A 56637-nucleotide genomic window follows, 5' to 3' on the forward strand; every position below is an offset into this window, starting at 1 on the left:
TGTCATTCTTGGGGTTACCGGTCCGAATGAGTATGAAAATAACATCAACAATAACTGGTATACCAACTACATCGCTAAGTGGTGTATTGAATTCGCAGCGAAGAATCTCAAAAAGATAAAAGACGAGTATCCTGACGATTTCAATCGCATCACCAAAAAGACCAACCTTAATAACGAGGAAGTGAACGGTTGGATGAATGTGGCCGAAAACATGTACTTCCCTTATTCGGAAGAGCATGGGGTATACCTTCAGCAGGACGGTTTTCTCGATAAGGAAATGATCACGGTTGAGAATCTTGATCAGTCTCAGCGCCCCATTAATCAGCATTGGTCATGGGACCGCATTTTAAGATCGCCTTACATCAAACAGGCCGATACCCTGCAGGGATTCTATTTCTTTGAGGATCACTTTACCAAAGACGAACTGGAGAAGCATTACGATTTCTACGAGCCGTTCACCGTTCATGAGTCATCGCTTTCGCCGTGTGTGCACAGCATACAGGCAGCCGTTCTTGACCGTATGGAACAGGCGTATACGTTCTACCTGAGAACCTCACGCCTTGACCTTGACGATTATAACAAAGAGGTGCACGAAGGACTTCATATCACCTCTATGGCAGGAACCTGGATGAGTATCGTTGAAGGTTTCGGTGGCCTGCGTATTCGAGAAGGGAAACCTACGCTTCATACGCGTATTCCGAAACAGTGGAAGGCTTATTCCTTTAAGCTTAATTTCAGAGGTACCGTGCTAAAGGTGGAGGTGAGTCAGAAAGAGACCAGCGTTAAGGTGGAAAGCGGAGATCCTATAGAAGTTTCGGTGAACGGAAGGGAAATGAAGGTCTCTAAGGAAACTGCTCAAAAAGTATGATGATTTTCAAACCCTAAGTCTACAATTAAATGAGTTATAAAATTGTTCTGCCCTTGCTGCTTTTCAGTGCGCTATTACGGGCACAGGTGGAAAGGGTGGAACCTCCTTTCTGGTGGGAAGATATGAATCATGATAAGGTTCAGCTGATGCTTTATGGTGATGCGATCGCACAAAAATCGGTAAGCTCTGAAGATCTTCCTGTTCTTAATGTGCTGAAAACCGAAAACCAGAACTACCTTTTCGTTACTGTAGATACCGGTGATCTTTCAGCCGGGAGCTATGAGTTGGTATTGACCGCATCAGACGGAACTACCGAAACCGTGGATTACGAGTTAAGATCAAGGCGTGAAGCAAGTGGGCTGAGGCAAGGGTTCGATTCTTCAGACCTTATCTATCTATTAATGCCTGACCGCTTTGCAAACGGGAACCCGGAGAACGACAGTCATCCTGCGTTGAAGGAGAAGGCAGACCGTTCATTTGACGGAGGCCGTCATGGTGGAGATATAGAGGGAATCATACAAAATCTCGACTATATCGAAAATCTGGGAGCTACAGCTATCTGGAGCACTCCCCTCTGCGAGGATGACGATGAACGATACTCGTATCATACCTATGCCCAGAGCGACGTCTACCGCATCGATCCGCGTTACGGAACCAATGAAGATTACAAGAGACTTGCTTCAGAGCTGCATAAGCGGGAGATGAAGTTGATCATGGATTACGTAACCAACCACTGGGGACTGGAGCACTGGATGATTCAGGATCTGCCTGCTTATGACTGGATTCATCAGTTCCCGGGTTATGGGCAGACCAATTATCGCATGACCACCCAGATGGACCCCAATGCCTCGGCTATCGATACCCGGTACAACGAAGATGGCTGGTTCGTACGCTCTATGCCTGATCTCAATCAGGAAAATCCCCTGGTGTTGAATTACCTGATTCAGAATGCCATTTGGTGGATTGAATATGCTGACCTGGATGGGTTCAGGGTAGATACGTATTCCTACGGAAATAAAAAGGCAATGGCCGAATGGACCAATGCTGTCATGAAGGAGTATCCCAATTTTAACATCGTCGGGGAAGTATGGATGCATGACCAGGCTCAGATCGCCTACTGGCAAAAAGACAGTGAACTCGGTGCAATTCAGAGTTTTAATTCTCATCTTCCTTCGGTTATGGACTTCACACTTCACAATGGGGTGATGGAGGCCTTTCGGGAGGAGAACCCGGGCTGGAATAAGGGAATGATCACTATTTATGAGAATTTCGTGAATGACTTTCTGTATCCTGATATCGATAACATCATGGTATTTGCCGAAAACCATGATACTCCGCGCATCAACGAGTTATACCGCGATTTCAGGGATTACCGCCTGATCATGACCCTGATCGCAACCGTCAGGGGTATTCCCCAGATCTACTATGGATCAGAGATCGGCATGCAGGGAGACAAGCAAAAAGGAGATGGAGATATCAGAAGGGACTTCCCGGGAGGTTGGTCCGGTGATAAAGTAAGCGCCTTTAAAGCTGAAGGCCGCACCAAGCAACAGAAACAATACTATGATTTTTCGTCTCAGTTGTTCAACTGGAGAAAGAATGCTGAGGTTATTCACAGGGGAGAAACGACACACTTCGTTCCTGCCAATGAGACCTATGTCTATTTCAGGCACGACGACACTAACCTTGTGATGGTGGTGTTAAATAATAGCGAGGAAGTTCAGACTATCGACCTCCGGCGGTTCTCTGAAATGCTGAAGGACGAAATCTCCGGCTATGATATCCTGCAAGGTAAACAGGTCAAACTTGAAAAGACATTGGAAGTTTCGGGAAAAACACCCATGATCATAGAGATAAAATAACCCCACATGATTTATAAAATTCGAATAGGAAAAAGCCATGTCTTTGGATTGTTTGGCGCATTTCTGCTGGCGACCCTGAGCTCCTGCGAAGAGCCGGGAAGTGCCATCGCTCTTACCGAGGTGATCGCCCCTCTTGCTACCCCGGTCTATCTCGATCCGGGTAAGAACACCATTTTGTTGTCAGACTATTTTCTGGAATCAGACGTGATCGATTCGGTAGCTGGAAATGAACAGTTAGAGATGGACTACAACGCGGAAACAGCTCAATTATTCATCGAGCCAGTCGAAGAAATGGATGCGGTTACCAACCTGAGGGTGTATGCCAACGGAGGTAAGCCGGTAGATATCCCTGTGTTTAAACCAACAGCTGAGGAGGTAACCTTCGCTCTTGAAGATCCTGAAAAGCAATATGGTTCAGTTATGATCAAGGGAGCCTTCAATGGCTGGGTAGCCGAACGCTCGGTGATGCAGTACGAAAATGGCATATGGACCTACACCGCCACTTTTTATCCGGGAGACCATCAGTATCTGATGGTGGCAGACGGACGAGAGATGACAGATCCCGGAAACTCCGCTATTGTTAGCAATGGCATGGGCGGACAGAACTCAGTGCTTCGGGTGGGAGATCAAAATAAAAAACACTTTGTTTTTACTTCAAGGCTTGAAGGGAAGAACATTAGTCTGAATTCATCTGTCGGGGATCTTGCTATGAAGGTATACCTGGATAACACCCTGCTTGATGATGTGGTTTCCAGGAAATCTGATTCGGTATTTCACCTGCGTCTTCCCGATCTTCAGCTGGAAGGAAGACACTTTATAAGAATTTATCCTTACGGAGATCAGGGACGTACCAATGATCTTCTGATACCGCTTCATGACGGGGAAGTAGTAACCGATGCAGCAAGGCTGAACCGGTCAGACTTTCATACTATGATCATGTATTTTCTCATGGTCGACCGCTTCAGAGACGGAAACCGGGCAAATACTCAAAAAGTTCAGAATGATACCATACTTCCCATTGCTAATTATTTTGGTGGTGACCTTAAGGGAGTGTATGATGTTATCAATGAGGGTTACTTTGATTCCCTGGGAGTGAACACCATCTGGCTTTCTCCCATAACACAAAATCCTTATGGCGCCTATGGCCTATGGAAAGAACCATACACCCGCTTTTCCGGATATCATGGTTACTGGCCCATATCAAATACCGATATCGATGTGCGATTCGGGGATTCGGCGGTTTTCAGTAATCTCATAGATGCGGCTCACCAAAAGGAAATGAATGTGGTGCTGGATTATGTTGCCAACCACGTGCATAAGGAACACCCGTTATACCGCAAAAACCCCGAATGGGCTACAGATCTTTACCTGCCAGACGGCAGCCTGAACACAGAACGATGGGACGATCATCGCCTGACCACCTGGTTTGATACCCATCTTCCGACCCTTGATTTTTCAAAGCCTGAGGTGGTCGAAAAAATGACCGATTCAGCCCTGTATTGGGTTGAAAATTTCGAACTTGACGGCTTCAGACACGATGCCACAAAACACATACAGGAGTCTTTCTGGAGAACCCTGACCGAGAAAGTGCGTTCTCGTGTAAACAGGCCGGTTTATCAGATCGGGGAGACCTACGGGAGTTATGATCTGATAAGAAGCTATATACATACAGGGATGCTCGATGCACAATTCGATTTCAACCTGTACGATGCTTCAGTAAGTGCCTTTGCGCGTAAAGATGCATCTTTTGGTCCCCTGGCCGATGGATTAAAACAGGGTCTGGAGTACTATGGCAGTCATCACCTGATGGGAAATATTACCGGGAACCAGGACAGGGCACGATTTTTAAGTTATGCCTCAGGCGATGTAAGGTTCGATGAAGATGCCAAGGTCGCCGGCTGGACCAGAGATATCATAGTAAGTGATTCTGCTGCCTATAAAAATCTCGAAATGCTGCATGCTTTTAACCTCAGTATACCAGGAGTGCCTTGTATATATTACGGAGATGAATACGGAGTGCCGGGAGGAAACGACCCGGATAACCGGAGGCAGATGAAATTTGAAGGCCTCACGGCCAGGCAGGCGGCACTGCTTGAAAAGGTTTCAGAGCTCACACGGATGAGGAGAAGTAATATGGCTCTTCTTTACGGTTCGACCCAGGTGGCCGTTCCCGAAGAGAAAGTCCTCCTGCTTAAACGCAAATATTTTAACAATGAGGTGATCGTCATATTCAATAAAGGGGAGAAGGCCTGGACCGGAAATGCTTTTGGCAGCCAGGCGGAGGTCGGCCCAATGGACTATGAAATCATCGTAAAGAATTAAGTATGAGAAGAGCGTATATTTATACAGTTGTATTGATTTTAGGCCTGAGTCTGCCTGCCTGCAATACAGGTGAAGAAAAAAAAGTTGAACAAAACCGAAACGAGATGGAAACCAAGGAAGGGAAAAAGGTGATATACCAGGTATTTACCAGGTTATTTGGGAATACGAATACCACGAATAAGCCCTGGGGTACCATCGAGGAAAACGGTGTGGGTAAATTTTCTGATTTTACCGATACTGCATTGAAAGAGATCAGGGATCTCGGTGTGACTCACATATGGTATACAGGGGTGCCGCATCACGCTGTAATCACTGATTATACCGAGTATGGAATATCTATTGATGATCCTGATGTGGTAAAAGGAAGGGCAGGGTCTCCTTATGCTGTTAAAGACTATTACAATGTGAACCCCGACCTGGCAGAGGATCCTTCAAAGAGACTGGAAGAGTTTGAAGCGCTCATCGATCGAACGCATGCCAACGGGCTCAAACTGCTCATCGATATTGTGCCCAACCACGTAGCGAGAGATTATGAAGGTTTGACAAATCCGGAAGGAGTGCAAGACTTTGGTGCCGGAGATGATACCTCGGTCGCTTATCACAGAAATAATAACTTCTATTATATTCCCGGCAAAGCTTTTCAGGTACCCGAATGGCGAAACGATTACCAGCCCCTCGGAGGAGAGAATCATCCTTTGGCCGATGGCCGGTTCGAAGAAAACCCGGCTAAGTGGACGGGGAACGGAGCCCGTGATGCGCAACCCGATATGAATGACTGGTATGAGACAGTGAAAATTAACTATGGGGTTACTCCTGACGGAGTTCGCGAATTTGACAGTCTCCCGTCTGGTTACGCTGACAACGACTATAAAGATCATTATGCATTTTGGCAGGATAAGAACGTTCCCGATTCATGGAAGAAGTTCAGGGATATCGCTCTTTACTGGGTCGATAAGGGAGTGGACGGGTTTCGCTTCGATATGGCCGAAATGGTACCGGTAGAATTCTGGAGTTATCTTAACTCTCATATCAAAATGAAGAATCCTGATGCTTTGCTGCTTGCAGAGGTCTATAATCCTTCTTTGTATCGTGATTACATTCGCAAGGGGAAGATGGATTACCTCTATGACAAGGTGGAGTTATATGATACTCTTAAGCATGTGATGCAGGGGCACGGACTCACCAGGAATATTCCTCCCATACAGGATGGGCTGAAAGATATCGAACATCACATGCTGCATTTCCTTGAAAATCATGATGAGCAGCGTATTGCCAGTCCGGAGTTTGCCGGAGATGCACAAAAGGGAAAACCAGCTATGGTGGTTTCAGCAACCATTAGCAGTTCCCCAACCATGGTCTATTTCGGGCAGGAAGTGGGTGAGCCCGGAGCGGAAGATGCCGGCTTCGGCGATCCAAGCAGAACTTCGATCTTTGATTATATCGGGGTTCCACATCATCAGCGGTGGATGAACAACAAGAAGTTTGACGGAGGGCAATTGTCTGAGGAGGAAAAGCAGCTGAGAGACTTTTATAAGCGTTTATTGAATTTTACTGTGGAGAGTGATGCACTGACAGGATCTTATAAAGACCTTCATTTGTTTAATCTGGAGGAAGGGACTGCCGGGTATGATGATAAGGTGTTGAGCTATGCCCGTTACGACGGAGATGACAGGTTGGTCATCATCAGTAATTTTAATGCTGACCAGGGTAAAAACTTTACCCTGAAGATTCCCGAGGAACTCGTCAGTCAGTGGAGTCTCAGTGATGGCACCCATGCCGTGACCGATCAGTTATATGGTAAAAGAGAATTGACTTTACAGGTAGAAAATGGCCGGGGAAGCCTTGAAGTAAAACTCGAGCCACTCGAGTCATTGATACTGAAACTTTGAAAACTAAAAAGCGGGTTAATCCCAGGGGAGTTTCCCGCTTTCCGGTTGGTTGGTATTTAGTCAGGAAAATCTTAATCCTGATTACTCAGGAACTTGATTACGAATATAGTAAAAATATTAGTATTAAAATTTCTCGTAAAAACTTATCGATTTTTTAAAGATATGACAGCTTGCTAATTCGATCTTTCGATTTATTTTTGCCTCGCTAAGCAACTCAAAATCATGAATAAAATTTTTGCCGGACTTTTAACCATTGTATTACTAATATCCTGTACGGAAATGACAAAACCGCTTGTTGTGGGTCATCGGGGAGCCATGGGTTATGCCCCTGAAAATACCATTGCCTCGATCGAAAGAGCCCTTGATCTTGGAGTTGATATGATCGAGATCGATGTGTTTAAGTGTTCCAGTGGAGAGATTGTCGTGTTTCACGATGAAAAGCTGGAAAGATTGACAAATGGAGAGGGATACCTTGAAGATAAAAGTTTCTTTATGCTTCGGCAGCTCAGAGTGGCCGATGAACATCAGATCCCGATGTTGCAAGACGTGCTGAAGGCGATCGATAAGAAAGCCCGGCTGAATATTGAGCTGAAGGGAGATGATACAGCAGAAAAGGTCAATCATATTGTTACTTATTATGTCGAAAATAACGGCTGGCAGTTAAGCGATTTTGTGATCAGCAGTTTTAAGTGGGATGAGCTACGCAAGCTGAGAGAGCTGAACCCGGACATTGCCATCGGGGTGCTTACCGAAGAAGATCCTATGGGAGCCCTTGAGGTGGCAAAAGAATTAAACGCATATTCCATCCACCCCGATCACAGCACACTTACAGCTGAAAATGTGGAGGCTATAAAAGGTGAAGGTTTCAAGGTATTTACCTGGACCGTCAACGAGCAGGCCGAGATCGAAAGGATGAAGGCTTACGGGGTTGACGGCATCATCTCTGATTATCCTGACAGGGTAGCTGAAGAGGTGCTGATGCCCGCCATGTAATCAAACGAATGAATGACTACCAGGTAGTGATAGTCGGCGGCGGTGCTGCCGGGTTTTTTGCTGCTATACATATTGCCAGAAGGAACTCAGGTTTGCGCATTGCTATACTTGAGCGGGGTAAAGATGTCTTAAATAAAGTTCGTATTTCAGGAGGGGGGCGCTGTAACGTGACCCATGCTGAATTTGTGCCCGCTGTACTTACAACCAATTATCCTCGAGGTGAAAAGGAGCTTTTGGGACCTTTTCATCAGTATTGCAGCGGAGATACCGTTCAATTTTTTGAAGAACTGAATGTTCCTCTCAAAACGGAAGACGACGGGCGGATGTTTCCTGTCTCTGATTCTTCAGCAAGCATAATCGATTGTTTAACAGGCGAGGCACGCAGACTGGGCATTCACCTCATTACCGCTGATCCCGTTCAGCGATTTTATCCAACATCAGACCATACCTGGAACATAGAAACCAGGAAAAACAGCTATACAGCTCAAAGACTTTTGCTGGCAACAGGCAGCAATTCTAAGGTCTGGGATCTGCTTCATGAATTGGGCCATTCCATAATACCGCCGGTGCCTTCATTGTTCACCTTTAACTGTAAGTCGGAGGTGATCAGCAATCTGGCAGGAGTCAGTACTGAGGTCGGATTGAAGGTTGAAGGAACCACGCTCGAATCAGAGGGTCCTTTGCTGATCACTCACTGGGGTTTCAGTGGTCCCGGAGTACTTCGTCTCTCGGCCTGGGGAGCCCGTACACTGAATGAACTGAATTATGAGTTCGCCTTGAAGATAAATTGGATACCCGGTTCTGAACGCGAGGAGGTTGAAAAGCAATTTGAAGAAATACGTAAAACATCGGGAAAGAAAAACGTGGGTAATACGCGGTTTGCTGAATTGCCCAGACGTTTATGGCTGGCCCTGTTATCGTATGCGGAAATCGACCTTACCACCCGTTGGGGCGATCTTAAAAAGGATGACATGCTGCGTTTATCAGAAGTGCTTACCAGCTCTCATTTCGATATCCGGGGGAAAAGTACCTTCAAGGAAGAGTTTGTAACAGCAGGGGGAGTTAGTCTGAAGGAAGTTGACTTTCGAACTTTCGGAAGCAGAAAATTACCCGGATTATATTTTGCAGGAGAAATTCTCAATATAGATGCGATAACCGGCGGGTTTAACTTCCAGAACGCCTGGACCGGAGCCTATATTGCCGCCAGGGCAATAGCTGCCTCTTTCGGTTAAAATAAGTGATCAGTTAAGCATCCAGATACGCAGGTTCAGCACTGTTGCGAAGGCCACCCAAAGAAAATAAGGAACCATTAACCAGGCGGCTTTGTTACTTACGATACTGAACCATTTTATGGTAAAGCCGATCAGCACCAGGAGGGCAATAATGACCAGCAAAGCAGCAAAGATTTGCTGAAATCCAAAGAACACGATAGACCAAAGAGCATTTAACAATAGCTGAAAGCCAAAGTGATAGAGCGCTGTTTTGACCCATTTATGGTAGAATCCCCTGGCCCAGACCAGGCCGGCCGCTACTCCCATGAGGATATAGAGCACGGTCCACACCGGACCAAAGATCCAGTTGGGCGGATTGAACACCGGCTTTTCAAGGGTGGTGTACCAGGTTTCCACCGAACTCTGGGTGGCAAAACCTGAAAGAAATCCCACGAAAAGGCAAATGGCAACGGCTATGAAAACCCTGGTTAGCGTTTTTGACATAATAGCTGGAAATCTGCCCTAAAATAAACAAATATTTAACAATTCATATTTTCAGCAGATATCTGACCCCTTAAAACTTTAAAATTATATTTGCATAAACCTATGTTATGATTGCGAACGATTTTATCCCTGCTCCCTATAATTTTGAAGCCGGGTCGGGTGAAGTCACCTGGCAGGCGCCCAGTAATATTGCCATAGTGAAATACTGGGGTAAAAAGGAAGGGCAGATACCGGCTAATCCTTCCCTGAGTTTCACACTGGATAAAAGCCTTACCGAAACCCGAATGAGCTGGGAGCCGAAGAAAGCAGGAGGGGTGTCGTTCGATTTCTTCTTTGAAGGTAAAGAGAAGGCCTCCTTCAGGCCCAAACTTGAACAATTCTTCGATCGTATCAGGCCCTACCAGCCCTTTATCGAATCATTTCATCTGACCATAAATAGCAGTAATACCTTTCCGCACAGTAGCGGGATCGCCTCTTCGGCAAGCGGGATGAGTGCCCTGGCGCTCTGTCTTACACACCTGGAGAGACAGATATCAGAGATGACCGAAGAGCACTTTAACAGAAAGGCCTCCTTTTTGGCAAGACTGGGGTCGGGCAGTGCCTGTCGCAGCATTGAAGGACCCTTGATGAGCTGGGGAGAACATCGGGATATCAAAGGAAGCTCTGATCTTTTTGGGCTCCGTTATACAGAGCCCCTGCACGATATTTTTAAGGATTACCAGGATACCATCCTGCTGATCGATAAGGGAAGTAAGAAGATGAGCAGTACGGCAGGACACCAGCTGATGCACGGGCATCCATTTGCGGCAGAACGATTTTCACAGGCACACCGGCATATTGCGGAATTAAAACCGCTTTTGGCGACCGGTGACCTCGAAGCCTTTATCTTTCTGATGGAGCGTGAGGCTCTTACCCTGCATGCCATGATGATGACATCTGACCCCTATTTTATTCTAATGCAGCCCGCCACGCTGGAGGTAATAAACAAGGTGTGGGAATACCGCAGAGAGACCGGAACCCCCCTTGGGTTTACATTGGATGCCGGAGCCAACGTACATCTTTTATATCCTGCTGATAATAAGGATGAAATCCTGAAATTTATTGAGGCAGAACTCGTTGCATATTGTGAGAACAGACAGTATATTTGCGACCGAATTGGTTTTGGAGCAAAAAAATTGTAAATTTCATTTACCTTGTAAGGTAATTAAACAGCCTGGCCTTGAGTTTTACGAAGACTTAAGTCTATAAAAATTGCATATGAAAGGTCCGCTTTTTTATTCGAAAATCCTGCTTTTTGGTGAGTATGGTATTATTAAAGACTCAAAGGGTCTTTCCATTCCCTATAACTTTTACAAAGGAGCACTAAAGGTCGATGACCTGAGTGATGAGAATGCCCGGAATTCGAACAAGGCCCTTCTTCGCTTTGCCGATTATCTCGAGCAGCTTCAGCAGGATCAGCCTGACCTGGTGCGTTTCGATCTCAAAAGTCTGAGAGAAGATATTCACAGAGGGATGTATTTCGACAGCAGTATTCCGCAGGGATATGGTGTGGGAAGCAGCGGAGCACTCGTAGCGGCCATTTATGATAAATATGCCTTTGAAAAGATCACCGTTCTTGAAAACCTTACCCGGGATAAACTGATCACTCTTAAAACCATATTCGGGGCCATGGAGTCGTTCTTCCACGGGAAATCTTCAGGTCTGGACCCGTTAAACTCCTATCTGAGTCTTCCAATACTGATCAAGTCAAAAGATCACATAGAGCCAACCGGTATTCCTTCCCAGACCGAAAACGGGAAAGGAGCCGTGTTTCTTTTAGATAGCGGTGTAACCGGCGAAACAGCGCCCATGGTACAGATATTTATGGAGAATATGAAGCAGGAAGGGTTCAGAAATATGATCAAAGATCAGTTCATAAAACATACCGATGCCTGTGTTGATGATTTTCTTCAGGGCGACGTCAAGTCACTCTTCTCGAATATTAAGAAACTTTCCAATGTGGTCTTCGATCATTTTAAGCCGATGATTCCGGCTCAGTTCCATAACCTCTGGAAACACGGGATAGAGACCAACGATTATTACCTGAAACTCTGTGGTTCAGGGGGAGGTGGTTATATTCTGGGATTCACCGAAGATATCGATAAAGCCCGCAAAGCCCTGAAAGATTATAAGCTGGAAGTGGTTTATAACTTCTAAAGCATGCTGAAGCGCAAACAGAAGCTCTACCTGCTAAAATTGTTCAGTCTGTTTTCAGTGGTCAGAGGTTATAACGTACTGGTCATTGTTATAGCCCAGTATCTTGCCAGCATTTACATACTTTCACCTGACCTCCCGCTTCGCGAAGTTATTTTTGATCCGAACCTTTTTGCGATCGTTGCCGCTTCAGCCGTGGCCATCGCCTCCGGATATATTATTAATTCTTTCTATGATGACGAAAAAGATCTGATCAACCGGCCGACAAAAACTATTCTGGACCGGCAGGTGAGTCAGCGATTCAAGCTCACCACCTATTTTGTGCTTAATTTCATCTCTGTCATTTTTGCCAGTTACGTATCCTTTCGTGCCGTGATCTTCTTTTCTCTTTACATTTTCGGCATCTGGTTCTATTCTCATAAGCTAAAGCGTTTGCCCGTTATCGGCAATATCACTTCGGCTCTTCTGGCGATCACTCCCTTTTTCGCTGTATTCGTTTATTATCGTAACCTGGAACCTGTTATCTTCATGCATGCGATCTTTCTTTTCCTGATCATCCTGATCCGGGAAATGGTAAAAGACCTCGAGAATCTCAGGGGAGATATGGTTTACGATTACCATACCATACCCATAATTAAGGGAGAAAAGATATCGAAGCAGATCATCACCCTGTTGGGAGTGCTCACCATCCTTTGTGCCTATCTACTGGTCTCCGGATTTGAGATAGGTCAGATGTATTATTACTTCTATGGTTGTATGATCGCGCTGGCGATCTTCCTGGTCCTGCTGTGGCGTTCGGGAGAAAAAAAACAATACCTCATACTGCATAACATCCTTAAAGGTATCATCGTAGCGGGGGTTTTCAGTATACTACTGATCGATATCGACCTTGTAGTCAGCAGATTTTGAGACCTGGTATAAATGCCTCGAATGAATAATGACCGCAACCGTCTTAAATCCTTAAGATTCAATTATCTTTGTGCCTGTAAATTGATACTATGAGCAGGCAAGATCCATCTAAAAAGGGAAAACAATCAGGTCGTCAGGGCGGTAACGGGAAAAAGTTTTCCGGAAGGCAGGGCGGAAAAGCCCGGAAGGGTAGCTATGCCCGCGGGAATTCACCCGTAAAGTCACATGGCGTACAAAAATCGGCCCAACTGGCACCGGATGAGATGCGACTCAACAAGTACATTTCCAACAGCGGAATCTGTTCCAGAAGAGATGCAGATATTTATATCGCTTCAGGAAATGTGACCGTGAATGGTAAGCCTGTTACTGAATTGGGATACAAGGTCAAACTCGATGATGAGGTTCGTTTTGACGGAAAGCTGATCAATCCCGATAAGCCTGAATACATATTGCTCAACAAACCCAAAGGCTTCAGTTCTACCCCGAGTTCCAATATGGAAAAACAAACGGTGATGAACCTGTTGGGGAAAGCCGCCAAAGGTAAGATTCAGCCTGTTGACCGGCTGGAACGAAATACCACAGGGTTGATACTTTTTACCAACGATGTGAAACTGGCGCAGAAGCTTAGCGATCCTAAGAGCAGGGTAAAACGAATTTATCACCTGGCTTTAGACCGTAACCTGAAACATGAAGATCTTAAAAAGATCGAAAAAGGAATCAGGATCGGTGGTCATGAGGTGCCGGTCGACGACATTTCTTATGTAGATGACTCCTCTAAAAGAGAAGTGGGTATCAAGGTAAGCAGCGGGAAGCACAGTACGATCAAAAAACTGTTCCAGGAGCTGGGCTATGAGATCATTAAATTCGACCGTGTGGTTTTTGCTGATCTGACCAAAAAGGATATTCCCCGCGGAACATGGCGAGTGCTGAACAGACAGGAGATCATCAATTTGAAGATGCTTTAGCCAGGGGTTTTCTGAAGATCTCCCAAAGTATCAACGATACCACCGGTACATATTCAAACCACAGCAGCAGGGCTGACTCCCGGTAGGAAGGTTGATTGTAGGCGTAATAACTAAGGAATACGAGGGCACTCCAGATGACCATATAACGGTAGGAGGTGAAAAGGCTCAGCACCAGGGGAGTGACAAGGTACCACGGATGAACCGTGGTTGACAAAATCAGGTAGATGGTGGCCGCCCACATCATGTTTCTTATCAAATCTCTTATATCTGAATTCTTATTCACAAAAGTTAGCAGCAGGATGGCTGCGATGATGAGCAATGGCAGGATGTCACCTACCGTTTCGATAATATTATAGCCCTTACGCAGGTAGCCCACTTCTCTGATCAGGTAATAGATGCTGGCGTTGAATTCGAATTTATGAAACCAGAGGTCCAGGGTTTCACCGTAGTTTTTAATCAGTTCTTCACTCAAAAAAGGGATAAACCCGCCCAGGGAGATCAGTAAAGTGGTCAGAGCGTATGAAGTTGCTTTGAGCCAACTCCTGATCTCTGTTCTTCCTTCTGCTGAAATCAGGTGCCATAGTATCAATGGCAGGAACATCAGGGGTAGTAATTTTACACTTACCGACATTCCCAGCAGAACAGCAGAAAGCAGGTATTTCTTATTGTTCAGAAAATAGAGGGCCATAATAAGAAATGCGGCCATTACTCCTTCGAAATGCAGGTTACCTGAACATTCCAAAATGATAAAGGGATTTAGAAAGTACCACCAGATATAGTTCGGCGACAGATGAAGTGCACGCAGTAACTTTCTGCCATATACCAGTACCAGCAAGTCACCTCCCAACAGCATTAGTCGCATGATGATCAGGCTTCCCGTTATATCGTTCATCCCGGCAGCCAGCCTGAAGAACAGTTGGTTCAAGGGTGGATAATTCGAATAATGAGATGCGCTCAGGCTTCCCATACCCTGATAGAGTTCCCTTGTAAGTTCTGAGGGAAACCCCGGTATTTCCATCAGCATTTCAGGTGTAAAAAGATACGGATTAATACCCTGCATGAGTAAAAGTCCATCCCAGATGAATCTGAAATAATCCTGTGAAAGGGCCGGGATGGCCACTATAAAAATAAGCCTGAAAAGTATGCCTGTGCCAAGGAGCAGATTGCGATCACGTTTGTTAGCGATTCTGAGCAACCAAAAAGTCAACAGGAATAATGAGGCCACTATGCCGATCAGCTTCCAGAATTCGGTTCGTTCTGTTTGGTAAGCCAGAAAGAAGTAAAGAACAGCCATAGCGGCTGTCAGTAATAAAGCTTTGCCTAAAGACCGGGTATCAGCCTGCATCAGACCTTACTGCTGATAGAGTTATACATGATGAACCCGAAGCCAAATACCAGCATTCCATGAAAAGGGAACAGGCCGTAATCGTCAAGGGTGAATGCACTGTACATGCCGAAGAGGAAGTAGAGGGCCATCAGGCCTTCCATGATCACATCTGCTGTGATCTTCCCGTTGATGTAACGGTTGCCCTTCCAGCTGTCTTTCAGGTTGCGAATATTGAACTTTGGCGTTCGTATAAATTCACTCTTCTTACCTACATGTCCTTCGATCACTGCCCGGCTGTTGTGCAGGGAAAACCCGAGGGCGATTGCGAAAAATGTAAAAAAGAGTCTGACGTAGTTCAGGAATTTTTCCGGCCCTCCACCCTGAATGTTTTTAAAAGTAAACCAATAGCAGGTAAAAAGTATAACTGTACTGATCAGGAAAAAACTGAAGATGGTAAAAAGCCATTCGAGTTCGGGGATCATATTCTTTATATACAGGATAGGAATACTGAGTACCGAAACGATGAAGGCACACAAAAACATGCTGCTGTTAAGCAGATGGAGTATTCCGTGAATTTTTGTTTTAAGGGGAAGATCTTTTGCTTTCAGCAGTTGCAAAAAGCTCTTTTTAAAATTCTCCGCCCCTCCTTTGTTCCACCTGAATTGCTGAGACCTCGCGGCACTGATCACCACCGGCAACTCGGCCGGGGTTTCCACGTTTTCAAGATACTTGAACTTCCATTTCTTCAACTGAGCCCGGTAGCTTAGATCCAGGTCTTCGGTAAGGGTATCACCCTCCCAGTTTCCGGCATCAATGATGCAGGTTTTACGCCATATACCGGCCGTCCCGTTAAAATTAATGAAATGGCCGCTTGCGTTTCTTCCTGATTGCTCGATCGTAAAATGGGCATCAAGTGCAAAGGCCTGAACCTGGGTCAGGAGTGAGTAATCACGGTTGAGGTGCCCCCATCGGGTTTGAACCACCCCGATTTCAGCATCGTTGAAGAAGGGTACTGTTTTCTTCAGCCATTGTGGATCCGGCAAAAAATCGGCATCGAAGATGGCGATGAATTCTCCTTTTGCTTCCTTCAGGCCTTCTTTAAGAGCACCGGCTTTAAAGCCCGTTCGATTATCCCGTCTGATATGTTTGATGTCAAGACCATCCTGTTGCAGCGCTGCGATCTTTTTTCCGGTCTTGTTGATCGAATCATCGGTAGAGTCATCTAAAACCTGTATTTCCAGGAGATCACGCGGATATTCCATTTTGGCGATGTTCTCCAGCAGCCGCTCCACGACATATTCTTCGTTATAAATGGGGAGCTGAATGGTTACCGGTGGAGCTTTGGCAGGGTCGAAATCTTCAGGGGGTTCCTGATTCTGAAATTCCTTACGGGCACGAAGGTAGTTAAACAACAGGTTGAGTTGCGCCAGGCTGTACAGAAGGATCAGTAACAGCGCGATGCTGTAGACTCCAATGATGATATAGGCTATTACCGATTCAACGTTCATTTTACACTGTATTTAAAAATCCATCCCAGTATCTTCACTCCGGCCATAATGCTGCCTTTGACGGTGCCTGAAACCTTTGATGTGCCAATGCGATTGCGATACTTCACAGGTACCTCGGTATACCGAAGGTTCTGCCTGAGTGCTTTCAATTGCATTTCTACGGTCCACCCATAGGTTTTATCTTCCATCTGCAAAGCTAACAGCTTTTTGTATTTAATTGCCCTAAACGGCCCCAGATCTGTGAATTCTGCCTTAAAAAAAAGCTTCATCAGTGATGTTGCCAGCCAGTTTCCGAAAACCTGCTGGGGGGTCATAGATCCTTCTTCTCTCAGTTCTGCCTGGCGGGCACCGATGACCATGTCAAAATCTCTTTCTGAAATGGGTTCGATCACCCTGATGAGTTCCTCCGGGTAATCAGAATAATCTCCGTCGAGAAAAACGATGATATCAGGTGCGACCTCTTTCTTTTCGATATAGGCCATTCCTTTCAGGCAGGCGTGACCGTAGCCCTTTCTTTTTTCGTCAAGCACGGTGGCACCTGCCTTTTCTGCTGCTTCACGGGTATGGTCGGTAGAGTTGTTGTTCACCACGATCACCTCTCTGACAAGCGAAGGTATATCGTTAATTACTTTTCCTATGGAATCCCCCTCGTTAAAGGCGGGGATGATCACATCAATGTATTTCATCTGGTAGCGGTATTCTTTCCGGAGCTTATTCTTTGCGCGGGCTCCGTGTGGGGTCATAATCTCTGATGTGATCGAGCAGATCTACATCATTGCCCAAAAGTACGCCATCTGAATTAATACGGTTATCCCTGCTTCCGTTTTCCAGCTTCAACACCCCGCGAGGACAAACCGCTGAGCAGATCCCGCATCCCACGCAAGAAGCTCTTATAATGTTTTGTCCTTTTTGGGCGTATGCCCTTACATCGATTCCCATTTCACAATAGGTGCTGCAATTTCCGCAGGAAATACACTGACCTCCGTTGGTGGTAATTCTAAACCTTGAGAACAGGCGTTGTTGTATTCCTAAGATCGCAGCCATCGGACAACCGAACCGGCACCAGACCCTGTTTCCGAAAATGGGATAGAATCCGGTTCCTATCACCCCCGAAAAGATAGCTCCGATAAGAAAGGCATAGGTGCTCCTCAGGGTCTCTGCCTGGAAAAGAAAAACGTTAGACCCGCTCAGGTAGTGAATGACGATCAATCCCAGAATGATGGCCAGGTAGGTTACCGCGCCATATTTTGCATCTTTTTCAAGTTCATCTTTTTTGAAATACCAGATGAGGGCGAACAGGATTGTAAGTCCTGAGGCCACTGAAATCAGGAAGAACTCGCGGTTTAACCAGTATTTGTCGGCATCGTAACCCAGGTAGGTATAGATTACCGCGGTAGTCATGAGTACTACGAAAACCAGCACACTGTGTACTACCCAGCGTTCCACTCTCCAGGCAAAAAGGCTTTTGTCTGAAAGATGGCGAAAGGGATCCCCGGCGGTCTCGGCCAGACCTCCACAACCACAAACCCAGGAACAATACCATCTCTTTCCATACTTGTAAGTAAGTATAGGGGTGATGACCAGGATGGAAAGGACTCCGAAAATAAGCAGCGCTATTCCGATGGTTCCCGCTGAGATAAATTGATCCACCCGGTATTGTTCGAAGTTGTAATAATTCAGGGGCCAGATATTTTTCAGGTCGTAGTAGGGGAGATCAGGGTTGTTCAGGCGTAGCATCAGCTCCGGAATCAGGAAGGCGAAGGCTGTCTGAAAGAACATGACGCTGAAGGTACGCAGGCGTTCATACCGATTGTGCCTGTATTTATATAGAAACTTTATTCCGAAGGCCAGAATGGCTATGGTATACAGTACTCCGTAAACGAACCACTGGCTGGCCGGATTTCCGCTTAAGACTTTACTGAGGGGGTCAAAAAGAGAGATGACACCGGTATTCTCTCCGTCAGGATTCAGGCCCAGGTACTGAGGAAAGAAATAGAGCACGATATAAAAGCCGGTCAGGGCGATACCCGAGAGCCATGCCCATAGTCCGCGCGAAGAGATCGATTTGAACCAGACCCCGTCGTTTTTGATCCCTTTCGATTTTCCTTGATATTCCCGGTAGGAGAACAGCAATATTCCTGTTGCCAGGGCCGATAAGGAAATCGTAAGCCAGAGGGTTTTATCAGGGAAGTTTATGTTTAAGGTGGCCAGCAAAAGAATGCCCAGACCGCTCATCCCGATAAGGACTGCCAGTTTTTGCCAGGTGTCAAGAGATTTTGGAGGTTCGCCCGTGAGGGCCATATTGTGATCTATCTTATATTCGCTCATACCGTTGCAAATTGATTTTTTATCATTCTGAGATCTTCTTTATACGTGCCGAAGAACTCGGGTTCAAATAGGGCTTCTTTAAAATTCTCTATTACGTAAGATAACTTTCGTTTTTCAGTAAGCCATTGGTCGATCACCTCATGCCTGATACGTATCCCGAATGAATTCAGCCCTAAAAGGTGTTTGGTGTTCTTGTCGTAGGCCAGCCTGATGGCCTTTTTACCTGAAGGATGCTTCCAGAAAAGTTGTTTTTCGTTTTCTGAAGGTTCCGGCCAGACCCATCCATAGGTCTGGTATTCGATATCAAAAAATTTGGCTGAATTGAACCAGTGTCCCGGCTGGTATGGGGTGCGCCTTCCGCAAATGGTCTGTGCCACAACTTCTCCCATCATTCTGCCCGTGTACCATACGGCCTCAATCGGTCGTCGCTTCCCGCTGGTTTCTGTCTGTTCGGCACAGTCACCGATGGCGAATACATCAGCAATATTGGTTTCCAGATAGCGGTTAACCTTTACGCCCCTGCCCAATTCGATCTTGCTGTCTTTCAGAAAATCGATATTCGGACTAACCCCGGCTGTAAGACCGACCAGCTGGCATTCTATGCGTTCTCCGGTATTGGTGATCACCGCCCGGCAGCGGCCGTTCTCATCGGCTTCTATTTCTTTTAATTCGGTTGACAAACGCAGATCGATATGGTGTTCCCTGATATGCTCTTCGATAAGGGCGGCATCTTCCGGCGGCAGGATATTGCCCCAGAAGTTCTTTTCTCTTACGAGAAAGGTTACAGGGATCTTACGGGTCGAGAGCATTTCGGCCAATTCTATACCGATGAGACCACCACCTATTATTACGGCATGGGGGCACTGCTTGTTATTAGGCGCATTTCTCTCCAGCATCTCAAGGTCCTGCTTGGAATAAAGCCCCTGAACGCCTTCGAGGTCCTGACCGGGCCATCCGAATCTGTTGGGTTTGGAGCCACAGGCAATGATCAGCCGGTCGTAGGTAACATTGTCACCGGTATCGAGGTGCAGTGTTTTGGTGTCGGTATCTACCTTTTCAACATGGGCAAACAGAAGTTCCAAACGGTTTTTCTTCCAGAACCAATCTTCATAGGGCTTGGTGTTTTCGTAGGTCATATGCCCCATGTAGATGTACATCAGGGCTGTTCGGGAGAAAAAGTATTGCGATTCTGACGATATCAGGGTAATGCGGTAGTCTTTTTGCTTTCTGATGTGGCGGGCAGCTGTTACACCTGATATCCCGTTCCCAATTATTACAATATGCTTCATGTCGGCGTTTGGTCAGTGTATATTCTGTCGTTTTACAGTAAGGAAACTTATAAGAAATATCTAATTTAGAGGTAATTTAAACAGCTGAAAAATCTTTATGAGAATTCCCTCTTTTTTTACCGGCCGGGCAATGGCTGTTTTTCTGCTTGTTTCTTCAATGTTGCCGGGTTGTGATACCGTTTTGCATGAAGGTGAAAAGATCAACGGGGTGAGCTATGTGGCCGGGCGTAAACCCACCAGTAAGACCCAGGTGCGCCTGGTAAAGGAATTGCACGGGAATTACGCGGCCATCATGCCGTTCGGATTTGTGAGAGGGGAGGGGCAACCCGAATTATTTTACAATAATGAGAGACAGTGGTTCGGAGAACGTGCAGATGGGGTGCGGCAGTATGTCAGCTTGCTTCACAAAGAGGGTATCGCGGTTATGATCAAACCGCAAATATGGATCGGGGGCGGACAGTTTACAGGAGATCTGGGGATGAGCAATGAAGCGCAATGGAAGCTTTTTGAAGAGCAGTACCAGGCATTTATACTCGATCATGCACGACTTTCCGCAGAACTGAACGTTGAGATATTCTGTATCGGTACTGAATTGTTCCGCTTCATCGCCAACAGGCCGGTTTTCTTTCGGGAGCTCATCGCGAAGGTTCGTGCTGTTTTTCCTAACAAGATCACCTATGCAGCCAACTGGGACCGGTATGCCGATATTCCATTTTGGGATGATCTCGATTTCATTGGTGTTGACGCCTATTTTCCCCTGTCGGAAGATCGAACACCTTCTGCAGGGGTACTGGCCGATAGTTGGCAGGAGGTTAAAAATGAGCTGGAGGCACTTTCAGAAAAACATCAGAAACCTGTTCTGTTCACAGAATACGGGTACCGCAGTATCGACCAGGCGGCCAGGGAGCCCTGGCGTTCTGACCGGATAGAAGGAAAGATCAATATGACCGCTCAACAAAATGCACTGCAGGCGGTTTTTGAGGTATTCTGGGAAGAAGACTGGTTTGCCGGAGGGTTTCTTTGGAAATGGTTTCCGGAACATGAAGGGGCAGGAGGTATTCACGACAACCGGTTTACCATTCAGAACAAACCGGCCGAAGAAACCGTACGTGCCTATTACAAAAAATGGTGAAGCCCGAAGACCTCACCATTCATTCTGATTTTCTGTTGGAAGAAGTTTATTTCAGTATACCGTCAACGATTCCGTATTCAACAGACTCCTCGGCATTCATCCAGTAATCACGGTTAAAGTCTTTCATGATCTTTTCAAAAGTCTGTCCGCAATTCTCGGCCAGTATCCTGGCACCAATTTCTTTGGTCTTGATGATTTCCTTAGCCTGGATCTCTATATTGGAAGCCTGTCCCTGAGCACCACCACTGGGTTGGTGAATCATGACCCGGGCGTACGGGTAGACGAAACGCTTTCCCTTTTCCCCGGCTGAAAGTAAAATAGATCCCATTGAAGCGGCCAGTCCGGTGCAAATCGTAGACACAGGGCTTTTCAGGGACTTCATGGTGTCGTGAATCGCGAAGCCTGATGTCACATAGCCTCCGGGGCTGTTTATGATCAGTTTGATCTCGTCGTTGTTGAGAGAATCAAGGTAGAGCAGACGGTCGATTACGTGCTTAGCCGATTTATCATCAACCATACCCCAAAGAAATACCTTACGGTCTTCCAGTAAGGCAGCATCAATTTTATCCTGTATTTTATTACTCGCCATAAAATATGTATTCGATTTTTATCTTTTTTCAAATATAACCATTTTGCTTTTAGATAACCCGCTTACCGGGGTGAAACGATATTTTTGCGGTAATACTCGAGCAATTGTTGCGGGCTGGCCCTCCGGCGGTTTTTCAGATGAATAACCAGGTAATGGTACTGCAGTTTCCAAAAGCCGTTTTCCCGATATTTTCTGGCAGAGGTAATAATCGTTTCGGGTATGATAGTAAAGGGATAGCATTGGTAGAATCGATTGATGAGGTCACAATCTTCATAGATTTTAAACGCTTCGTCAAAACCATTGAGATCATCAAAAGCTGCTTTGGTGATAAAAAGTGACTGATCACCCCCACGACAAACAGGAAGATTGATCCTGGTGAACCATTGTGAAACCCTTAGTAGAATGTGATCGTGGTCAAAACGCATTCTGAAGCATCCGCCTACCGCATTGTTTTTGACAGCTTGGTAAATATGCCGGTCAAAGCCGGAAGGGGGTATCGAGTCGATATGCAGGAAATAAAGTATATCGCTTTCGGCTGCAGCAGCGCCTGTATTGAGTTGTTTTGCTCTTCCTTTCTCTCCTTTCAATACCTTAAAACCGATAGAATTGAGCTTGCTCAGGGAGTTTACAACATTGAGAGTGTTGTCTGAACTACCACCGTCTACCAGAATGATCTCATGGGTGAATTCAGGGTCGGCCTTATGAAAAAGGTCAGATATTCTCTCTCTCAGGATGTCTTCCTCATTAAAGACCGGAATAATGATACTGAGCTTATCTTTCATTCAGTGCCCAATTATAATCCATGAAAGTGACAGCTGTGCCGGGTTCGACCTTTTGAGCTGCATAACGATTCAGAAAATCGATCAGTTCTTCACCTTCTGTGAAGTCCTGACGGTACCAGCGGAAGATTTTTGAAAGTCTGATCCTGTCATTTCCCAGCTCGTTCTTTTCGGTATTATTGATAAAACCGGCTGTTACCTGGTCTAATTGTTCGTCAAGTAATTCAGGAATATATGCCCGGTTCAGCAACTTAGGGCAGGAGACCGAAGCGCAATTGATAGCGAAATGTATGCGTGGGTCACCGGTTTTTCTCAGAATATCATGTTCGATATGGTCGAGGTCGATGAGATCCCCATCCCATGGAATGAAATCTTTTTGCCACGGACCGTTTATATCTCTGATGCTCTCCAGCGGATAATGGTCGATAATAAGCTTTATGGTATAGGCATTATAAGCATTGATCCAGTATGCTTTTCGTTCATCCTGACTCCAGTCATCCAGGGGCTGGTTTTTGACCAACATGTTCAGAACGACCTTCAGTTCATCCTTATTGTTACTGATGCTTTTGTAATCAACCCATCCTTCTGCATCAACATGGTTTTCAAGAAAATCATTCCAGACCTGGTAATCGGGTTTTTGAGCAATGACCGACTGAATAGTGGTTATGCACACCATGATGAGTACAAAGCTTCTCATGTCTTGGCGAGTTTCTTTTTTTTCTTCGGAAGGGAAAGCGGGTATAATTCCTGTTCGATGAAGTCACCCGGGAAGTCTTCGTCACCTTCAAAGCCGAGTTCGATATCCCTGCCGCTGTGTGGCACATAGTCGGTTTTGAAAATGTAGTCCCACAGGCTCAGGGAAATTCCGAAATTCACCCCATAACGGTTTGGCATGCTTTTACTATGGTGCCAGATATGCATTTTCGGGTTGTTCAGCACATATTTAAAAGGCCCGTAATCCCAACCCAGGTTGGCATGATTCAGATGTCCTACGGCGATGGCGAAAAAGTGAACGGCTGCCACATCGGCGGCATCAAGGCCTCCGATGACTGCCAGAGGAATATAAAGCATGGATTTATATACCACCGGTTCCATCCAGTGATACCTCAGGTGAGCGGCAAAACCCATTTCCTTGACCGAGTGATGTACCTTGTGAAAGTTCCAGAGAAAAGGAACCCGGTGAAGGAGCCTGTGTGTATTCCACTGTACGAAATCTGAAACCAGAAAAAAGACCAGTAGAGCAAGAGGCCATGGTAAGGCATCGATATCTACCAGCTGAAAATCTGACAGCTGAAGTCCTGCAACCGAAAGCAGGTCGTTGAACAATTCAGCTGCGGTATTAGAAAGCATGATCAGTACGATCAGGTTCAGCAGAAAGAAATTAAAGAACATATAAAAGGTGTCCAGGAAGAAGTCTTTTCTGAACAGCGGCTGGTTCTTTCTCCATGGGAATAAGTATTCCAGCAGCCATACGACCAGAGAAATTCCGATCAGGCCGTAAAAATAATTTTCCCAATGGAAGCGGGTGATCTCAGACAGCAGGTAATTGAAATAACCTGAATAAGATTCCTGTATGATGTCCCAGTATTTATTCATATATGCTTATGTCGTGCTGAAGCTAAAAGTCTTACAATCAGCAGCAGCCGCCACCATCGTAATGCCAGGTAGATTCAGAGATAAAAATATCATTCCGGTTCAGGCTTTTCAGAGCAGCTGCTGTTTTATCACAAACGGCAAGCGGCTGGTTAGGCATCAGTACATGCCCCTTTCTGTCATCAAAGTATTCTTCTGTGCCGTAATAGATGGCTGTTTTACCCGTAAAAACACAGGGGCCGTCTTCAGGCATGGGGTCTTTGATTGCACAGACCTCTACCGATTCGATGAAGATGAGTTCATCGGTTTCATACTGCCCGGGAGCCAGGATACGGTAAGGCCTTCTGGCTCTGATCTCGATGGTGCCAAAGCCTGCATCGGTCAGCATGCGAACATATTCGTTGATAGGAAGACTTCCGCTCAGGCACAAGGCCCGTAATCTTTCATCATTTCTCAGGTTTTCGCCTATGGGCTGCTCACAGGTCGGATCGCTCATTACCAGCCTGCCGTGAGGTTTTAACACCCGGTACATTTCAGCAATGGCTTGCTGCAGGTCTTCGGTTTTAAATATATTAAAGAGGCAATTCTGAGCGGCAACATCGATACTGTTATCTTCAACTGGGAGATCAAGTGCGTCTCCTTTTTTCAGGGATACGAAAGACCTGTCGAACCAGGGGTTTTGAGTCTCAGCTTCCTCAAAATTTCGGGAGGAGGCTTCCAGCATTTCCTCAACGGCATCCACTCCGATCACCCCCTCTTTTTGACGGGAAAAATAGGCGAATTGTAATAATTCCATGCCTCCTCCCACTCCTACATAGAGTATTTTGGGATTGTTGACAAGATCGCGCGCATTTACGGTGCTTCCGCAGCCGTAATTCATCTCCTGCATAATGCGCGGAATTTTTAATCCGGGAAGCTCCCAGATGGGATTGGTCGTGCAACACAAGCCAACGTCAGGAGTCAGGGCAGCATCTTTATATACGTTTCGGGTCGTTTCAAGATAACTCATCAGCTTAATTTTATCAGTTCGGTAAACAGGGTGATCATTTTTGGTTCGGCTTCTCCTGCCACTTTGAGGATTTCCTCTACATCAACAGGTTTCAGGTTGTCAGGGTCGCATTCATCGGTTAGTACCGAGACAGCCAGTACAGGTAATTTAAGATGGTTGGCAACGATCACTTCAGGTACGGTGCTCATACCTACAGCATCAGCGCCGATGATCTTCAGGTAGCGATATTCAGCCCTGGTTTCCAGTTGCGGACCGACAACGGCGGCATAGACCCCTTCATTTAAGGGGAGGTCATGTTTTTCTGCGATGCTGCGAGCCTGTTCACGCAGCTCTGTGTCATACGGATTACTCATATCAACGAATCTTTCGCCGAAGGCAGATACTTCCTTGAAAGCCAGCGGAGATCCGCCCTGCAGGTTGATGTGATCTTCGATCAGCATGAGCTCTCCCATCTTATAATCCAGGTTTATTGCCCCGGCCGCGTTGGAGATGAGCAATTTTTTTATTCCCAACTGATGCATGGCCCTTATGGGGTAGGTAATATCAACGAAATCATAACCTTCATAATGATGGAAACGGCCCTGCATCACCACCACTTTTTTCCCGCAGAGATTCCCGTAAATGAGTTTTCCAGAATGAAATTCTACCGTAGCCAGTGGGAAAAAGGGGATTTGGTTGTAATGAGCAATGACCTGGTCTTCTATTTTATCGACCAGTTTGCCCAGTCCGCTTCCCAGAACAATCCCGATCTCAGGATCTTCGAATCCTCTCTTTTGAAGGTATTCCTTGGTTTCTTCTAAATGTCGTTTGTCCATTTTCTTTTCAGTTTAATAAAGCTGCACCTGCAGGTGAGTTCTCCAGGTCATCGAGGGTATCGATATCATTGAGCTCTCTTAACAAAGCTACGTCTTCTTTGGCAAGACTTTCAAGTGTTTTTTTGAGAACCTCTGAAGTTCCCCAGGGTTTATCTTCGAAAAGTTCATCGTGATTTTTCTTCATCCCAATCAGGTAATAACCGCCATCGGCAGCCGGTCCAATTACCAGCTCATGTCGGTCAAGTTTTGAAAATGCCGATTCAAGGTCTTTAACGCAAAGATCGATGAGGTCACTGCCGATGATGATTATCTGTTTGTAACCTTCACTGAAGGCTTCTTCAAAGGCTCTTTTCATGCGTTCTCCCAGGTCTTCGCCCTTTTGGAGCTTTTTTTTAAACTGCTCTTCCGGCCACTGATCATGATGATCGATATATTCAGAATAATACAATTGGCGGTCACAGTTTATTTTGAGGCTTACCTCACGGGTATGGCGAAGTAATTCCAGGTACACCTCAAGTGCCCGTTCCTTGCCGATACTCCGGGCGAGACGGGTCTTCACCTTTCCCATTTCCGGGTTTCTGATAAAGATAAGTAACAGGCGGTCTTTCATGATCAGCGATTTAGGCGACCGATCCCTGGCAACTGCTTCCCGCTCCGGCTGTACAGCCATAACAATGTTGGCAGATGGCGATCTTTCTGTTTTGCAGAATTTCCATATTGAAGTCACTTATGTGCTGTACCGCACTTTGAACCTTCATCTCCAGCATCTGGTTGAAGTCACAGTCATACAGCCAGCCGTCCCAGCTAACCGAAAGGGTGTTGGTGCACATTACATTATCTACCGCAGCCGGATTAAAAGCGTCGACAAGATTGTACATATAATCTTCGTAGTTCTCTGAAGCGATCAGGTAATCCAGAAATCGGGAAATCGGCAGATTGGTTATGGCAAAAAGTTCGTGAAAATGAATCCCGAAGTCTTCCAGTAAGGCCTTTTTGAATTCTTTTTCCAGAGACGCCTGATTTCCCGGCAGGAATGCTCCCGAAGGGTTATACACCAGGTCGAGTTTCAAACCACTTCCCGGCATGCCGTAGCCCACGGCGTTGAGGTCTTTCAGGGCCTGTATCGATTTATCGAAGACTCCGTCGCCGCGTTGTTTGTCTGTTTTACCGCGTGTCCAGTGCGGCATGGAAGATACCACATGTATGCCGTGTTTTTTGAAGAACTCCGGCAGGTCTGCATACTTCTTATTTGCTTTGATGATGGTCAGGTTGCTGCGAACGATAAAATCTGATATCCCGACTTTTGATGCCTCTTCGACGAACCAGCGAAAATCAGGGTTCATTTCAGGAGCGCCGCCTGTAAGATCCAGGGTATGGGCCCCCGTCTTTTCAATAACGCTTAAGATCTCCTTCATCGTGTCTCTGGTCATGATCTCTTTTCGGTCCGGTCCGGCATCAACATGACAATGCGCACAAACCTGGTTGCACATGTAGCCTACATTCACCTGTAATATCTCAAGCTTTCCCGGGGTTAACGGAGCCTTGCCAGCACGCTCCAGTCTTTCTTTAAAGGTAGGCAGCTCCCCATCTGCAAAAAGACCATTTGAGAGTATCTGCAACTGTCTTTCGGACTGGGAAAGGTCGCTATTGCGTTTTTTTAAAGATTGAATTTTCATAAAGTGATTTCAGGCTCCGTTTACATCGAGAGCTTGTTATACTTATTCATCATCTGTACCCCGTGTACCAGGGTAGCGCCGCTTTGAATGGCAGCACCCACGTGCACCGCTTCCATCATTTCCTCCCTGTTGATGCCGCGTTGCAGTCCGTCCTGAGTGTAGGCATCGATGCAGTAAGGGCATTGAACCACATGTGATACGGCCAGAGCAATAAGCGATTTTTCCCGGGCAGAGAGTGCACCCTCTTCAAAGACCTTTCCGTAATATTCAAAGAACTTTTCACCGAGTTCTTCGCTCCATTCTGTTATATTTTTAAATTTTCTCAGGTCTGAAGGGTTGTAATATGTTTTTTCCATGAGATTGATGTTAAAGTATTTAATTCTTTCTAAATTCATGCTGCCTAAACTGTTTGACGAATCGAAAGGGAATTCTTGACAGAAAAAATAGAATATAATGAAATTCGAAAGAAAACAAGGTCAAAGTTACGGTATTAATAAGGCTGCTGCAATTCATGAAAACAGGAATTTTTCAGCGGTATAAGAAGAAATATCTTCCCGGAGAAGTCACGACCACCGGCGCCTTTAAAGGGTGATGGTATTCTTGTTTTTCCTCATCAAATGAAATTCTTACACTTATTATATGAGATATAGTATATTATGCCTGCTTTTACTGTTGCTTTCCTGCGCAGAAGAACAAAAGCAGGATAGGCAGACTGATGAAGAAACCGGAACAAGTATGTATAAAGAATCCCATCGACCCCAATTTCATTTTTCTCCAGACGAAAACTGGATGAATGATCCCAACGGTCTTGTTTATCATGATGGCGTCTACCATCTGTTTTACCAGTATTATCCTGAAGATATCGTCTGGGGCCCCATGCACTGGGGGCATGCGGTAAGCAAAGATCTCCTTCACTGGGAACACAAACCCGTTTCCCTTTACCCTGATGAGCTGGGATATATTTTCAGCGGTTCAGCGGTTTATGATAAGGATAATACGTCTGGTCTGGGTACTGCAGATAACCCGCCATTGGTTGCTGTTTTTACATATCACGATCCTGAAAAGGAAAAAACGGGATCTAACGACCATCAAACACAGGGAATAGCCTATAGTGTCGATGGAGGTGAAAGCTGGGAAAAATATGAAGGAAATCCGGTGATCGGGAATGAAGGGATTCGGGACTTCAGGGATCCCAAGGTCTTCTGGCACGACGAAACTGAAAAATGGATCATGCTTTTGGTGGCCGGTGACCGGCTGATGATCTATAACTCAGATGATCTTATCTCATGGAACTTTTTAAGTGAATTCGGAAAAGACCGAGGTGCCCATGGTGGAGTATGGGAATGTCCGGATCTTTTCCCGCTCAAGGTTGAGCCTTCGGGGGAAACAAAGTGGGTGTTGCTTATCAGTATCAATCCGGGCGGTCCTAACGGCGGTTCTGCGACCCAGTATTTCGTGGGAGATTTTGATGGTACCGCCTTCACTTCAGAGCAGCAGGATATAAAGTGGGTAGACCACGGTGCCGATAATTATGCAGGTGTTACATATAACCATACTCCGGATGGGAAACGCATATTTATCGGTTGGATGAGTAACTGGAACTATGCGCAGAAAACTCCGACACAGCCTTGGAGAAGCGCTATGACCCTTCCGAGGGAACTGAGCCTCGAGAGACCGGCAGACACCTATCTGCTGAAAGGTAACCCGGTTGATAATTTATCGGATCTGTATAAGGATGATGGCCGTAACATCCCGGGCCCTGTTTCAGATACCCTGGTGAACATAAACGGAGCCCTGTTCGATCTTCGCTTTTCGACTACCTCTGATCATCTTCGTTTTGCACTTGTAAATGATCAAAATGAAAGGATGGTATTTGAGTTTGACCGCAGCAGGAAGGAATTTCTCATCGACCGGTCGCAGAGTGGAAATGCTGACTTTGATGAGCAGTTTGCCCAAACGCCTCATTCCATGCCAATGCCCGTTTTGCAGGATACTACAGAGATCAGGCTGGTAAGCGACTGGTCTTCGGTTGAATTGTTTATCGACGGTGGCAGGTTTATGATGACCGAGCAAATGTTTCCGAATGTACCGTTTTCTGATCTCAGGGTAGAAAGCGGAGAGATACATGATTTAAGAATCAATTTGATTAACCGAATCTGGGGCGATGAATAAACTTTTACTTTGGTCTGTAACGGTAGCCCTGGCCGGGTTTCTTTTTGGGTTTGATACAGTAGTAATCTCCGGAGCTGATGAAAAACTACAGTCGCTTTGGAATTCTTCAGATGCTTTTCACGGGATAGTGGTGATGGGAATGGCCCTCTGGGGCACGGTGATAGGTGCCATCTTCGGCGGTTGGCCTGCAGACCGTCTGGGAAGAAAAACCACCTTGATCTGGATAGGGGTTTTTTATTTCGTATCGGCCCTGGGTTCAGCCATGGCAGGTGACCCCTATGTTTTTGCTGCCTTCCGTTTTTTGGGAGGTCTTGGGGTGGGAGCTTCGACCATCGCAGCACCCGCCTATGTCTCTGAGATAGCCCCTGCCAAAGATCGCGGGAGACTGGTGGCTCTGTACCAGTTCAATATTGTTTTCGGAATATTGATGGCTTATATCTCGAATTACCTGCTAAAAGACATCGGTGAACAGGCCTGGCGATATATGGTTGGGGTGGAAGCAATTCCTGCTCTGATCTACTTCCTTATGGTTTTTACGGTACCGCGAAGTCCGCGATGGTTGTTCGTGAAAGGTATGGAGTCTGAGGCGCGAAAGGTGTTATACCGCATCGATCCCGATCATGATCCGGAGGAGGTGTTCAGGGAAATACGAATTCAGGAGCGGAAACATGCTCATACCCGCGAGAATATTTTTATGAAAAAGTACCGCTATCCGCTGATACTGGTATTTCTGATCGCATTTTTCAACCAGTTTTCAGGTATTAATGCATTTCTCTATTATGCGCCCCGTATCTTCGGAGAAGCCGGACTTCAGGAAAATACCGCCCTGCTCAGCAGTATCGGGATCGGACTCACCAATATGATCTTTACGCTTTTGGGGGTTTTCCTGATAGACCGACTCGGGCGAAAAAAGTTGATGTACTACGGGTCATTTGGTTATATCATTTCCCTGACCCTTGTGTCCCTGGCATTCTTTTTAAATTGGGAAGGTATTATGGTGCCGGTGTTTCTGTTCATTTTCATCGCTTCGCATGCAATAGGACAAGGGGCGGTGATCTGGGTGTTTATTTCAGAAATCTTCCCCAATCATCTTCGCAGTGCTGGTCAGGCTTTCGGAAGCTCGACACATTGGGTGCTGGCAGCTGTTATTCCCTCCCTGGTGCCCCTGCTTTTCTCAAGTATTGGTGCGGGTCCGGTATTCGCCTTCTTTGCTTTTATGATGGTTTTGCAACTGCTTTATGTGCATTACCTGATGCCGGAGACAAAAGGGAAAACCCTGGAGGAACTTTCAGAATCGCTGATCGCAAATAGGGGGTGATGTGACAAAAAATAGCTTACTGAATTTCAGGCAGTTTTGCCTGGATAGAGCCCCAATCTGCCCTTCCTCATTTTTAAAGATCTGAAAGGGCGGAAAAATCTCCTGAGGTAAGAAGGTTGGTATGGGCCGTAATTTTTTCAATCGGCCAATCCCACCACCGAAGCCGTAGCAAATTATCAATATGTTCTTCGGCAAACCTTTTTTTAATCTCTCTGGCAGGATTACCCGCCACGATGCTATAGGGAAGCACGTCTTTTGTTACCGTGGCATTGGTGGCGATAATGGCGCCATCTCCCACCTTCACACCGGGCATGATGGTAGCATTATGCCCGATCCATACATCATTTCCAACCACGGTATCTCCTTTTGAAGGGTAGGATTTACCTTCCATGGCCTTTGACCAGGCACCACCAAAAATGGCGAACGGGTATGCCGAGATAGCATCGGTAAGGTGGTTTCCACCATTCATTATGAAAGTGGCGCCCGAGGCGATCATGCAGAATTTCCCTATGATTAGTTTGTCACCGATGAAGTCAAAATGGTATTTGACATTTTGCTCAAAATTATGAACGTCTTCAAAATCATCATAGTAGGTGTAATCACCGACAATGATATTGGGATTCTTTATTATGTTCTTGAGGAAGCAAAGATTTTTATAACCTTCAAGGGGGTATTGCGTCGAAGGATCAGGAACTTTCATAATTTGTTATTTAGTAAGGGTGTCGTATAGATTGCTTTTAACCGTTTACGGGAACTGCCTTGGGTGGCAGGATAGGTCACTTTCTGTCAGATAAAGAGATTTTGCACCCTATAAAGGTAGGTCTAAGATTGAGTTTATAATAATTATTGAGTTGTTTCAGGTATGGGAAATGGTAGTTTTCTTCAAAAGTGAAATCTTGCTCATCACTTTAAAACTTTCTTTGGGTGAAAATTTTAAAGATCATTTTTTATTTCTCCGACCATAAATCGATGCCTGTAGATATGGCAGCATTAGGAGTTTTTGTTTTTACTGAAGCCAAATGACCTGAAGTGTTTTCTTGATTGATGATGTGTTTCTCACATGCATGCAGACCTTGTTAAAAAAAATCAAAACTCAGCCTGATGGGGATTTTTTAAGTAAATTCAGGGGTTATTTATTAGAAAAAGTCAAAAATAATCAGATCATGCCAACCTATTCTTTAAAAGTAAACGGCACCACCCACCAGGTGGAGGCCGATGCCGACACCCCAATACTTTGGGTGCTCAGAGACCAGCTCGACCTGGTAGGGACTAAATTCGGATGCGGGATAGCACAATGCGGCGCCTGTACCATTCATCTCAATGGCGAAGCGGTTCGCAGCTGTATTCTTACTATTTCACAGGTCACAGACCAGGAGATAACCACTATTGAAGGGCTTTCAGAAAAGGGAGATCATCCGGTACAGGTGGCATGGAAGGAGCTCGATGTACCTCAGTGTGGATATTGCCAGGCAGGTCAGATCATGACCGCTTCAGCCTTGCTCGATCGCAACCAGAATCCTTCCGAAGCTGAGATCAAACAGGCCATGCATGGTAACCTTTGCCGCTGTGCCACATATAACCGAATAGTAAAAGCTGTTCAGAAAGCAGCCAATAGCTGATCATAATCTAAAGCATAAAAAAATGACACGTATATCATCAACCATAGACAGAAGATCGTTTTTAAAGGTGTCTTCCCTGGCGGGAGGGGGAATGCTGATCGGCTTTAATTTTTTAACAGCCTGCAAGAGCGATGTGCAACCTCCGGTAAATATTGCCGATCTGAATTTCAACGACTTTAATGCCTTTATACAAATCGCCGATAACGGGATGGTCACCATTTTTTCACCCAACCCGGAGATCGGTCAAGGTGTAAAAACGGCCATGCCCATGATTATAGCTGAAGAGCTGGATGTGCCATGGGATCATGTGTTTGTCAAGCAGGCGGGACTCGATACCGATAATTTTACCCGGCAGGTGGCAGGTGGTAGCCAGTCTATCAGGTTTGGCTGGGATTCACTCAGGGAAACCGGAGCCACGGCACGGCAAATGCTGGTCAATGCCGCGGCAGCCCGATGGGGAGTGAAACCGGCAGAATGTTCCACCTCAGAAGGAGTTATTACCGGGCCCGGGGGAGAAAGCCTGCATTACGGGGAGGTGGTTCGGGAAGCGGCTCAGCTTGAAGTGCCCGACAATGTATCTCTTAAAGACCCATCAGAATTTAAGATTATCGGTAATGATGCCATTAACGTAGATATAGATGAGATCATCACAGGGAAACCTTTGTTCGGACTCGATTATAAAAAAGAGGGGATGGTGTATGCCTCTGTGCTAAGACCACCATCATTCGGACAGACCCTTGATAGCTTTGACGATACTGCGGCGAAGGCGGTCAACGGAGTTCAGGAGGTTGTGCGATTTGGTGATAAGGTCGCGGTGATCGCAAATAATACATGGGCGGCCATAAAGGGTAAAAGAATGCTGAAGGCAGAATGGAAAGATGGAGAAAAAATGGAAAGCAGCAGTGATCACGATCAGCTCTTAAGCGATCTGCTTGACGGTTCAGATTTCGAGACCCTCAGGGAAGATGGTGATATTTCGAAGGCTTTTGCAGAAGCTGATCAGGTGATCGAACGAACTTATACTTCTCCTTTCTTACCTCATAACTGTATGGAACCCATGAATTTTTTCGGGGAGGTGACCGATGATAAGGTGACCCTGGTGGGACCTATCCAGACTCCGGAGGGTACGCGTAGCGGAGTAGCTAAGCTTCTGGAACGCCCTGAAGAATCGATCACTATCGATATGACCCGAATGGGAGGTGGTTTCGGTCGCCGGCTGTATGGTGACTTTGTTATGGAAGTTGCCGAGATAGCCGACAAGATCAGGAAACCGGTGAAACTCATATATACCAGGGAAGACGATATGACCGCCGGTATTTACCGACCGGCGATCAAGTACCGTATTGCCGCATCTGTAAAAGACGGGGAGATTACGGGCTACCATCTTAAGGAAGCCGCCATCAACCGCAATATGTACAACCTGATCCCTAATTTCTTTCCGGCGGGAGCCATCGCAAACTATAAGGTCGATGTAGCAAACTATCAAAGTAATATTTCCACAGGCGCCTGGAGAGCACCGTATACCAACTTTCTTGCATTTGCCGAGCAGAGCTTCTTCGATGAACTGTTTGAGATCATGGGGGCAGATCCCATTCAAACAAGGCTGGACCTGCTGGAAAAGGTAAAGGGAACCACCGATGAAAAAATTGAATATTCACCTGAGCGGTTACAGAACGTGATCAGAATGGCCGTGGAAAAATCAGGTTGGGGGACGCAAAAAGAAGGGGTACACCAGGGTTTTGTGGCCTATTATTGCCATAATACCCATGTGGCTGAGGTTGCCGACGTTGTGATGGAGAACGATATGCCCGTGGTCAAAAAAGTGACCTGTGTGGTTGACTGTGGTATTCTTGTGAATCCAACGGGAGCCAGGAACCAGGTTGAAGGCGGAGTGATCGATGGTGTAGGACATGCCATGTACGGAGACTTTAGTTTTGACAAGGGACGCCCGGGGTATAAAAATTTTGATACCTATCGGCTTATTCGTATGAAAGAAGCTCCCGAGGTGGTCTCCCATTTTGTTAAAAATGACCTTTCTCCCACGGGACTTGGGGAACCTGCACTGCCGCCTGCCGGTGGAGCGGTGGCTAATGCCGTATACAAGGCAACAGGAAAAAGACTGACCAGTCAGCCTTTTATCGAGGCTTTAAGGCAGCAAAGTGAAAAGGAAATCAAAGGTTAATATCGATTATGGAGATATTGTTATTTGGAATCACCCGTGAAATCATCGGACAATCCAGCTTAAATACGGAAGTGCTCGGAACCGATAAACCCACTACCGTAAAAGATCTGCTGGCGCTTATAAAGGAGAGGTTTCCTGCTTTGAAGAATCTGAGTTCACTCTCTGTGGCAGTTAACAACGATTATGCCTCGCCTGAAACACCTTTAACTGAAAATGATGAAATAGCCCTGATACCCCCGGTAAGCGGAGGCTGATTTCTTAACTTTACAAATAATTAAGACCCGGCCTTTCTTTTGCCGTGGCCGAATTGCGTAACTTTATGAGATAAATACCACCTCATGCTGATAGATAATCATAACAGAGTGATCAATTACCTCCGCCTGGCAGTAACAGACCGATGTAATCTCAGGTGTAATTACTGCATGCCTTCTGAAGGAATCGATTTTTCGGGCAGTAACGAATTACTGAGCATTTCTGAATTGATAAGAACTTCTGAAATGATGGTCAGAGAGGGGATCGATAAGATTCGTATTACGGGAGGAGAACCATTTGTGCGAAAGGATCTTCCGTTATTGTTGAAATCTCTGAGTAAGAATAAAGACCTTAAGGAGATATCGATAACGACCAATGGAACCCTGATAGGCAGGCATCTGCCATTACTTAAGGAGTTGCGTATCGATCATATCAACCTGAGCATGGATGCCATAGAGGCGGAGACTTTTAATAAGATCACCCGCCGTGAGACCTTCGCCACCGTGTATGAAAATCTGCTACGGATGCTCGATATGGGATTTAAGGTCAAGATCAACTGTATCGTGCTCGATGGGCAGAATATCGACCAGATATATCCTATGCTGGAACTGACCAGGAATTACGATGTCTCTGTTCGTTTCCTGGAAGAAATGCCATTTAATGGCGGCTCCAGGCAATTCGATACCATCAGGTGGAACTATAAGGAAATTCTTTCTTACATCAGTCAGGCCTATCCGGAATATGAGCGTCTCCCGGCGCCTGCCACCTCGACAGCTATGAATTATGGTATTCCCGGTTTTAAAGGCTCGTTCGGGATTATCCCTTCCTTTTCCCGTACCTTTTGCGGCAGTTGTAACAGGTTGCGTATTTCAGCTACGGGTGATCTGATCACCTGTCTCTATGGAAAACCACGTATCAACATCAGGCAGTTACTGCGTGACGGATCTGATGATCAAAGCATCGCAGGTCATATAAGAGGAGCCCTTCATACCCGTTCGAAAACCGGTTTTGAGGAGCAGCAGCGTTACAAAGGGGTGTTTGATAATTCCATGACCTCCATAGGAGGATAGTCAATAAATAAATAAAGATGTCAGATAAGAAACTTTCACATATAGATGAAAAGGGTAATGCTTCGATGGTTGATGTAAGCCACAAATCTGATACAGCCCGCAGGGCTTCAGCTTCAGGGCTGGTGATTTTTCCTGAAGCCGTGTTCAGGCAACTGGAAAAAGACGGGTTTACCTCAAAAAAAGGAGCCATCATACAAACCGCGGTGATCGCGGGTATACAGGGAGTAAAAAAGACAGCTGACCTCATACCGATGTGTCACCCCTTGATGCTGGATAAGATACAGGTCGATATCGTACCTGAGTTTCCGGCCCTGAAAATTGAATGCCGCGTAGGTTGTTTCGGAAAGACCGGGGTGGAAATGGAAGCTCTGACCGGTGTAAATGTTGCGGCTTTGACCATCTACGACATGTGCAAAGCCCTGAGTCATGACATACGAATAGAAAACATTGAATTACGATCAAAACACGGAGGAAAGAATGACATTGAGAAATAAAGGGGTATACGGTTTAGTCCTTTCGGGCGGAAAAAGCAGTCGCATGGGGCGTGATAAGTCGAAGATCGCTTATCACGGGCAGCCTCAGGAGGAATATCTCTTCGGGTTGCTCGATCGGTTTTGTGACCACACATTCATCAGCGTTCGGTCTTCATCGGAGAAAGATGAACGGTATATCACAGACGATCAACCCTACCGGGGTCCGTTGAACGGAATGCTCAGTGCCCATAAGAGATTTCCCGAAGTAGCCTGGTTCGTACTGGCCTGTGACCTTCCGTTGGCCGATGAACGGTCGGTGAAGGAATTGCTGCAGGCCAGGGATCGTTCATTTTTTGCTACCTCTTATGCTTTGAAAGGCAGTGAACTGCCCGAACCTCTCTTTGCTATATGGGAGGCGGAAGCTTTTTCTGAAGCTGAAGCCTACTTGCTCAAGGGAGAGAAAAGTTGTCCGCGAAAGTTCCTGCTGAATAATAATACCCACATCATACATCCATATTCTGACAAGGTGCTCATGAATGCCAATTCTGAAGAGGAGTATCAAAAAGCGATGGAAATAATAGGTCACAGGTGAAGCGTTACAACCGGCAAATACGACTGAAGGGATTCGGGATGGAAGCGCAGAAGAAGCTGTCGGCATCTTCGGTGCTGGTAGTTGGTGCCGGAGGTCTTGGGGTGCCGGTACTGCAATACCTGAACGCCATGGGAACAGGATGCCTCGGTATAGTAGATGACGATGTTGTGGAACTGAGTAACCTCCACCGTCAGGTGATGTATTCAGAAGCTGATGTGGGCAAATACAAAGCAGATTGCGCCTCGCGATTTCTGCAAGCCAGGAACAGTGAAACAACTATTGAGGTAATTAAAGAAAGATTTGATCTTTCTAACGGGGAGAACCTGCTCCATGATTATGATCTGCTGATAGATGCTACTGATAATTTTCAGGCCAGGTATGACATCAATGATTGTTGTGTGGCCAGGGGTGTGCCTTATGTATATGCCGGACTGCAAGGGTTCGAGGGGCAGGTAAGCGTTTTTAATCACCATTCAGGAATCACCTATCGCGATGTGTTTCCGGTACCTCCTTCCCCTTTGGAGATTCCTGATTGCAATACCAATGGGGTGCTGGGAGTTTTACCCGGTATCATAGGGAACTTTCAGGCCATGGAGGCGGTAAAGATTCTCTGTGGTCTTGATGGGTTACTCGATGGTAAACTACTGCTGTTTGATGCGCTTCAACATACACAGCGAATTATCAGGCTCAAAAAAAGCGCTGTAAAACAAGCCTTAACAAAGGGAGATGAGATAGAATCAGTTTCCTCAGCAGCGTTCAGAAAATTATTGAAAACAAACAGCAATATGAAACTTATCGATGTGCGGGAACCTGATGAGTACGAGGCTGGCCATATTGAGGGGAGCAGAAATATTCCTCTGGATACCTTACAGAAAAGTGAGTTGGATTTGGCAACTGAGGCGACCGTTTATGTTATCTGTGCCAGTGGAGTAAGGAGTGCCAGGGCTGTTAGCTTTTTACAGCGGGAAAAGAATATGAAAGCCATTAATGTGGATGGTGGAATGAATAAGCTGAAAAAATATGGAATGGATACTTGATCAGCAATTGGTCCTCATGACCACGTGTTTTCTGGTCGCATTTTTATATACTTCACTTGGTTTGACGGGAGCATCGGCCTATATGGCCATCATGTCATTCTTTTTTCTGAGCCTGGTCACGCTTCGTCCCGCTGTACTTGCTGTAAATACTATAGCCGCAGCCAGTTCGGGCATACTTTATTACCGGCGTGGAGAGCTCAAGATGCGTAAATTGCTACCCCTGATATTGGGTAGTTTACCCCTGGTTTTTATGGGAAGCAAAATAGGGGTCAGTGAGACCCTGAATTTCGTATTGCTGGGTGCCGTGCTTATTCCTGTTTCCATCTTTTTACTGGTGCAGATAAATAAGAAAAAATCGGTTAGGTTATCACCGAAGATCTACCCTACCTGGCTTCTGGTTCTTATCGGGGGAGTCATCGGATTCTTCAGCGGTTTAACCGGTATAGGTGGAGGCGTGGTCTTACTGGGGCTTTTAATGTATATGCGATGGGACTTTAAGATTCCCCTGGCAGCGATCTGCAGTATTTTTATTTTACTCAATTCCCTTATGGGTTTTGGTGTCACCCTGACTCAGGGGCTGCAGCATATACCCTGGCTACTTATAGTTTTTGCAGCGATCGGAGCAGGCTTAGGGGCTCAGCTTGGAACCCGTATGAATCTGAAGGGGTTTTCGCGAAAAGGAATGAAGACCATTACCGCTTTGGTCATTCTCCTGGCCGGTGCCAAGCTGCTTTTTATTGACGGATTGAAGATCTACGAATTCTAGAATATGATTACATACGAAAATGCGATTGCCTGTGTACTGAGAGAGGCTTCGGGGCCCGCCACCATTAGTGTTCCGCTGGAACAAAGTCAGGGTTATATTCTGGCAGAAGATATTCTCGCCGACAGGGATTTTCCGCCCTTTGACAGGGCTACCAAAGATGGAATAGCCCTTGTTGCAGAGGCAGCAGGGAATGGCAGAAAGGTTTTCGAAATCGAGGGTATTGCAGCCGCGGGTAGTGCGCAAAAGTACCTGCAGAACCCGGAACATTGTCTTGAAGTCATGACCGGAGCCGTAGTGCCGGAAGGAGCCGATGCCGTGGTTATGTATGAAGACCTTGAGATTCATGATGGGAAAGCCACTTTATTGAAGCCTGTGAAAAAGGGAATGAATATTCATAAGCAGGGCAGTGATACCAGAGAAGGTGAGGTTGTTCTGAAATCTCCTTTGCGAATAAGTCCGGCCGAAACAGGGGTGCTGGCTTCGGTGGGAAAATCTTTCGTAAAGGTATTCGCTTCCCCAAAAGTAGCGGTTGTAGCTACCGGGAATGAGTTGGTAAAGGTCGACAGCAAACCGCTTCCGCACCAGATAAGGCGTTCAAATACCCTGACCCTTAAAGCGCTTTTGGAAAAGGAAAGAATTCAGGCAGCGTTATATTATCTCAATGATGATAAGGATGAATTAAAGGCGGCGATCGGAAAGTTGCTGGAAGAAAATGATGTGTTGCTTTTGAGCGGCGGAGTATCCAGGGGGAAATACGATTACTTACCCGAGGTTTTCGAATCTCTGGGGGTAAGCAGGATCTTTCACAGAGTGGCTCAGCGACCCGGAAAGCCACTCTGGTTTGGAAAGCACGAAACCTGGAATACCACCGTATTTTCATTTCCGGGTAACCCGGTATCGGCTTTTTCCTGCTACCACCACTATTTTTTACCCTGGCTTGATGTGTGTATGGGTATGCATGGAAGAGGAGTGAAAGTTCGTGCGGGAGAGCATCTTTCAAATGATTCAGATCTTACCTCTTTTAAAAGAGTAAGACTTGCTCTTGAATCGGGGCGATTGATTGCTTATCTTGTTAAGGAAAACGGTTCGGGTGACCTGACCAGCCTGGTGAGAACCGATGGTTTTATTCGACTTTCACCGGGGCATCAAGCGGAAGAAGGTGACCTGGTCGATTTTACACCCACAAGAACCCCGGCACTATGACACATGAGTTCAAAGAAATAATAGATGCATTTGAAAAGGCACAGGACTCGGGTAAAGCTGCAGTTCTGGTAACTGTCGTAGCCCTTGACGGATCGTCATACCGCCGCCCGGGTGTAAGGATGCTTATCACCGAAGATGGGAACATGACCGGGGCGGTAAGTGGTGGCTGTGTTGAAAAGGAGATTCTCAGGCGGAGTCAAAGTGTATTCATGAATTCACAGGCGAAGTTGATCACCTATGATGGGAGATACCGGCTGGGATGCGAAGGCATTCTCTATATACTGATAGAACCTTTTGATCCTGGAAGGGAACAGCTCAATCTGATAAAAGAAGACATGGGATCCAGAAAACCTCTGAAGATCATGACTTATTTTTTAAGAGAAGAGGGAAACCAGGAAGCAGCCGGTTCTGTAATCTGCACTACAGCTAAAACTTTTTCTGCTGATCAAAAAAGAATTCCTGACTCCAGTAAATCACAGGAAGTATTCGAACAGGAGTTACAACCCCTGTTCCGGCTTGTGCTGATCGGTGCTGAACACGACGTTGTCATTTTAAGCCGTATGGCCGATTTATGCGGGTGGCAGGTCGTGGTGGTGGCTCCGCTTGATGATGCTCGAAAACCGGAAAACTTTCCCGGTGCGACCACCGTTGTCAATACTGAGGCCTCTCAGTTCGATCTTTCGCTTTGTGATGAGCAGACAGCTATAGTCCTGATGAATCATAGCTACGTTAAAGACCTGCAGTATCTGATGCGATTACAAAATAGTTCTTTTGCCTATTTGGGACTTCTGGGACCGTCTCGTCGCAGAGAACAACTGTTTCAGGAATTGATAGAGAAAGCACCTGAGACAGATCCGGATTTCCTGGAAAGAATCCATGGTCCTGCGGGGATAGATATCGGTGCAGAAGCCGCCAGCGAAATCTCTGTGTCGATTATAGCAGAAATTCTCAGCGTGGTCAGGGAGCAGACCCTGAAGCCACTCAGGGAGAAAAAGGGTCGTATCCATTCAGGAATAAAACTTTGAAGCACGAGAAAAATATAGGTATTATTATTATGGCTGCCGGTGCCTCAAGGCGGATGGAAGGTGCGGTGAAACAATTATTACCCTACGGAGATTCGCATCTGCTGCAAAGGGCTGTCGACACTGCTGTTGCTTCAAAAGCGGGTGATGTTTTCGTTGTGCTGGGAGCTTACAGTGATGAGATCATCAGGCATTCTCACCTGGAGAATGCAGAAGTGCTGATCAACAGCAAATGGGATAAAGGCCTGGGGGCAGGTATCTCATTTGCTGTAAAACAGGTTGCAGACCGACCCGATACTCTGTTGTCTGGAGTGCTGATCATGTTAGGCGATCAACCGGGGGTAGATACCGCCCTGATCGAAGAGCTGACAGATCTCTCAGAAGGCAGACCCGATGTAATAGTCGCCTGCAATTACGGCAGTAAAAAGGGCGTTCCCGCTTATTTTGGGTCAGATTTTTTTAGCAGATTGCAGGAATTGACCGGAGATACAGGTGCAGGAAAGCTTATCGCCGCCTGGGAAAATCAGGTGAAAACTATTCAGGCAGGCTCCAGACTTATCGATATCGACACAGAGGAAGATTATCGTAAATATCTCTGAATCAGTATGCTTTATATGACTTTTGTCATCCTGCTTATCAGCTTTGAAGCGTAATTTTAACTGTGAAAACCAAAAATATCAGGAAGATGGAAGCCGGAAAAGAACCCAAGTATACCGAATGGAAAGACGCTGAGCAGATGCATAGCGAATGCGTGAATTGGCTGCTTCAGCTTGAATTCATAAAGAATGAGCATCGGTTCATTATGGACCTGATCGATAAATTCTTCAGCGATCTGGGCGAGATGAATCATTACCGGGAAAGCAGCAGCGAGATCAATGAACTCAATGAAAACAGACTGGAGGTCGAGGCTTTAATTGAAAAGATGAAAAAGCATAATAATGAGCTGGTCATATTAGTCGATGATGAAGATCAGCTTGAGGCTGAGAAAGCCGTTCGTAAAGACCACCAGGTACTGGCAGAAAATGTCGAAATGGCCATGAGAAACTTCGGAGACCACAAGAGAAAGTTTTTTTCGATCTTGACGAACATCATGAGAGAGCAAAAGCACCTGTTTCTGATTCGTAAACAATAGAATAGCTACGCTTATAAGTTCATATTGCCCCTTCAATTTTGTAAATTTAAACGTCACACAATCAACAAGTCTTATAAAGACCTATGGAATTTATCGACTATTACAAGGTGTTGGGACTCGATAAGAGTGCCTCTCAAAACGATATTAAAAAGGCCTACCGGAAATTGGCTCGTAAATATCATCCAGATGTCAACCCGAATGATAAAAATGCCGAGATCAGGTTTAAACAGATCAATGAGGCTAATGCCGTATTGAGCGATCCTGAAAAGCGTAAGAAATACGATCGTTACGGGAAAGACTGGGAACATGCAGAGGAGTTTGAAAAGGCGCGTCAGCAACAGCAGCAGCAAGGCAGAAGATACCAGGGTTCCGGAGGTCCGTTTACCTATTCAGGTGATGCTTCGGAAGCAGATTTCTCTGATTTCTTTGAATCCATGTTCGGGGGAGCAGGAGGCTTTGGCGGAGGCCGTTCACGGCAAATGAAGTTCAAAGGACAGGACTACAACGCGCGTTTGACCTTAGATCTCAGAGATGCCTATACCACCCACAAACGCACGCTCACGGTTAATGGCAAGAATATACGTATTACTATCCCGGCAGGAATCGAAGACGGACAAACCATCAGAATAAAAGGGCATGGAGGGCCCGGAATTAATGGTGGTCCTGATGGTGATCTCTATATCACCTTCGACATCGCGAACAATACCCCTTTTAAACGCGAGCGGTCGAATCTTTATAAAACAGAAGAAATTCCGCTTACCACAGCGGTGCTGGGAGGAGAGATAACCGTTGACACCTTCGATGGAAAGGTGAGGCTTAAAGTTGCACCAGGAACCCAGAACGACACCAGGATCAAGTTAAAAGGAAAGGGGTTCCCGAAATATAAAAAGGAAGAGACTTTTGGAGATCTGTTCATTACCTACAGAGTTACCTTGCCTGAAAAGCTTACACCGGAACAGGAAGAAATGTTTAAGAAACTGAAGCAGACCGGACTCTAAAAACATTCAAACGATGACCAAGTATAATATTTCTATCAGACAGTTTTGTAAAGCCTATGATCTTGAAGAGGGGTTTGTAATGAACTTCATTGAAACCGAAATGATCGAGATCGAAACACGCGGTGATGATTACCTGATCAAAGATGAGCATTTGGGTCTTCTTGAGAAAATGGTCAGGCTGCACCGGGATCTTGGGATTAACGAGGCCGGACTGGAAACCATTCACCACCTGCTGGAACGCATGGAAGAAATGCAGGAAGAGATTCGCAGTTTGAGAAACAGGCTGAGGTTGTATGAGTGAGGGTTAGACAGTTATACGGTTATGCAGTGATGCAGTTAGGCGGTTATATGGATATGCGGTGATACAGTTATTGGGTTCTTCTTTGCTTTTCGGGGTAGTTGATATAATTGAGTTTTAGAGTCTTCTGGAGCAACACCATCATCACATAACCCCTTACCTTCATACCTTCATACCCCCATCCCCTGTATAACCAATCCACATCAATCATAATTACGCTCATCAGACTTACTCTGCAAACCACCATTGCTTATTTACCGGTTTACGGCTAAGTCCGAACTTTTTAATGGAGTATTCCCGCAGATGGGCTTCCATCTCTTCGACCGAATCGGTCATGAAGAGCAGCTTCATATCTTCTTCACTGATGCTTTCATTACGGCACATGGTCTGAATATGATCATAGAGTTCCTTATGGTATTCCTTTCCCATGATCACTACCGGAAAATTTTTTATGATACCTGTCTGAATAAGGGTAATGGCCTCAAAGAGCTCATCAAGAGTTCCCATCCCACCGGGCATGACCACAAAAGCATAAGAGTATTTGATCAATAAAAATTTCCGGATAAAGAAATATGGAATATTGATCCAGTGATGCAGGTAATTATTAGGCTCTTGTTCTTTGGGCAATATGATATTACATCCCACAGACATTCCGTTATTCTCATAAGCACCCTTGTTGGCAGCCTCCATGATACCGGGGCCGCCCCCGGTCATCACGGTAAATCCCATATCTGATAGTGACTTTCCAACTGCCACGGCTTGTTCGTAATATTTATTACCGGGCTCGAAACGCGCCGAACCGAAGACGGTAACACAGGGACCGAGAAAATGCATTTTTCTGAATCCGCGAATAAAGTGATACTGTGTCTTGAATGTGAACAGCAGTTCTTTGAATCGTGTTCTCGGTCCCTCGAGAACTGATTTTTCTTCTTTGTGCAGCAGGTTGTTTTCGGCCATAAATGTATCAGAAGTATTTACCCAAAAATGTGAAGAACCTGCGTTTCAGCTCCTGGTAAATGGTTCGCTGGGCATTAAGGTTCTCCCGCATTTCCATATGATAAAGATAACCAATACGATCGACTGCATCATTATGATTATCTACATGGTCTGCTATATTATGTTCATGGGTTTCTATATCTGCTTTCATTAGCGCGATTCTCTTTAGCTGCTTTTCGAAGAATCTTTCATATTGTCCGAGTTCAGCAAGAACAAGGTCATCGGTCCATCGATCCTCTATTTCCTTTACGCGGTTTTTAAAGGTTTTGATCTCATCTTCCCAGAACAGAAGCTCGTTCTTCCAGCTCTTATGTTCAAAATGAAGAATACTGTTGTCTACTACATGTGTCATGATCTTAAGGTTTTATGATGGTTTAAAGTATTGAAATAAAGATTCTTAGCCTATGATAAATGTCATCAGTCTCATGATATATATCATGAGAGAATATCGTCAGAAGGCCTTATCTTTAAAAGACAAAAGCGGGAATTTTGATATATAGCATTCAGAAAAGATTCGAAGACTTTTTTCTTTTCACCGCTGAATTAAGTCTTTTTGCCATGCGATATTTTCGTGAGGCATTCAGGCGCCCCTTTGAGATCAATGAACTTTTGAGGCAATGTTATAATGTCGGCAATCGGTCGTTACCCCTGGTTGCACTCACCGGTTTTATTATCGGCCTGGTGCTCACGCTTCAGACCCGTCCTACCCTCCAGGAATTCGGAGCCGTGTCGTGGATGCCCTCGATGGTGAGTATATCGATAGTGAGAGAAATAGGTCCTGTGATCGTAGCGCTGATATGTGCCGGGCGGGTAGCGTCAGGCCTGGGAGCAGAGATCGGGTCCATGCGGGTTACCGAACAGATCGATGCCATGGAGGTGTCGGGAACCAATCCGTTCAAATATCTTGTGGTAACACGTATCACCGCAACCACCCTTATGCTGCCCATGCTCGTGATACTGGGGGATACATTAGGTTTGTACGGATCTTATATCGTTGAGAATACCAAAGGAGACGTTTCATTTATGCTGTTCTTTAACCAGGTTTTTGATGCTCTGGAATACCAGGACATCGTACCGGCGACCCTTAAGACCTTTCTCTTTGGTTTCGCCATAGGACTGGTAGGAACCTTTGCGGGCTATACCTGTAAAAAGGGTACGGCCGGGGTGGGACGAGCTGCCAATTCAGCGGTAGTGATTGCCTCCCTTCTAATCTTCATTATCGACTTTATGGCCGTGGTAATCACCGATTTGTTCTATGAATTATGAAAACAGCAGACACCGAACATAGAACCCCGGGAGGCACAGACAGAAGGAGGCCTGTCCTGGAAATTAAGGGCTTGAACAAGGCATTCGGTTCAAATAAGGTGTTGAACGATTTTAATCTTACCATGTATCATGGTGAAATCGTTGTGGTGATGGGTCGTTCAGGATCTGGAAAATCAGTGATGGTGAAATGTCTGGTTGGCCTAATGAAGCCCGATAGTGGTGAAATCAGCATCCTGGGGCGGGATATGATCAATATCTCCTCGGGAGAACTCGATGAATTAAGGGCCGATATAGGGTTTCTCTTCCAGGGAAGTGCCCTTTATGACTCCATGACCGTGAGGCAGAATCTCGAATTTCCCCTGCGACACCGAAAGGAAAGAAAGGAGCTGACTGAAAACATGGAAGAGGTGGTCACCACGGCTCTTGATCAGGTGGGACTCGCACACACCCTGGACCTGATGCCGGAAGAGCTCTCGGGAGGTATGAAGCGTCGGGTGGCTCTGGCCAGGGCATTGATCCTGAAGCCTGAGCTGATGATCTATGACGAACCTACCAGCGGGCTGGATCCTATTACCTCCAAGGAGATCATTCAGTTAATGAAACACATCCAGCAGACGCATAATACTTCCTCGATGGTGATCACGCACGATGTTGATTGTGCCAGGGTGATCGCAGACAGGATCGTTCTGCTGATCAACGGAAGGAACTATGCCCAGGGATCGTATGAAGATTTAGCGGCCAGCGAAGATGAAGAGATAAAAGCCTTTTTTAAAACCTGAATCCATGAAAAGTAAAGCGACAAAGATCAGACTGGGAGTGTTGGTGGTGGTTACCACCCTTATATTGCTGGTGGCAGCATACCTGATCGGCAGCAGGCAAAACCTTTTTGAGGAAACTTTTAAATTAAAAGCAGCCTTTAGTAATGTGAACGGATTACAGCAGGGTAACAATGTACGCTTCTCCGGTATCAATGTGGGTGTGGTAAGCCAAATAGGAATGATTAATGACAGTATGGTAATGGTCAGAATGCGACTGGAAAAGGAGATCCAGCCTTTTATTAAATCAAATGCCATTGCCACCATCGGTTCAGACGGACTGGTGGGAAATATGATCGTGAATATCGTTCCACAGGCGGGTGAAGCATCAGCTGTAAAAGACGGGGAGGAGATCAGTTCTTTTTCACCGATTGCCACCGATGACCTTTTGAAGACCCTTAATGTGACAAATGAAAACGCAGCTCTGCTCACCGCCGATCTTCTGAAAGTGACCCGATCTTTATTGTCGGGTCAGGGAACTCTGGGGACTCTATTAAAAGATACGGTTATGGCCGGTGACCTGAAGCAAAGCATTGCAAATCTGAAAACTGCGACAGAGCGAACCAATCGCAGTCTGCAACGATTTGAAGGTTGGATGAACGAACTCGATAACCGGGAAGGCTTGCTTTATAAACTTACCGCTGATCCTGAAACCGCGAAAGAGGCTGACAGTATTTTGTCAAACCTCGCTGCAGGAGGCCAAAAGCTTAACGGGGTGTTAGATGATCTCGACACCCTGGTGAACAGCCTGGGAAAAGAAGGTGGAACCTTACATTACCTGAATTCTGATACGACCATGACCAAACGGTTGGAGCGTATCATGATCAATGTTGAAGGGGGTACCCGGTCTTTTGAAGAAAATATGGAAGCGCTCAGGCATCATTGGCTTTTCAGAAAGTATTTCAGAAAAATGGAAAAGGAGGCCGAAAATAACGGGGGCTGAATGGAGGTTTTGCTTACTGTTTGATTATGCGGCCGTCTTCCATTTCTATAATACGGTCGGTGCGATTTGCAAAATCATAATCGTGCGTAACGATAAGTAATGACAGTCCTTGTTGTTCCTTGAGATTCTTGAAGATCTGGAATACGTTTTCAGAGTTGTGACTGTCGAGGTTGCCGGTAGGTTCATCTCCCATGAGTATAAGCGGGTCGTTGATCAGGGCCCTGGCGATAGCTACCCGTTGTTTTTCTCCACCCGAAATGCGGGAGGCTTTTTTGTCTGCGAGGTGATCAATATGAAGAATTTTAAGTTTCTGCATGGCAGCCTTGCGAATCGCGGCCTCACTTTTTTCTCCCAGTTTGCGAGCCGGAAGCATAACATTTTCTAATACGCTGAATTCTGCCAGCAGATAGTGGAACTGAAATACAAACCCGATATGTTTGTTCCTAATAAAGGCCAACTCGTCAGAAGAGCTTCCGGTAATAAGGTCTCCGTCAAGCAATAGGTCACCCGTATAATCTGTGTCCATAGTTGAGAGTATGTATAAAAGAGTTGACTTTCCGCAACCTGACTTTCCCATTATGGAAACGAATTCTCCTTTTTTAATCCCGAAGCTGATATCTTTCAACACATGAAAGCTAACCGGTTTTCTGAATTTTTTATCGATATGCCTGGCTTCCAGTATGTACATATTAATCTGCTTTTAATTTCCGCGTATGATCTGCACCGGATCGATTTTTCCTGCTTTTCTTGAGGGCAGGTAGCCAGCCAGGAAAGTTGAAAGCAATGCAAAGGAGATTCCAATAAGATAAAACAGCGGATCGTGATTCACCGGATAGGTGGAGATCGTGGGCAGGGCTTCGGTCTCGAAGGGCAAGGTGTCGATAAGGGCCGATAAGACATACCCGATCAGCAGGCCGATCACGCCGCCGGTGACTCCTATGATAAGAGCCTGGCTTAAAAAGATACGTGCCACGTCTCTCCCGGTAAAACCGGTTGCCTTCAGGATAGCGATATCGTTCATCTTTTCGTAAATAAGCATGTTGAGGATATTATAGATCCCGAATCCGGCAACAATCAGCAAGGTGATGGATACCGCATAGGTGATCAGGTTCCGTATACTGGTTCCGGTTTCGTACTGGGCATTGGCTTCATTAATATCACGTGCCGAGACCGTGAAGAGCTCTTCGATCTTTTCTGCCATAACTGTAGCCTTGTTGATATCGTTGAGTTTTACATGTATGTCAGTGATGTGGTTGGCCGGCACTCCCAATACCTTTTGAACGTTTACCAGGTTGGCAAAACTCTGAACATTGTCGATCTCAGCGATACCGCTTTGATAGATGCCCACCACCTTAAAAAGGAAAAGTTCCCCCGAAATATTGGCCAGTTGTACATGGTCTCCCACCCCTAATGACAGTTTTTCGGCCAGGCCGGCACCCAGGAGTATGTTATTCGAAGTTCCGGAAAGATCTGAAGGGTCACCCTGGGGGACATAATCTCCGAAATTTGATAAGACTGTTTCCTGCTCAGCGTCGATCCCGGTCAGGTTTCCTCCGATTTCGATAGATCCGGAGAGGTAAAAAACCTGACTGTTCACCCTGGGGGTAGCCCCTCTGACCTCAGGATTGGTATTCAGCCATTCCATCAGTGGAAGAGCATTACGAATTTTTTGCGGTTGTCTTTTGGGTTTCACGGAACTGATAACTTTCAGGTCGTTTTTTAAACCGTCTAAATAGTCCAAAGGCTGTTTGTCAGAAGCCCGTATCTCGTTATATATATGGATATGAGGTGTCTGATTGAGAATAAGATCATCAAGCATGGTATTCAGTCCGGTCATGAAACTGACCAAAGTGATGTAAGCCCCGATTCCGAAGGTTACCCCAAGAGCAGCCGTGACCGTGCTTTTCAGCTTGCTGAGCAAATGGGTTCTGGCAATACTTAATGATACGCTCCAGTGGTTCATCGTTCGGGCATATAAATGCGGGTTGTTGAATCGATTCCTTCCAGTATCTCGGTCTTTTCAAGGTTGGAGATTCCTGTTTTAACGGGCACAAGGCCCCGGTCTGTCAACACCTTTCCTGAAGCGAGGTATTCCCGCGGAATTGTCAGGGTGTTTCTCCTTGTTTCGATGATGATATTGGCTTCCCCTGCCAGTCCCGGATACAATCTTTCCGGAGGCTTTATAAATTCACCTTCGACAGTAAAGGTCTGATTCCTGATATCTTTGCTTGGCAGCACTTGCTTGACACGTATCTCAAAGATCTCTTGGGGGTAAGCATCCAGAGAAACAAAGGCTTTCTGACCGGGACTTACTCTTACAATATCGGTTTCGTCGACCAGCATCTCCACCAGAAAGTGATGACTGCTTCCAACACTGCCCAGAGGTTCCTGTGGGTTTACTTTTTCACCCGGTTCCTTGGTCAGCGAATATACCACTCCGTCAATACGACTTTTTATGGTAAAATCTCCTTCGGTGATCAGGCTGGCTCTGTAATTATTTTCGGCCGTTTTCAGGGCGGTCTTCAATTCGTGCTTCATACGGTCATAGCGGTTTTGCAGCAGTTCAAACTGATTCCCCGACAGCTCATATTGCAGTTTTCTGGTGTCGTAATCATTCTTTGATCCGATCTGGTTCTCCCAAAGATTTTTTTGACGGAAGAAGTTCACCGAATCATTGCGGTATTTGAGGTAGGCCGTTTGCAGTTCCTGCTCGAGTTCCTGAAGCAGGGTATGACTGCCCAGGTAGTTTCTGCGGGCCAGTTCAAGAGCCAGTTTGGCATTTTCCTTTGAGATCTCAGGGGTGTCGTTTATGATCTGGATCAATTTCTGATTCCGGCGAACGGTATCTCCCTCCCTGACCAGGTTCCGGTCGATTATACCACTCACCCTTGCGTATAACTGGTACAAGCTGTCAGGACGAACCGTAACAGAGGCGTATACAGCAGTTGTGAGGTCTGTTTTTTCAGGAAAAACACCCTCCTTTTCCCCTTTACAGGAGAAAATAATCAAAAAGACTATAAAAATGGCAGCTGTTGTTCTCATGATCTCAAAGTCAGGCCAATTTCAAATGTCTCACTTTTAAGGGACTATGGAAATGACAATTATCATTAGAGATGAGGTCTGAAAAATCCTATATTTGATAGTATTAACAATCAAACTTTAGAAACCATGAAAAGGATCTTAGTACCTACAGATTTTTCAGAGCAGGCCCAATATGCTTTGAGAGTCGCAGCAGATCTTGCAAAGAAATACCAGGCGAAACTTTATTTACTGCACATGCTGGGGATTTCTCAGACGCTCATTACCAAAGATGAATCCAAATCACAGGCTGAGGCTATTTATTATATGGAACTGGCAAAGAAGCGATTCGCAGAATTGCTCGAAAAGGATTTCCTGAAAGGTGTTGAGGTGGAAACCATCGTACAGAATTACACCATTTTTTCAGAGATCAATTCGTTGGCACATGATAAGGGAATTGACCTTATTGTAATGGGGTCTCACGGAACGGGAAATCTCAACGATTTCTTTGTGGGTTCCAATACGGAAAAGGTGGTTCGTACTTCAGATTTCCCGGTATTAGTCATCAAGGATGAAAGACCGGATCTGAAGTTGGAAAAGGCGGTTTTTGCCCTCGACTTCGATTCCGAGAATATGAAGGCTTTCAAAAAAGGAGTGTCGTTTTTCGAAAATCTGGGGGCTGAGGTTGAATTGTTGTATGTCAATCTTCCAAACGAGAAATTCAGAAGCAGTATGGAAATTCATGAAAAGGTTGAAGAGTTCATGAAGGCAGCAGGAAGGGAGGCCGATGTTTCAAAGGTCAGCGTGAGAAGTGATTATACGGTAGAGAACGGAATTTATAATTTTGTAAAGGAAAAAGGGGCAGATGTTATCGGTATTCCGACTCACGGTCGCCGAGGATTATCGCATTTCTTCCTTGGAAGTATCGGTGAAGACCTGGCGAATCATGCCAAGGTTCCTGTACTGACCTTTAAAATATAAATGACCTGGTGGCAGTCGGCAGAACTTTCATCTTAAAGGTTGGCTTCGATCACCTTCAGGATATCCTGCTTGGGAAGAACTCCTGACTGCCGCCATTTTATCTCACCGTTTTTGAAAAGAATCATGGTGGGAACTCCTCTTACATTGAACTTGTTAGATAAGGCTTGATTTTTATCGACATCGATTTTTACGATCTTGACCTGTTCTCCCATTTCTTCCTTCACCTCCTTAAGAACCGGAGCCAGCATTTTACAAGGACCGCACCATTCGGCATGAAAATCTACCAGTACGGGTGTTTCAGAAGCTACGATGGCATTGAAATTACTCTTCATGATTATTTCAGGTTTTAGATTTAAAAGTAACCATTAGAAATTTTATTTAAAAGTGAATTGTCTTCTGTTTTTGACACTTTTTGAGAATTAAAGTGTTGCTTTTCAATGTATTGCGATCATATTTTTTTAAATTTAAGGAGCAACATAACCAAAAAATCTAAACATGAGTTACTATCATAGTCTGGAATTGAAAGATAAAGATTTCAATGCCGTGGTTGAGGCAACCAAAGAGGCGTTAAGCAAGGAAGGTTTCGGTGTTCTGACCGAGATCGATATTAAGGCTACGATGAAAAAGAAATTAGATGCCGATATGAATGATTACATGATTCTCGGAGCCTGCAATCCTGAATTTGCCTATAAGGCCCTTCAGGCCGAAGATAAGATCGGGACCATGCTTCCTTGTAATGTGATCGTGCAGGCCGGAAAAGATTCGGTCGAGGTTTCGGTCGTTGATCCCCTGGCATCCATGCAGGCAGTGCGAAATGAAGATCTGTCTGAGATCGCTTCTACGGTGAATGATAAGCTCAAAAAAGTTCTCGATCACCTGAGATGATAATTGTCTTACCTCCTGATATTTATCATGAGTAGTCGTTAATGCTTTCTGTAACTTAATCCTTAGACAAACCGATTCATATGAAGAAGATTCTACTTCCCACCGATTTTAGTGAAAACGCGTGGAACGCCATTGCCTACGCCATGCAGCTGTTTCATGACGATCGCTGTGAGTTTATATTACTACATACCTACGTGCCTGCTTTTTACAGGGTGGATTATGCCCTCGGCGGACCTGCATATTCAGGGATCGATGATGCGATGATACAGGCGACGATTTCCGGGCTGGAGCGTACGGTAAGCAGAATCGAAGAAGAGTTTCCCAACCTCAGGCACACTTTCCATCAGCGTTATGCCTTTAATCTTCTGACCGACGAGATCAGTGAGATCACGGCTGAAGAAGATATAGACCTGGTTCTGATGGGAACCAAAGGAGCTACCGGAGCTGAAAAGGTGTTATTCGGCAGCAATGCCGTTTTTACCCTGAGAAAATCAAAAGCTCCCGTGCTGCTTATCCCCGCAGGTTACAAATACAGTAAACCAAAGCACATCGTGTTTCCAACCGATTACCTGCGTGTTTATGAAGCAGCTGAATTAAAACCCATGACCTCAATCCTGAATAAGTTCAAAGCCACACTTACGGTATTGCGTGTAGAGGAAGATGAAGAGGAACTGACCGAAAAACAACAAAGTAACCGGGACAGATTGGCTGAATGCCTGGGAGATATCAGATATATATTCGAAAAAGTCGAAGATGGTGTCATGCCTACCGCTGTTGAGAAATATGTGGAAGATCATCCCTGTGATATGCTGGTAATGCTCAACCGTAAGCATTCGTTTATCGAAAGATTGTTGTTACGGCAGAACGTTGATACCCTGGGCTTCGAACTCGATATACCCTTTCTGGTTATACAAAGCAATGCGAAATTAAATGTCTGAAATAATGAAAAAGATATTATTACCAACCGATTTTTCCGAGACCTCTGTCAATGCGATACGGTATGCATTTAACCTGTTTAACGATACAGAAGCTGAAATGCATCTTGTTCATGCTTTTGATGTGGCTCCTTCAACCCTGGGTGTGACCAGGGAAGAGAAATTGAAGACTCATTTTTATGAGGTGACAGAGGCACAGGCAAAAGAAGAAATGAAAAAACTGTTGGATCGTATTAAAACAGAGTTTCCGGAAAGAAAAGGAAAGATCAGGGCTTTTACCACTCCCAATGATCTGATGGATGCCGTGCCGAATGCCATAAAGGAATTGCAGGCAGACCTCGTTCTGATGGGAACTAAAGGGGCTACAGGTGCCCAGGAGGTATTTTTGGGCAGTAACGCCGTGAAGGTTATGAAACGGTTGAAAAATATCCCGCTGTTGTTGGTTCCGGGGAAAGCTACCTATACCGAATTGAAACATATCGTTTTCTTTAATGATCTCAGGAGGCATTTTGAAAAGGAAGAAGTGCAACCCATGGTTGACCTGGCAAAACTCGGCAATGCTGAGATCTCGCTGGTTTATCTCAAACATGTGAATGAACTTACTCCTGAACAGGAGAAAAATAAGGAAGAATTAAAGCACTTGCTGAAAGAAATGGAAACCAGAGAGCTGGTGATGGCTTTGGAAGATGAGGTCAACCAGGTGATCACAGATTTTACAGCCAAAGAAAATGTGAATTTGCTGGCGATGATCAGAAACAAGCATGGTTTTTTTGAAAAGATCTTCAGGGAACCCGTGATATCAAAAGTAGCCTTCCATACCGAAGTTCCCTTTTTGGTTATTCCTGAAATCCCTTAAAAACCATTAAAAGATGAAGCGCATAGTATTACCTACTGATTTTTCTGATAATTCCCGGCACGCCATCGCCTGTGCTCTTGATATCTTCCGTGAAGAGCATTGTGAGTTCATTTTGCTTAATGTATTTGGTGCCGATGTGTACTCAACAGCGAATACCATGGCCCTTCAGTCAGGAGATGCGGTGCTTGATGCTGTAATAAAAAGATCAGAGCGTGATCTTGAGAATCTCAGGCAGATGCTTGAGAATAAAAAGAGTGAGTCTCACAGCTTCCGAACGGTTTCGCGCTACAGCTTTATTTCTGAAGCGATCAATTCATTGCTGAAAGAAGAGCGAATCGACCTGGTGGTGATGGGAACCAAAGGGGCTACGGGGGCTCGTGAAATATGGTTCGGGAGTAATACCGTCACCGTAATGGAAAATGTTACAGGTTGTCCCGTGCTGGCAATTCCGGCCAGTTACCACTACAAACGACCCGGCGAAATCTTATTCCCCTCATCCTTCGAGTATCGCTACCGGGAAGAGGAAGTTGAAGCCGTATGCGAACTGGCCAGGAAGTTTAAGGCAGCGGTAAGGGTGATGCATATTTCTGAGGAAGATGTGCTCAGCAAGGAGCAGCGGGAAAACAAGCAAAGGCTGATGCAGTATTTTGAACCATTGGAATGCTCCAGCCACACCCTGAGCAATTTCGAACCTGAAACGGCAATCAGGTGCTTTGTTCAGGCCAGAGATATAGATATGATCGCCCTGGTGAATCATAAACACGGATTTTTTGAAAGTATCTTCAGAAAATCCACCGTAAAGGAATTGGGGTACCATTCAACCGTACCCCTGTTAGTAATGCATAGAAAAGAATAATTTAAAATTGTAATTGTCATGAAGAAAATCGGAGTTTGGATGGATAAGGAAAAAGCACATCTCGTGCATCTCGATGGAGATGGAGAAAGAATGGAGACCATTATGTCAAATGTGGAAGACTATAATGCCGTGGGAGGCGCACGTCATAAAAATAAATGGGGTCCCCAGGACCAGGTACACGACAGCACCTATACCGAAAGAGAAAAGCACCAGATGAAACGCTACTTCCGCGATCTGGCAGATACCTTAAAGGGAGCTGATGCGATTGCCTTGTTCGGGCCTGCAGAAACCAACGTGAAGTTTGAAAAATTCCTGAAAGAAAATCACAAACAGTTAAGTGAAAAGATAGAGGGTGTTGAAAAGGCAGACAGCATGACCGATAACCAGGTGAAGGCACTTGTAAGGGATTATTTTAAGAACTGATACAATTCAGCTTAAAACACTTAAGGAAGCCGGAATCCCGGCTTCCTCTTTAAATATGAATATGATCGATCATGGAATCGCCACCGGCAGAACACATACAGGTAAAGAAATCCACTGGTGAATCGGTGCCGTTTTCCGTTGATAAACTACGGCGGTCATTAAAAAAATCAGGGGCCTCACATCAGGAAGTCGAAAAGATCCTTGATAAACTTAAAGACGAGGTGTACAGCGGTATCACGACCGGGGAATTATATGCCCGCTCCTATGCCCTGCTCCGCCAGCTGCATTCGGTCTATGCCTGCAAATATAAATTAAAGACCGCCCTTTACGAACTGGGCCCCAGCGGCTTTCCCTTTGAACAGCTTATTGCAGGAATACTTAAATATTCTGGATACGAGACAATGACCGGACAATTATTTCACGGTCGTTGTGTAACACATGAGGTGGATGTGGTGGCTAAAAAAAATGGTGACACCACTTTGATAGAGTGCAAGTTTCATTCTGAGGAAGGCATCAAATGCAATGTGAAGGTTCCGCTGTATATCAGATCGCGATTTAATGATATCAAGGAGGTGTGGAAGGAAAAAGGCGCGTTACGGCCCTGGTTGGCTACCAATACCCGGTTCACGGCCGATGCCCTTCAATACGGGAAATGTTCCGGCTTGTACCTGATGAGCTGGGATTATCCCGAAGGTGATGCCCTCAGAGACCGGCTTGACCGGCTTGGATTATACCCCATCACGGTTTCGGGCTTTCTCTTTTCGGCTG

59 protein-coding genes (2 of these 59 cut by a window edge) are annotated in these 56637 nt (G+C 45.7%); 37 read left to right on the top strand and 22 right to left on the bottom strand.

The window, feature by feature from the left end:
• The 6 genes from mdxK to K7R10_RS13195 all read left to right on the top strand — a co-directional run.
• Window positions 1–868, top strand: the 3' portion of a protein-coding gene (mdxK, locus tag K7R10_RS13170) for a maltose phosphorylase MdxK (RefSeq protein ID WP_224485185.1). Its footprint begins 1439 nt before the window's first position; the window shows 868 of its 2307 coding nt (coding positions 1440–2307); its start codon lies off the left edge, out of view; it ends in the stop codon at window positions 866–868.
• Between the two features lie 29 nt (window positions 869–897).
• Complete coding sequence (locus tag K7R10_RS13175; RefSeq protein WP_224485186.1) at window positions 898–2730, top strand: glycoside hydrolase family 13 protein; 1833 nt, start codon at window positions 898–900, stop codon at window positions 2728–2730.
• Window positions 2731–2736: 6 nt separating this feature from the next.
• On the top strand, window positions 2737–5052 hold the full coding sequence (locus K7R10_RS13180) for an alpha-amylase family glycosyl hydrolase (protein ID WP_224485187.1): 2316 nt from the start codon (window positions 2737–2739) through the stop codon (window positions 5050–5052).
• Window positions 5053–5054: 2 nt separating this feature from the next.
• The gene (locus tag K7R10_RS13185) at window positions 5055–6941 is read left to right on the top strand and encodes an alpha-amylase family glycosyl hydrolase (RefSeq protein ID WP_224485188.1); all 1887 of its coding nucleotides are present in this window, start codon (window positions 5055–5057) and stop codon (window positions 6939–6941) included.
• 222 nt (window positions 6942–7163) lie between these two features.
• Window positions 7164–7934 carry a glycerophosphodiester phosphodiesterase gene (locus K7R10_RS13190; RefSeq protein WP_224485189.1) on the top strand — a complete coding sequence of 257 codons (771 nt, stop codon included), beginning with the start codon at window positions 7164–7166 and terminating at the stop codon, window positions 7932–7934.
• Window positions 7935–7942: 8 nt separating this feature from the next.
• Window positions 7943–9166: a BaiN/RdsA family NAD(P)/FAD-dependent oxidoreductase gene (locus tag K7R10_RS13195; RefSeq protein ID WP_224485190.1), complete on the top strand. Its 1224-nt coding sequence runs from the start codon at window positions 7943–7945 to the stop codon at window positions 9164–9166.
• 9 nt (window positions 9167–9175) lie between these two features.
• Here the strand turns inward: K7R10_RS13195 and K7R10_RS13200 are convergent, their stop codons facing one another.
• Window positions 9176–9649, bottom strand: a complete 474-nt coding sequence (locus K7R10_RS13200; protein WP_224485191.1) for a TspO/MBR family protein — start codon at window positions 9647–9649, stop codon at window positions 9176–9178.
• Between the two features lie 107 nt (window positions 9650–9756).
• Here K7R10_RS13200 and K7R10_RS13205 point away from each other — a divergent pair, with 107 nt between their 5' ends.
• The 4 genes from K7R10_RS13205 (at window position 9757) to K7R10_RS13220 (ending at window position 13716) form a co-directional block, all read left to right on the top strand.
• Window positions 9757–10830 carry a diphosphomevalonate decarboxylase gene (locus tag K7R10_RS13205; RefSeq protein WP_224485192.1) on the top strand — a complete coding sequence of 358 codons (1074 nt, stop codon included), beginning with the start codon at window positions 9757–9759 and terminating at the stop codon, window positions 10828–10830.
• A 76-nt stretch (window positions 10831–10906) separates the two neighbouring features.
• Complete coding sequence (locus K7R10_RS13210; RefSeq protein WP_224485193.1) at window positions 10907–11845, top strand: mevalonate kinase family protein; 939 nt, start codon at window positions 10907–10909, stop codon at window positions 11843–11845.
• A 3-nt stretch (window positions 11846–11848) separates the two neighbouring features.
• Window positions 11849–12751, top strand: coding sequence for a geranylgeranylglycerol-phosphate geranylgeranyltransferase (locus K7R10_RS13215; protein ID WP_224485194.1), 903 nt, complete (start codon window positions 11849–11851; stop codon window positions 12749–12751).
• An 89-nt stretch (window positions 12752–12840) separates the two neighbouring features.
• Window positions 12841–13716, top strand: coding sequence for a pseudouridine synthase (locus tag K7R10_RS13220; RefSeq protein WP_224485195.1), 876 nt, complete (start codon window positions 12841–12843; stop codon window positions 13714–13716).
• On the opposite strand, the gene K7R10_RS13225 is transcribed toward K7R10_RS13220, so the two are convergent.
• From K7R10_RS13225 to K7R10_RS13245, 5 genes are read right to left on the bottom strand one after another with little or no spacing between them, the layout of a single operon-like run.
• On the bottom strand, window positions 13697–15010 hold the full coding sequence (locus K7R10_RS13225) for an MptA/MptB family glycosyltransferase (RefSeq protein ID WP_224485196.1): 1314 nt from the start codon (window positions 15008–15010) through the stop codon (window positions 13697–13699). The two genes, K7R10_RS13220 and K7R10_RS13225, sit on opposite strands and share 20 nt — an antisense overlap.
• 50 nt (window positions 15011–15060) lie before the next feature.
• Window positions 15061–16551, bottom strand: a complete 1491-nt coding sequence (locus K7R10_RS13230) for a cellulose synthase family protein (RefSeq protein ID WP_224485197.1) — start codon at window positions 16549–16551, stop codon at window positions 15061–15063.
• Complete coding sequence (locus K7R10_RS13235) at window positions 16548–17237, bottom strand: glycosyltransferase family 2 protein (RefSeq protein ID WP_224485282.1); 690 nt, start codon at window positions 17235–17237, stop codon at window positions 16548–16550. Before K7R10_RS13235 ends, K7R10_RS13230 begins: the two co-directional genes overlap by 4 nt.
• Before the next feature lie 25 nt (window positions 17238–17262).
• Complete coding sequence (locus K7R10_RS13240) at window positions 17263–18879, bottom strand: 4Fe-4S binding protein (protein WP_224485198.1); 1617 nt, start codon at window positions 18877–18879, stop codon at window positions 17263–17265.
• Complete coding sequence (locus tag K7R10_RS13245; protein ID WP_224485199.1) at window positions 18876–20168, bottom strand: NAD(P)/FAD-dependent oxidoreductase; 1293 nt, start codon at window positions 20166–20168, stop codon at window positions 18876–18878. Before K7R10_RS13245 ends, K7R10_RS13240 begins: the two co-directional genes overlap by 4 nt.
• 97 nt (window positions 20169–20265) lie before the next feature.
• Here K7R10_RS13245 and K7R10_RS13250 point away from each other — a divergent pair, with 97 nt between their 5' ends.
• Window positions 20266–21300: a glycoside hydrolase family 113 gene (locus K7R10_RS13250; RefSeq protein ID WP_224485200.1), complete on the top strand. Its 1035-nt coding sequence runs from the start codon at window positions 20266–20268 to the stop codon at window positions 21298–21300.
• Window positions 21301–21346: 46 nt separating this feature from the next.
• Here the strand turns inward: K7R10_RS13250 and K7R10_RS13255 are convergent, their stop codons facing one another.
• The 9 genes from K7R10_RS13255 to K7R10_RS13295 form a co-directional block, all read right to left on the bottom strand.
• Window positions 21347–21889, bottom strand: coding sequence for a ClpP family protease (locus K7R10_RS13255; RefSeq protein WP_224485201.1), 543 nt, complete (start codon window positions 21887–21889; stop codon window positions 21347–21349).
• A 62-nt stretch (window positions 21890–21951) separates the two neighbouring features.
• A complete protein-coding gene (locus tag K7R10_RS13260; RefSeq protein ID WP_224485202.1) occupies window positions 21952–22671 on the bottom strand; it encodes a TIGR04283 family arsenosugar biosynthesis glycosyltransferase in 720 nt (239 codons plus the stop codon).
• A complete protein-coding gene (locus K7R10_RS13265) occupies window positions 22661–23365 on the bottom strand; it encodes a DUF547 domain-containing protein (RefSeq protein ID WP_224485203.1) in 705 nt (234 codons plus the stop codon). The genes K7R10_RS13260 and K7R10_RS13265 overlap by 11 nt, the downstream gene beginning before the upstream one ends.
• On the bottom strand, window positions 23362–24264 hold the full coding sequence (locus tag K7R10_RS13270) for a sterol desaturase family protein (RefSeq protein WP_224485204.1): 903 nt from the start codon (window positions 24262–24264) through the stop codon (window positions 23362–23364). Before K7R10_RS13270 ends, K7R10_RS13265 begins: the two co-directional genes overlap by 4 nt.
• A 37-nt stretch (window positions 24265–24301) precedes the next feature.
• Window positions 24302–25270 (bottom strand): arsenosugar biosynthesis arsenite methyltransferase ArsM, encoded by a 969-nt coding sequence (arsM, locus tag K7R10_RS13275; protein ID WP_224485205.1) that lies wholly within the window; start codon window positions 25268–25270, stop codon window positions 24302–24304.
• Window positions 25270–26085, bottom strand: coding sequence for a purine-nucleoside phosphorylase (locus K7R10_RS13280; RefSeq protein WP_224485206.1), 816 nt, complete (start codon window positions 26083–26085; stop codon window positions 25270–25272). Before K7R10_RS13280 ends, arsM begins: the two co-directional genes overlap by 1 nt.
• Window positions 26086–26092: 7 nt before the next feature.
• Window positions 26093–26755 carry a TIGR04282 family arsenosugar biosynthesis glycosyltransferase gene (locus tag K7R10_RS13285; protein WP_224485207.1) on the bottom strand — a complete coding sequence of 221 codons (663 nt, stop codon included), beginning with the start codon at window positions 26753–26755 and terminating at the stop codon, window positions 26093–26095.
• The gene (gene arsS, locus K7R10_RS13290; RefSeq protein ID WP_224485208.1) at window positions 26706–27761 is read right to left on the bottom strand and encodes an arsenosugar biosynthesis radical SAM (seleno)protein ArsS; all 1056 of its coding nucleotides are present in this window, start codon (window positions 27759–27761) and stop codon (window positions 26706–26708) included. Before arsS ends, K7R10_RS13285 begins: the two co-directional genes overlap by 50 nt.
• Before the next feature lie 20 nt (window positions 27762–27781).
• Window positions 27782–28117, bottom strand: a complete 336-nt coding sequence (locus tag K7R10_RS13295) for an arsenosugar biosynthesis-associated peroxidase-like protein (protein ID WP_224485209.1) — start codon at window positions 28115–28117, stop codon at window positions 27782–27784.
• Between the two features lie 283 nt (window positions 28118–28400).
• Here K7R10_RS13295 and K7R10_RS13300 point away from each other — a divergent pair, with 283 nt between their 5' ends.
• Both K7R10_RS13300 and K7R10_RS13305 read left to right on the top strand, forming a co-directional pair.
• Window positions 28401–29933, top strand: a complete 1533-nt coding sequence (locus K7R10_RS13300) for a glycoside hydrolase family 32 protein (RefSeq protein WP_224485210.1) — start codon at window positions 28401–28403, stop codon at window positions 29931–29933.
• Window positions 29926–31251: a sugar porter family MFS transporter gene (locus tag K7R10_RS13305; RefSeq protein ID WP_224485211.1), complete on the top strand. Its 1326-nt coding sequence runs from the start codon at window positions 29926–29928 to the stop codon at window positions 31249–31251. Before K7R10_RS13300 ends, K7R10_RS13305 begins: the two co-directional genes overlap by 8 nt.
• A gap of 73 nt (window positions 31252–31324) precedes the next feature.
• Here K7R10_RS13305 and K7R10_RS13310 read toward each other — a convergent pair whose 3' ends face one another.
• Entirely contained in the window at window positions 31325–31951 is a 627-nt protein-coding gene (locus K7R10_RS13310; RefSeq protein ID WP_224485212.1) for a CatB-related O-acetyltransferase, read from the bottom strand.
• A 463-nt stretch (window positions 31952–32414) separates the two neighbouring features.
• Between K7R10_RS13310 and K7R10_RS13315 the strand changes: the two genes are divergently transcribed.
• The 14 genes from K7R10_RS13315 to K7R10_RS13380 all read left to right on the top strand — a co-directional run bounded on the left by K7R10_RS13315 (window position 32415) and on the right by K7R10_RS13380 (window position 43898).
• On the top strand, window positions 32415–32870 hold the full coding sequence (locus tag K7R10_RS13315; protein WP_224485213.1) for a (2Fe-2S)-binding protein: 456 nt from the start codon (window positions 32415–32417) through the stop codon (window positions 32868–32870).
• Window positions 32871–32892: 22 nt separating this feature from the next.
• Entirely contained in the window at window positions 32893–35052 is a 2160-nt protein-coding gene (locus K7R10_RS13320; RefSeq protein WP_224485214.1) for a xanthine dehydrogenase family protein molybdopterin-binding subunit, read from the top strand.
• Between the two features lie 8 nt (window positions 35053–35060).
• The gene (gene moaD, locus K7R10_RS13325) at window positions 35061–35306 is read left to right on the top strand and encodes a molybdopterin converting factor subunit 1 (RefSeq protein ID WP_224485215.1); all 246 of its coding nucleotides are present in this window, start codon (window positions 35061–35063) and stop codon (window positions 35304–35306) included.
• Window positions 35307–35390: 84 nt separating this feature from the next.
• A complete protein-coding gene (moaA, locus tag K7R10_RS13330; protein WP_224485216.1) occupies window positions 35391–36374 on the top strand; it encodes a GTP 3',8-cyclase MoaA in 984 nt (327 codons plus the stop codon).
• A gap of 17 nt (window positions 36375–36391) precedes the next feature.
• Complete coding sequence (gene moaC, locus K7R10_RS13335; RefSeq protein ID WP_224485217.1) at window positions 36392–36868, top strand: cyclic pyranopterin monophosphate synthase MoaC; 477 nt, start codon at window positions 36392–36394, stop codon at window positions 36866–36868.
• Window positions 36852–37439, top strand: coding sequence for a molybdenum cofactor guanylyltransferase (gene mobA / locus K7R10_RS13340; RefSeq protein ID WP_224485218.1), 588 nt, complete (start codon window positions 36852–36854; stop codon window positions 37437–37439). The genes moaC and mobA overlap by 17 nt, the downstream gene beginning before the upstream one ends.
• The gene (locus tag K7R10_RS15360) at window positions 37436–38476 is read left to right on the top strand and encodes a ThiF family adenylyltransferase (protein WP_224485219.1); all 1041 of its coding nucleotides are present in this window, start codon (window positions 37436–37438) and stop codon (window positions 38474–38476) included. Before mobA ends, K7R10_RS15360 begins: the two co-directional genes overlap by 4 nt.
• Window positions 38460–39242, top strand: a complete 783-nt coding sequence (locus K7R10_RS13350) for a sulfite exporter TauE/SafE family protein (protein ID WP_224485220.1) — start codon at window positions 38460–38462, stop codon at window positions 39240–39242. The genes K7R10_RS15360 and K7R10_RS13350 overlap by 17 nt, the downstream gene beginning before the upstream one ends.
• A 3-nt stretch (window positions 39243–39245) precedes the next feature.
• The gene (locus K7R10_RS13355; protein WP_224485221.1) at window positions 39246–40445 is read left to right on the top strand and encodes a molybdopterin molybdotransferase MoeA; all 1200 of its coding nucleotides are present in this window, start codon (window positions 39246–39248) and stop codon (window positions 40443–40445) included.
• Window positions 40442–41470 carry an XdhC family protein gene (locus K7R10_RS13360; protein ID WP_224485222.1) on the top strand — a complete coding sequence of 343 codons (1029 nt, stop codon included), beginning with the start codon at window positions 40442–40444 and terminating at the stop codon, window positions 41468–41470. Before K7R10_RS13355 ends, K7R10_RS13360 begins: the two co-directional genes overlap by 4 nt.
• The gene (locus tag K7R10_RS13365) at window positions 41467–42066 is read left to right on the top strand and encodes a nucleotidyltransferase family protein (protein ID WP_224485223.1); all 600 of its coding nucleotides are present in this window, start codon (window positions 41467–41469) and stop codon (window positions 42064–42066) included. Before K7R10_RS13360 ends, K7R10_RS13365 begins: the two co-directional genes overlap by 4 nt.
• Window positions 42067–42128: 62 nt before the next feature.
• Window positions 42129–42599, top strand: coding sequence for a hypothetical protein (locus tag K7R10_RS13370; RefSeq protein ID WP_224485224.1), 471 nt, complete (start codon window positions 42129–42131; stop codon window positions 42597–42599).
• A gap of 83 nt (window positions 42600–42682) precedes the next feature.
• Window positions 42683–43597, top strand: coding sequence for a J domain-containing protein (locus K7R10_RS13375; protein WP_224485225.1), 915 nt, complete (start codon window positions 42683–42685; stop codon window positions 43595–43597).
• A gap of 13 nt (window positions 43598–43610) precedes the next feature.
• Window positions 43611–43898, top strand: coding sequence for a chaperone modulator CbpM (locus tag K7R10_RS13380; RefSeq protein WP_224485226.1), 288 nt, complete (start codon window positions 43611–43613; stop codon window positions 43896–43898).
• A 225-nt stretch (window positions 43899–44123) separates the two neighbouring features.
• Here K7R10_RS13380 and K7R10_RS13385 read toward each other — a convergent pair whose 3' ends face one another.
• Together K7R10_RS13385 and K7R10_RS13390 are read right to left on the bottom strand one after the other, a co-directional pair.
• The gene (locus K7R10_RS13385) at window positions 44124–44852 is read right to left on the bottom strand and encodes an LOG family protein (protein ID WP_224485227.1); all 729 of its coding nucleotides are present in this window, start codon (window positions 44850–44852) and stop codon (window positions 44124–44126) included.
• Window positions 44853–44859: 7 nt separating this feature from the next.
• The gene (locus tag K7R10_RS13390) at window positions 44860–45243 is read right to left on the bottom strand and encodes a hypothetical protein (protein ID WP_224485228.1); all 384 of its coding nucleotides are present in this window, start codon (window positions 45241–45243) and stop codon (window positions 44860–44862) included.
• Between the two features lie 137 nt (window positions 45244–45380).
• On the opposite strand from K7R10_RS13390, the gene K7R10_RS13395 reads away from it, so the two are divergent.
• From K7R10_RS13395 to K7R10_RS13405, 3 genes are read left to right on the top strand one after another with little or no spacing between them, the layout of a single operon-like run.
• Entirely contained in the window at window positions 45381–46157 is a 777-nt protein-coding gene (locus tag K7R10_RS13395) for an MlaE family ABC transporter permease (RefSeq protein WP_224485229.1), read from the top strand.
• Complete coding sequence (locus K7R10_RS13400) at window positions 46154–46936, top strand: ABC transporter ATP-binding protein (RefSeq protein WP_224485230.1); 783 nt, start codon at window positions 46154–46156, stop codon at window positions 46934–46936. Before K7R10_RS13395 ends, K7R10_RS13400 begins: the two co-directional genes overlap by 4 nt.
• A gap of 4 nt (window positions 46937–46940) precedes the next feature.
• The gene (locus K7R10_RS13405; protein ID WP_224485231.1) at window positions 46941–47915 is read left to right on the top strand and encodes an MlaD family protein; all 975 of its coding nucleotides are present in this window, start codon (window positions 46941–46943) and stop codon (window positions 47913–47915) included.
• Between the two features lie 13 nt (window positions 47916–47928).
• Here the strand turns inward: K7R10_RS13405 and K7R10_RS13410 are convergent, their stop codons facing one another.
• Genes K7R10_RS13410 through K7R10_RS13420 form a run of 3 tightly spaced genes read right to left on the bottom strand, consistent with a single transcriptional unit; the run spans window position 47929 to window position 50957 of the window.
• Entirely contained in the window at window positions 47929–48603 is a 675-nt protein-coding gene (locus tag K7R10_RS13410) for an ABC transporter ATP-binding protein (protein ID WP_224485232.1), read from the bottom strand.
• A 12-nt stretch (window positions 48604–48615) separates the two neighbouring features.
• Window positions 48616–49878 (bottom strand): ABC transporter permease, encoded by a 1263-nt coding sequence (locus K7R10_RS13415; RefSeq protein ID WP_224485233.1) that lies wholly within the window; start codon window positions 49876–49878, stop codon window positions 48616–48618.
• The gene (locus K7R10_RS13420; protein ID WP_224485234.1) at window positions 49875–50957 is read right to left on the bottom strand and encodes an efflux RND transporter periplasmic adaptor subunit; all 1083 of its coding nucleotides are present in this window, start codon (window positions 50955–50957) and stop codon (window positions 49875–49877) included. Before K7R10_RS13420 ends, K7R10_RS13415 begins: the two co-directional genes overlap by 4 nt.
• Window positions 50958–51083: 126 nt before the next feature.
• Between K7R10_RS13420 and K7R10_RS13425 the strand changes: the two genes are divergently transcribed.
• Entirely contained in the window at window positions 51084–51914 is an 831-nt protein-coding gene (locus tag K7R10_RS13425) for a universal stress protein (protein WP_224485235.1), read from the top strand.
• A 32-nt stretch (window positions 51915–51946) separates the two neighbouring features.
• On the opposite strand, the gene trxA is transcribed toward K7R10_RS13425, so the two are convergent.
• Window positions 51947–52246 carry a thioredoxin gene (trxA, locus tag K7R10_RS13430; protein ID WP_224485236.1) on the bottom strand — a complete coding sequence of 100 codons (300 nt, stop codon included), beginning with the start codon at window positions 52244–52246 and terminating at the stop codon, window positions 51947–51949.
• Between the two features lie 163 nt (window positions 52247–52409).
• On the opposite strand from trxA, the gene K7R10_RS13435 reads away from it, so the two are divergent.
• The 6 genes from K7R10_RS13435 to K7R10_RS13460 form a co-directional block, all read left to right on the top strand.
• Window positions 52410–52799: a DUF302 domain-containing protein gene (locus tag K7R10_RS13435; RefSeq protein WP_224485237.1), complete on the top strand. Its 390-nt coding sequence runs from the start codon at window positions 52410–52412 to the stop codon at window positions 52797–52799.
• 80 nt (window positions 52800–52879) lie between these two features.
• A complete protein-coding gene (locus tag K7R10_RS13440; protein ID WP_224485238.1) occupies window positions 52880–53737 on the top strand; it encodes a universal stress protein in 858 nt (285 codons plus the stop codon).
• 4 nt (window positions 53738–53741) lie between these two features.
• Entirely contained in the window at window positions 53742–54590 is an 849-nt protein-coding gene (locus K7R10_RS13445; RefSeq protein ID WP_224485239.1) for a universal stress protein, read from the top strand.
• Between the two features lie 13 nt (window positions 54591–54603).
• Window positions 54604–55446 (top strand): universal stress protein, encoded by an 843-nt coding sequence (locus K7R10_RS13450; RefSeq protein ID WP_224485240.1) that lies wholly within the window; start codon window positions 54604–54606, stop codon window positions 55444–55446.
• A gap of 18 nt (window positions 55447–55464) precedes the next feature.
• Window positions 55465–55869 (top strand): hypothetical protein, encoded by a 405-nt coding sequence (locus K7R10_RS13455; protein ID WP_224485241.1) that lies wholly within the window; start codon window positions 55465–55467, stop codon window positions 55867–55869.
• Window positions 55870–55940: 71 nt separating this feature from the next.
• A protein-coding gene (locus K7R10_RS13460) for a restriction endonuclease (protein ID WP_224485242.1) crosses the window boundary here: on the top strand, window positions 55941–56637 show its 5' portion. Its footprint extends 146 nt past the window's final position; only the first 697 of its 843 coding nucleotides appear in the window; it begins with the start codon at window positions 55941–55943; its stop codon lies beyond the right edge, outside the window.

Origin of the sequence: Robertkochia aurantiaca (assembly GCF_020166495.1) — a bacterium.
Classification (GTDB): Bacteria; Bacteroidota; Bacteroidia; order Flavobacteriales; family Flavobacteriaceae; genus Robertkochia; species Robertkochia aurantiaca.

What these genes read in the sequence shown, in the direction of transcription:
- K7R10_RS13175 (WP_224485186.1), top strand. Translation starts at nt 898, where the DNA reads ATGAGTTATAAAATTGTTCTGCCCTTGCTGCTTTTCAGTGCGCTATTA.
- K7R10_RS13180 (WP_224485187.1), top strand. Translation starts at nt 2,737, where the DNA reads ATGATTTATAAAATTCGAATAGGAAAAAGCCATGTCTTTGGATTGTTT.
- K7R10_RS13185 (WP_224485188.1), top strand. Translation starts at nt 5,055, where the DNA reads ATGAGAAGAGCGTATATTTATACAGTTGTATTGATTTTAGGCCTGAGT.
- K7R10_RS13190 (WP_224485189.1), top strand. Translation starts at nt 7,164, where the DNA reads ATGAATAAAATTTTTGCCGGACTTTTAACCATTGTATTACTAATATCC.
- K7R10_RS13195 (WP_224485190.1), top strand. Translation starts at nt 7,943, where the DNA reads ATGAATGACTACCAGGTAGTGATAGTCGGCGGCGGTGCTGCCGGGTTT.
- K7R10_RS13200 (WP_224485191.1), bottom strand. Translation starts at nt 9,649, where the DNA reads ATGTCAAAAACGCTAACCAGGGTTTTCATAGCCGTTGCCATTTGCCTT.
- K7R10_RS13205 (WP_224485192.1), top strand. Translation starts at nt 9,757, where the DNA reads ATGATTGCGAACGATTTTATCCCTGCTCCCTATAATTTTGAAGCCGGG.
- K7R10_RS13210 (WP_224485193.1), top strand. Translation starts at nt 10,907, where the DNA reads ATGAAAGGTCCGCTTTTTTATTCGAAAATCCTGCTTTTTGGTGAGTAT.
- K7R10_RS13215 (WP_224485194.1), top strand. Translation starts at nt 11,849, where the DNA reads ATGCTGAAGCGCAAACAGAAGCTCTACCTGCTAAAATTGTTCAGTCTG.
- K7R10_RS13220 (WP_224485195.1), top strand. Translation starts at nt 12,841, where the DNA reads ATGAGCAGGCAAGATCCATCTAAAAAGGGAAAACAATCAGGTCGTCAG.
- K7R10_RS13225 (WP_224485196.1), bottom strand. Translation starts at nt 15,010, where the DNA reads ATGGCTGTTCTTTACTTCTTTCTGGCTTACCAAACAGAACGAACCGAA.
- K7R10_RS13230 (WP_224485197.1), bottom strand. Translation starts at nt 16,551, where the DNA reads ATGAACGTTGAATCGGTAATAGCCTATATCATCATTGGAGTCTACAGC.
- K7R10_RS13235 (WP_224485282.1), bottom strand. Translation starts at nt 17,237, where the DNA reads ATGAAATACATTGATGTGATCATCCCCGCCTTTAACGAGGGGGATTCC.
- K7R10_RS13240 (WP_224485198.1), bottom strand. Translation starts at nt 18,879, where the DNA reads ATGAGCGAATATAAGATAGATCACAATATGGCCCTCACGGGCGAACCT.
- K7R10_RS13245 (WP_224485199.1), bottom strand. Translation starts at nt 20,168, where the DNA reads ATGAAGCATATTGTAATAATTGGGAACGGGATATCAGGTGTAACAGCT.
- K7R10_RS13250 (WP_224485200.1), top strand. Translation starts at nt 20,266, where the DNA reads ATGAGAATTCCCTCTTTTTTTACCGGCCGGGCAATGGCTGTTTTTCTG.
- K7R10_RS13255 (WP_224485201.1), bottom strand. Translation starts at nt 21,889, where the DNA reads ATGGCGAGTAATAAAATACAGGATAAAATTGATGCTGCCTTACTGGAA.
- K7R10_RS13260 (WP_224485202.1), bottom strand. Translation starts at nt 22,671, where the DNA reads ATGAAAGATAAGCTCAGTATCATTATTCCGGTCTTTAATGAGGAAGAC.
- K7R10_RS13265 (WP_224485203.1), bottom strand. Translation starts at nt 23,365, where the DNA reads ATGAGAAGCTTTGTACTCATCATGGTGTGCATAACCACTATTCAGTCG.
- K7R10_RS13270 (WP_224485204.1), bottom strand. Translation starts at nt 24,264, where the DNA reads ATGAATAAATACTGGGACATCATACAGGAATCTTATTCAGGTTATTTC.
- arsM (WP_224485205.1), bottom strand. Translation starts at nt 25,270, where the DNA reads ATGAGTTATCTTGAAACGACCCGAAACGTATATAAAGATGCTGCCCTG.
- K7R10_RS13280 (WP_224485206.1), bottom strand. Translation starts at nt 26,085, where the DNA reads ATGGACAAACGACATTTAGAAGAAACCAAGGAATACCTTCAAAAGAGA.
- K7R10_RS13285 (WP_224485207.1), bottom strand. Translation starts at nt 26,755, where the DNA reads ATGGCTGTACAGCCGGAGCGGGAAGCAGTTGCCAGGGATCGGTCGCCT.
- arsS (WP_224485208.1), bottom strand. Translation starts at nt 27,761, where the DNA reads ATGAAAATTCAATCTTTAAAAAAACGCAATAGCGACCTTTCCCAGTCC.
- K7R10_RS13295 (WP_224485209.1), bottom strand. Translation starts at nt 28,117, where the DNA reads ATGGAAAAAACATATTACAACCCTTCAGACCTGAGAAAATTTAAAAAT.
- K7R10_RS13300 (WP_224485210.1), top strand. Translation starts at nt 28,401, where the DNA reads ATGAGATATAGTATATTATGCCTGCTTTTACTGTTGCTTTCCTGCGCA.
- K7R10_RS13305 (WP_224485211.1), top strand. Translation starts at nt 29,926, where the DNA reads ATGAATAAACTTTTACTTTGGTCTGTAACGGTAGCCCTGGCCGGGTTT.
- K7R10_RS13310 (WP_224485212.1), bottom strand. Translation starts at nt 31,951, where the DNA reads ATGAAAGTTCCTGATCCTTCGACGCAATACCCCCTTGAAGGTTATAAA.
- K7R10_RS13315 (WP_224485213.1), top strand. Translation starts at nt 32,415, where the DNA reads ATGCCAACCTATTCTTTAAAAGTAAACGGCACCACCCACCAGGTGGAG.
- K7R10_RS13320 (WP_224485214.1), top strand. Translation starts at nt 32,893, where the DNA reads ATGACACGTATATCATCAACCATAGACAGAAGATCGTTTTTAAAGGTG.
- moaD (WP_224485215.1), top strand. Translation starts at nt 35,061, where the DNA reads ATGGAGATATTGTTATTTGGAATCACCCGTGAAATCATCGGACAATCC.
- moaA (WP_224485216.1), top strand. Translation starts at nt 35,391, where the DNA reads ATGCTGATAGATAATCATAACAGAGTGATCAATTACCTCCGCCTGGCA.
- moaC (WP_224485217.1), top strand. Translation starts at nt 36,392, where the DNA reads ATGTCAGATAAGAAACTTTCACATATAGATGAAAAGGGTAATGCTTCG.
- mobA (WP_224485218.1), top strand. Translation starts at nt 36,852, where the DNA reads ATGACATTGAGAAATAAAGGGGTATACGGTTTAGTCCTTTCGGGCGGA.
- K7R10_RS13350 (WP_224485220.1), top strand. Translation starts at nt 38,460, where the DNA reads ATGGAATGGATACTTGATCAGCAATTGGTCCTCATGACCACGTGTTTT.
- K7R10_RS13355 (WP_224485221.1), top strand. Translation starts at nt 39,246, where the DNA reads ATGATTACATACGAAAATGCGATTGCCTGTGTACTGAGAGAGGCTTCG.
- K7R10_RS13360 (WP_224485222.1), top strand. Translation starts at nt 40,442, where the DNA reads ATGACACATGAGTTCAAAGAAATAATAGATGCATTTGAAAAGGCACAG.
- K7R10_RS13375 (WP_224485225.1), top strand. Translation starts at nt 42,683, where the DNA reads ATGGAATTTATCGACTATTACAAGGTGTTGGGACTCGATAAGAGTGCC.
- K7R10_RS13380 (WP_224485226.1), top strand. Translation starts at nt 43,611, where the DNA reads ATGACCAAGTATAATATTTCTATCAGACAGTTTTGTAAAGCCTATGAT.
- K7R10_RS13385 (WP_224485227.1), bottom strand. Translation starts at nt 44,852, where the DNA reads ATGGCCGAAAACAACCTGCTGCACAAAGAAGAAAAATCAGTTCTCGAG.
- K7R10_RS13390 (WP_224485228.1), bottom strand. Translation starts at nt 45,243, where the DNA reads ATGACACATGTAGTAGACAACAGTATTCTTCATTTTGAACATAAGAGC.
- K7R10_RS13400 (WP_224485230.1), top strand. Translation starts at nt 46,154, where the DNA reads ATGAAAACAGCAGACACCGAACATAGAACCCCGGGAGGCACAGACAGA.
- K7R10_RS13405 (WP_224485231.1), top strand. Translation starts at nt 46,941, where the DNA reads ATGAAAAGTAAAGCGACAAAGATCAGACTGGGAGTGTTGGTGGTGGTT.
- K7R10_RS13410 (WP_224485232.1), bottom strand. Translation starts at nt 48,603, where the DNA reads ATGTACATACTGGAAGCCAGGCATATCGATAAAAAATTCAGAAAACCG.
- K7R10_RS13415 (WP_224485233.1), bottom strand. Translation starts at nt 49,878, where the DNA reads ATGAACCACTGGAGCGTATCATTAAGTATTGCCAGAACCCATTTGCTC.
- K7R10_RS13420 (WP_224485234.1), bottom strand. Translation starts at nt 50,957, where the DNA reads ATGAGAACAACAGCTGCCATTTTTATAGTCTTTTTGATTATTTTCTCC.
- K7R10_RS13425 (WP_224485235.1), top strand. Translation starts at nt 51,084, where the DNA reads ATGAAAAGGATCTTAGTACCTACAGATTTTTCAGAGCAGGCCCAATAT.
- trxA (WP_224485236.1), bottom strand. Translation starts at nt 52,246, where the DNA reads ATGAAGAGTAATTTCAATGCCATCGTAGCTTCTGAAACACCCGTACTG.
- K7R10_RS13435 (WP_224485237.1), top strand. Translation starts at nt 52,410, where the DNA reads ATGAGTTACTATCATAGTCTGGAATTGAAAGATAAAGATTTCAATGCC.
- K7R10_RS13440 (WP_224485238.1), top strand. Translation starts at nt 52,880, where the DNA reads ATGAAGAAGATTCTACTTCCCACCGATTTTAGTGAAAACGCGTGGAAC.
- K7R10_RS13445 (WP_224485239.1), top strand. Translation starts at nt 53,742, where the DNA reads ATGAAAAAGATATTATTACCAACCGATTTTTCCGAGACCTCTGTCAAT.
- K7R10_RS13450 (WP_224485240.1), top strand. Translation starts at nt 54,604, where the DNA reads ATGAAGCGCATAGTATTACCTACTGATTTTTCTGATAATTCCCGGCAC.
- K7R10_RS13455 (WP_224485241.1), top strand. Translation starts at nt 55,465, where the DNA reads ATGAAGAAAATCGGAGTTTGGATGGATAAGGAAAAAGCACATCTCGTG.